Consider the following 57,671-nt stretch of genomic DNA (forward strand, 5'->3'; position numbering starts at 1 on the left):
GGAACTCGAGTCGCAGCTCTTCAAAGCCTGGCGACTCCGGGTCCATCGAGAAGGTCACGGCGACCATCGCCTTGGCGCCGCCGGAGATCTCGTCACGGATGTGCTTGTCATTCATTGACGGCAAGCCGCGATCGGCGCGCATTGCCTGGCAGATGGCAATAAAGTCCGGCGCGGTGTCGAGCAGCGTGCCGTCCATGTCAAAAAGGACTGCTCTGATACGCATCGGCTTACTCCTCGCGCAGGGTCTGGATCATGTAGTTGACGTCCACGTCGGCCGCCAGTTTGTAGTGCTTGGTCAGCGGGTTGTAAGTCAGGCCGATGATGTCCTTGACGGTCAGGCCGGCCATGCGGCTCCAGGCGCCGAGCTCGGAAGGGCGGATGAATTTCTTGAAATCGTGTGTGCCGCGCGGCAGCAGCTTCATGATGTATTCCGCGCCGACGATGGCGAACAGGTACGCCTTCGGATTACGGTTGATGGTGGAGAAGAACACTTGGCCGCCGGGCTTGACCATACGGAAGCAGGCGCGAATGACCGACGACGGATCGGGTACGTGCTCAAGCATTTCCAGGCAGGTGACGACGTCGAACTGCTCCGGCATTTCCTCGGCGAGACCTTCGGCCGTGATCTGTCGGTATTCGACGTTCACACCCGACTCCAGTTGATGCAACTGCGCAACCGCAAGCGGTGCTTCGCCCATGTCGATGCCCATGACTGTGGCGCCGCGCTGGGCCATGGCCTCGCTCAGGATCCCGCCGCCGCAACCGACGTCCAGCACCTTCTTGCCGGCCAGATTGACGCGTTCGTCAATCCAGTTGACCCGCAGCGGGTTGATGTCGTGAAGCGGCTTGAACTCGCTTTCACGGTCCCACCAGCGATGGGCCAGGGCTTCGAATTTGGCGATTTCGGCGTAGTCGACGTTGCTCATGGTTCAGTCCTCTAAAACTTGAAAAATCCTGTTGCCCCGGTTTTCTGGTCCGGGGATCTTACGATTCGGTGCGGCCACTGATGCGCTGGCCCCAGGCCCTGGCAGTGGCGCCTAACTGTTCTTCATCGAGGCGGGTCAGGCGTCGGTCATCAAGCAGCTGCTTGCCGGCGACCCACAGGTGCTTCACGCAGTCCCGGCCGGTGGCATAGATCAGTTGTGAAACCGGGTCGTAGACCGGCTGCTGCGCCAAGCCGGAGAGGTCAAACGCGACGATGTCTGCCGCTTTGCCGATTTCCAGCGAGCCGGTTTCAGCCTCGATCCCCAGCGCGCGGGCGCCATTGAGCGTGGCCATGCGCAAGGCGCGATGAGCATCCAGCGCGGTGGCCGAGCCGGCGACGGCCTTGGCCAGCAACGCAGCGGTGCGGGTTTCGCCCAACAGGTCCAGGTCATTGTTACTGGCGGCGCCGTCGGTGCCGACGGCCACATTGACGCCGGCCTGCCACAAGCGCTCGACCGGGCAAAATCCGCTGGCCAGCTTGAGGTTGGATTCCGGGCAATGAATCACATTGGTGTTGCTTTCTACCAGCATCACCAGGTCTTCATCGCTGATCTGGGTCATGTGAACGGCCTGGAAGCGCGGCCCGAGCAAGCCCAGGCGGCCAAGGCGAGCCAGCGGGCGTTCACCGCGCTGCTCGACCGATTGCTGCACTTCGAAGGCGGTTTCATGGACGTGCATGTGGATCGAGGCGTCCAGCTCTTCGGCAATCACCCGGATTTTCTCCAGGTTTTCATCGCCCACGGTGTAAGGCGCATGGGGGCCGAAGGTGATTTTGATGCGTTCGTGGTGCTTGAGATCGCCAAACAATTCCACGCCCTGACGAATGGCTTCGTCCGCCGTGCTGGCGCCCGGGATCGGGAAATCGAGGATCGGAATGGCGATTTGCGCGCGTATACCGCTGTTGTGCACGCGCTCGCTGGCAACCTTCGGGAAGAAATACATGTCAGAGAAGCAGGTGATGCCACCTTTGATCTGCTCGGCGATGGCCAGGTCCGTGCCATCCCGTACGAAGGCTTCATCGACCCATTTGGCTTCGGCCGGCCAGATGTGGTTTTCCAGCCAGGTCATCAGCGGCAGGTCATCGGCCAGGCCACGAAACAGAGTCATGGCGGCGTGACCGTGGGCATTGATCAGGCCGGGGCTGAGCAGCATGTCCGGCAACTCGCGGACTTCAGTTGCATTAAGCTTCAGCGCAGTCGAGCGTGGGCCGATAAATACGATGCGTCCGTCACGGATGCCCAGGCCATGCTCTTTGAGGACAACACCAGCGGGTTCGACGGGTACCAGCCAGGTCGGCAGCAATAACAGGTCGAGCGCAGCGGCAGTGTTCGGCATCGAGGGTCGGTTCCAGTGCTTTTGTAAAGGATGGCGAAGTATACCCGAGCGTCTTCGCGGGGGGCTCGCTATAATCGGCGGCTTTTGTGCTTGAGTGCGGGGTGTGGGATGCGCGATCGACTGTTGGCTGCGGAGAAAGTGAAGGCCATCGATTGGCGTGATGGCGCCCTGTACCTGCTGGATCAGCGTGTTTTGCCCTTCGAAGAAACCTGGATTGCCTACACCAGTGCAGCCGGTGTGGCCGAGGCCATTCGTTCGATGGTGGTGCGCGGTGCGCCAGCGATTGGCATCAGCGCGGCGTATGCCATGGTGCTGTCGGCCCGCGCCCGGATTGCCGAGGGCGGTGACTGGCAGGCTGCGTGGGAAGAGGATTACGCGGTACTGGCCGATTCCCGTCCGACCGCGGTGAATCTGTTCTGGGCCCTGAGTCGCATGCGCGACCGCCTGGATCGTCTCAAGGAAGACGCAGACCCACTGGCGGCGCTGGAGGCCGAGGCTGTCGCCATTCATGAAAGTGATCGCGAAGCCAATCTGACTATGGCCCAGTTGGGTGTGGACTTGATTCGCAAGCACCAGGGTAATGCTCAGGCAATCCTGACCCACTGCAACACCGGTGCACTGGCCACCGGCGGCTTCGGCACGGCGCTGGGCGTAATTCGTGGGGCCTTTATCGAGGGTATGGTCGAGCGGGTTTACGCCGATGAAACCAGGCCGTGGCTGCAAGGTTCGCGTCTGACCGCGTGGGAGTTGGCCAATGAAGGCATTCCCGTGACCCTCAATGCCGACTCCGCCGCCGCGCACATCATGAAAACCAAAGGTGTGACCTGGGTGATCGTCGGCGCCGACCGCATCACGGCCAATGGCGATGTGGCGAACAAGATCGGCACCTACCAGCTGGCGGTCAGCGCCATGCACCATGGTGTGCGCTTCATGGTGGTGGCGCCGAGCTCGACCATCGACATGAACCTGGCCAGTGGCGATGAAATTCCTATCGAAGAGCGCGATGGCCGCGAGTTGCTGGAGGTTGGGGGCAAGCGGATCGGGGCGGATGTCGATGCGTTCAACCCGGTGTTCGACGTGACCCCGGCGGACTTGATCGACGTGATCGTTACAGAGAAGGGCATTGTCGAGCGTCCGGATACGGCGAAGATGGCGCAGTTGATGTGCCGTAAGCGACTGCACTGATAATTTCTGGCGTCTGAGAGGTTGCCATCGCGAGCAGGCTCACTCCTACAAGGGATTTGTGATCAGCGCAGACCCGGTGTAGGAGTGAGCCTGCTCGCGACGAGGCCCTGACAACCAGCAAATACGCTTCATTCCCCTCCGAAATTTTCCTCTAAGCCCCTCTCGTCTCCCTCAAGCCTGTCACCGGTCAACTAACTATGCTCCATGCGCGTCTGGGGGATAGGTGCGTGGCGGCTCTTGTGATAACATCCGGCGTTTTCCGAGGCAGCCCCACGGGGTTGTCTTTACTGCGCAAATCCATGGTTCATCTTGTTGATTTGTCGTAAGTCGGTGTATGGCACTCAGCCTGCAGCGGCGAGCTTCGTTCGTCCCATATGGATGTGACGAAGTTTCACCAGAAAAAGGAATCGAGCTTCTCATGGGCGAACTGGCCAAAGAAATCCTCCCGGTCAATATCGAAGACGAGCTGAAGCAGTCCTACCTCGACTACGCGATGAGCGTAATTGTCGGGCGGGCCCTGCCGGATGCGCGCGATGGCTTGAAGCCCGTGCACCGGCGTGTGCTGTTCGCGATGAGCGAGCTGGGCAACGACTTCAACAAGCCGTACAAGAAATCTGCCCGTGTTGTCGGTGACGTCATCGGTAAGTATCACCCGCACGGTGATACCGCGGTGTACGACACCATCGTCCGCATGGCGCAGCCGTTCTCGCTGCGTTACCTGCTGGTAGACGGTCAAGGCAACTTCGGTTCGGTGGACGGCGACAACGCCGCGGCCATGCGATACACCGAAGTGCGCATGACCAAGCTGGCGCACGAGCTGCTGGCTGACCTGCACAAAGAAACCGTGGACTGGGTGCCGAACTACGACGGCACCGAAATGATCCCGGCGGTCATGCCGACCCGTATTCCCAACCTGCTGGTCAACGGCTCCAGCGGTATCGCCGTGGGCATGGCGACCAACATTCCGCCACACAACCTCGGCGAAGTCATCGATGGTTGCCTGGCCCTCATCGACAACCCTGAGTTGACCATCGATGAGCTGATGCAATACATCCCCGGTCCGGACTTCCCGACCGCCGCGATCATCAACGGTCGCGCCGGCATCATCGAAGCCTACCGCACCGGTCGCGGCCGCATTTACATGCGCGCCCGCTCGACAATCGAGGACATCGACAAGGTCGGTGGCCGTCAGCAGATCGTCATTACCGAACTCCCTTACCAGCTCAACAAGGCCCGTCTGATCGAGAAGATCGCCGAGCTGGTCAAAGAGAAGAAGCTTGAAGGCATCACCGAGCTGCGCGACGAGTCCGACAAGGACGGTATGCGCGTCGTGATCGAACTGCGTCGCGGCGAAGTGCCTGAGGTGATCCTCAACAACCTCTACGCCCAGACCCAGTTGCAAGCGGTGTTCGGTATCAACATCGTCGCGCTGATCGACGGCCGTCCACGGATCCTGAACCTCAAGGACCTGCTGGAAGCCTTCGTTCGTCACCGTCGCGAAGTCGTTACCCGCCGTACCGTGTTCGAACTGCGTAAAGCCCGCGAACGCGGTCACATCCTGGAAGGTCAAGCAGTTGCCCTGTCGAACATCGACCCGGTCATTGCCCTGATCAAGGCCTCGCCAACGCCGTCGGAAGCCAAGGAAGCGCTGATCAGCACGGCCTGGGAATCTTCCGCCGTAGTGGCCATGGTTGAGCGTGCCGGTGCCGACTCATGCCGTCCGGAGACCCTGGACCCGCAATACGGTCTGCGCGACGGCAAGTACTTCCTGTCGCCAGAGCAGGCGCAAGCCATTCTGGAGCTGCGTCTGCACCGTCTGACCGGTCTGGAACACGAAAAACTGCTGGCTGAATATCAAGAGATTCTCAACCAGATCGGCGAGCTGATCCGCATCCTCAGCAGCGCCACGCGCCTGATGGAAGTGATCCGCGAAGAACTGGAAGTGATCCGCGCCGAATACGGCGATGTGCGTCGCACCGAGATTCTCGATGCCCGTCTCGACCTGACCCTGGGTGACATGATCCCGGAAGAAGAGCGCGTCGTGACCATCTCCCACGGTGGCTATGCCAAGACCCAGCCATTGGCTGCGTACCAGGCTCAGCGCCGTGGCGGTAAAGGCAAATCGGCGACCGGCGTTAAGGATGAGGACTACATCGCTCACCTGCTGGTCGCCAACAGCCACACCACGCTGCTGCTGTTCTCCAGCAAGGGCAAAGTGTATTGGTTGAAAACCTACGAAATTCCGGAAGCGTCCCGCGCTGCCCGAGGTCGTCCGCTGGTCAACCTGCTGCCGCTGGACAGTGATGAATACATCACCACCATGCTGCCGGTCGAGGAATACACCGAAGGTCACTTCATCTTCATGGCAACCGCCAAAGGCACCGTGAAGAAGACCCCGCTGGAATCCTTCAGTCGTCAACGCAGCGTTGGTCTGATCGCCCTTGAGCTGGACAAAGGTGATGTACTGATTTCTGCCGCCATCACCGATGGCGAGCGCGAAGTGATGCTGTTCTCCGACGGCGGCAAGGTCACTCGCTTCAAGGAAACCGACGTTCGCGCCATGGGCCGTACCGCTCGCGGTGTCCGTGGTATGCGTCTGCCGGAAGGCCAGAAGCTGATTTCCATGCTGATCCCGGAAGAAGGCAGCCAGATCCTTACCGCTTCGGCGCGTGGTTTCGGCAAGCGTACGGCGATCACCGAGTTCCCTGAATACAAGCGTGGCGGTCAGGGCGTAATCGCCATGGTCAGCAACGACCGTAACGGCCGTCTGGTCGGCGCGGTCCAGGTGCTCGATGGCGAGGAAATCATGCTGATTTCCGACCAGGGCACTCTGGTTCGTACCCGTGTCGACGAAGTGTCCAGCCTCGGTCGTAACACCCAGGGCGTGACCCTGATCAAGCTGGCCAGCGATGAAACATTGGTCGGTCTGGAGCGGGTTCAGGAGCCATCGGAAGTCGAAGGTGAAGAGCTGGAAGGTGAAGAGGGTGCAGAGTTCATCGGCGAAGTCGTGATCGACGACGTTGTTGATGATCAGCAACTCGATGCCGCCGCTGACGAAGAGCCACAAGAGTAAGCGAACAAACAGGGGGCGGATGAGAATTCGCCCCCTTGTTGTTTGTCCCGTATGAAAATATCGACACCCATGGAGTCCCTTGTAGGAGTGAGCCAGCTCCGGGCGGCGTTCCGACGATGCAGGCGCCGCGGTATGTCTGACACATCGCGGTGATGCAATCGCGAGCAGGCTCACTCCTACAAAAGCTGTGCTTCAGTAGGGACTCTGTGTCGATTGATGTTGTGATTTATTGCGTGATTACCACCAAATCAGAGCGAGATTGGATGTGAGCAAGAGAGCCTATAACTTCTGTGCCGGTCCTGCGGCACTTCCCGAAGCTGTCCTGCAGCGCGCCCAGGGTGAACTCCTTGACTGGCACGGCAAGGGCCTGTCGGTCATGGAAATGAGCCATCGCAGTGAAGAGTTCGTGTCCATCGCCACCAAGGCCGAGCAGGATCTGCGTGATCTGCTGAATATCCCTTCGAACTATAAAGTGCTGTTTCTGCAAGGCGGCGCGAGCCAGCAATTTGCTCAGATTCCTCTGAACCTGTTGCCGGAAAACGGTACTGCCGACTATATCGACACCGGTATCTGGTCGCAAAAAGCCATCGAAGAAGCTTCGCGCTACGGCAACGTGAATGTCGCCGCGACCGCCAAGCCTTACGACTATTTCGCTATTCCCGGTCAGAACGAATGGAACCTGTCGAAAGACGCGGCCTACGTTCACTACGCGCCGAACGAAACCATCGGCGGTCTGGAATTCCAGTGGATTCCGGAAACTGGTGATGTTCCGCTGGTGGCCGACATGTCCTCGGACATCCTGTCGCGTCCAGTCGATGTTTCGCGCTTCGGCATGATCTACGCTGGCGCCCAGAAAAACATCGGCCCGAGCGGCATCGTCGTCAACATCGTTCGCGAAGACCTGCTGGGTCACGCCCGTTCCCTGTGCCCGACCATGCTCAACTACAAGGTCGCGGCCGATAACGGCTCGATGTACAACACCCCGCCAACCCTGGCCTGGTACTTGTCCGGCCTGGTGTTCGAGTGGCTGAAAGAGCAGGGTGGTGTTGAAGCCATCGGCAAGCTCAATGAAGTGAAGCAGCGCACGCTGTATGAATTCATCGACGCCAGCGGCTTGTACAGCAACCCGATCAACAAGTCCGACCGCTCATGGATGAACGTGCCGTTCCGCTTGGCTGACGATCGTCTGGACAAGCCGTTCCTGGCCGGTGCCGACGAGCGTGGTCTTTTGAACCTCAAGGGCCACCGTTCCGTGGGTGGCATGCGCGCCTCCATCTATAACGCCGTCGACATCGTTGCGGTCAACGCACTGGTTTCGTACATGGCAGAGTTCGAGAAGGAACACGGCTAATGTCTGAGCAAGAACTCAAGGCACTGCGCCTGCGCATTGATGCCCTGGACGAGAAAGTCCTGGAGCTGATCAGTGAGCGCGCACGCTGCGCCCAGGAAGTTGCGCGAGTAAAGATGGCCTCGCTGGCCGAAGGCGAAGTGCCGGTGTTCTATCGTCCTGAGCGTGAAGCCCAGGTGCTCAAACGCGTGATGGAGCGTAACCAGGGGCCACTGGGCAATGAAGAGATGGCGCGGTTGTTCCGCGAAATCATGTCTTCGTGCCTGGCGCTCGAGCAGCCGCTGAAAGTGGCGTACCTCGGCCCTGAAGGCACCTTCACCCAAGCTGCGGCCATGAAACACTTCGGCCACGCGGTGATCAGCAAGCCAATGGCGGCGATCGACGAAGTGTTCCGCGAAGTAGCGGCTGGTGCTGTGAACTTTGGCGTGGTTCCGGTGGAAAACTCCACCGAGGGCGCGGTCAACCACACGCTGGACAGCTTCCTCGAACACGACATGGTGATCTGTGGCGAAGTCGAGCTGCGTATTCACCATCATTTGTTGGTCGGTGAAAACACCAAGACCGACAGCATCAGTCGCATCTATTCCCATGCCCAATCGCTGGCCCAGTGCCGCAAGTGGCTGGACGCACACTACCCGAATGTCGAGCGCGTGGCGGTGTCCAGCAACGCCGAAGCGGCCAAGCGGGTTAAAGGTGAGTGGAACTCGGCGGCGATTGCCGGCGACATGGCCGCTGGTCTGTACGGGTTGACCCGTCTGGCCGAGAAAATCGAGGATCGCCCGGATAACTCCACGCGATTCCTGATGATCGGCAGCCAGGAAGTGCCGCCGACCGGGGACGACAAGACCTCGATCATCGTCTCCATGAGCAACAAACCGGGCGCGCTTCACGAGTTGCTGGTGCCATTCCATGACAACGGTATCGACCTGACGCGCATTGAAACGCGTCCGTCGCGCAGTGGTAAATGGACCTACGTGTTCTTCATCGACTTTGTCGGTCACCACCGCGATCCATTGGTTAAAGGTGTGCTGGAAAAGATCAGTCAGGAAGCGGTGGCACTCAAAGTGCTGGGTTCCTACCCGAAAGCAGTTCTCTAAGGGGTAGCAAATGAGTGATGACTTCCTCGCCCTGGCACAGCCGGGCGTGCAACAACTTTCGCCGTATGTCCCGGGCAAGCCTGTGGATGAACTGGCGCGCGAGCTGGACCTTGATCCGGTGACCATCGTCAAACTGGCCAGTAATGAAAACCCGTTGGGCGCGAGTCCCAAGGCGCTGACGGCGATTCAGAATGCACTGGCTGAGCTGACCCGTTATCCGGACGGCAACGGTTTTGCGCTCAAGACCCTGTTGGCCGAACAATGCCGTGTCGAACTGAATCAAGTGACGCTGGGCAATGGCTCCAATGACATTCTGGAGCTGGTCGCGCGCGCCTATCTGGCGCCGGGCCTCAATGCCGTGTTCAGCGAGCACGCGTTTGCGGTCTATCCGATTGTGACCCAGGCCGTCGGTGCCCAGGCCAAAGTGATTCCGGCCAAGGACTGGGGGCATGACCTGTCGGGTATGCTGGCGGCGATCGATGCCAATACTCGCGTTGTCTTCATTGCCAACCCGAACAATCCGACCGGGACCTGGTTCGATGCCGAGGCACTGGACGAATTCCTGCAGGATGTTCCGGCGCATGTGCTGGTGGTGCTGGACGAGGCCTACATCGAATACGCCGAGGGCAGCGACTTGCCGGATGGCCTTGATTACCTGGCGGCTTATCCGAACCTGCTGGTTTCGCGCACGTTCTCCAAGGCTTATGGCCTGGCAGCGTTGCGGGTCGGCTATGGCTTGTCCACTGCTGTGGTCGCGGACGTACTGAACCGTGTGCGTCAGCCGTTCAACGTTAACAGTCTGGCCTTGGCCGCAGCATGCGCTGCGCTGCAAGATGTCGACTACCTGGCTGAAAGCCGTCGCCTGAACGAGTCCGGCATGCTGCAACTGGAAGCCGGTTTTCGTGAATTGGGGTTGAGCTGGATCCCGTCCAAGGGCAACTTCATTTGTGTTGATCTCGGTCGCGTTGCTGCACCGGTGTTTCAGGGCTTGTTGCGCGAAGGCGTGATCGTGCGTCCGGTGGCCAACTACGGCATGCCGAACCACCTGCGCATCACTATCGGTTTGCCGGCGGAAAACAGCCGCTTCCTAGAGGCGCTGACCAAGGTTCTGGCTCGTGGTTGATGTCACTGCACTGCAATCTGCTGCACCTATGATCGGTCGCCTGGTGGTGGTCGGTCTGGGATTGATCGGTGGTTCGTTCGCCAAGGGCATGCGTGAAAGCGGCCTGTGCCGCGAAGTGGTCGGGGTCGATCTCGATCCACAGTCGCGCAAGCTGGCGGTCGAGTTGGGCGTGGTGGATCGCTGCGAAGAAGACCTGGTCGCTGCTTGCCAGGGCGCTGACGTGATTCAACTGGCCATCCCGATCCTGGCCATGGAAAAGATGCTGGCACGCTTGGCGGCAATGGATCTCGGACCGGCGATTCTGACCGACGTCGGTAGCGCCAAAGGCAATGTCGTGCGTGCGGCAACCGAAGCGTTTGGCGGCCTGCCGTCGCGCTTCGTGCCGGGGCATCCGATTGCCGGTTCCGAGCAGAGCGGGGTGGAAGCCTCCAATGCCGAGCTGTTCCGTCGTCATAAAGTGATTCTGACGCCGCTGGATCAAACCGATCCGGCTGCTCTGGCAGTGGTCGACCGCATGTGGCGCGAGTTGGGCGCCGATGTCGAGCACATGCAGGTCGAGCGCCACGATGAAGTGTTGGCGGCGACCAGCCATTTGCCGCACCTGTTGGCGTTCGGTTTGGTCGATTCGTTGGCCAAGCGCAATGAAAACCTTGAGATCTTCCGTTACGCTGCCGGCGGTTTCCGCGATTTCACAAGAATCGCGGGAAGCGACCCGGTCATGTGGCACGACATCTTCCTCGCCAACCGCGAAGCTGTCCTGCGCACACTCGATACATTTCGCAGCGACCTCGACGCCTTGCGCGACGCGGTCGATGCAGGGGATGGGCACCAATTGTTGGGCGTGTTCACTCGCGCCCGGGTTGCCCGCGAGCATTTCAGTAAAATCCTGGCCCGCCGGGCCTATGTGGACGCTATGAACTCCAACGACCTGATTTTCCTGGCACAACCTGGTGGCCGCCTGACTGGGCGGATTCGTGTACCGGGCGATAAATCGATTTCCCACCGTTCGATCATGCTTGGCTCCCTGGCCGAAGGCGTCACCGAAGTTGAAGGTTTCCTTGAGGGCGAAGACGCTCTGGCGACCCTGCAAGCCTTCCGCGACATGGGTGTTGTGATCGAAGGTCCGCACCATGGTCGCGTGACCATTCACGGTGTCGGCCTGCATGGTTTGAAACCGGCACCCGGCCCGATCTATCTGGGTAACTCCGGTACTTCGATGCGTCTGCTGTCTGGCCTGTTGGCTGCGCAGAACTTCGACAGCACTCTGACTGGTGACGCTTCGCTGTCCAAGCGCCCGATGAATCGCGTGGCCAATCCGCTGCGTGAAATGGGTGCCGTGATCGAGACCGCTGCTGAAGGTCGCCCACCGATGATCATTCGAGGCGGCCACAAACTCAAGGGTTTGACCTACACCATGCCGATGGCCAGTGCCCAGGTTAAATCCTGCCTGCTGCTGGCGGGTCTGTACGCTGAAGGCAAGACCACCGTTACCGAGCCTGCCCCGACGCGCGATCACACCGAGCGCATGTTGCAAGGTTTTGGCTATCCGGTCAGTGTCAGCGGTGCGACTGCATCGGTCGAGTCCGGGCACAAGCTGACCGCGACCCACATCGAAGTGCCGGGCGATATCTCGTCCTCCGCGTTCTTCCTGGTGGCCGCCTCGATCGCCGAAGGTTCGGAGCTGGTGCTCGAACACGTCGGCATCAATCCAACCCGTACCGGTGTGATCGACATCCTGCGCCTGATGGGCGGCGATATCACCCTGGAAAACCAGCGTGAAGTCGGCGGTGAACCGGTCGCGGACTTGCGCGTACGTGCAGCTAAACTTAAAGGTATCGAGATTCCCGAGGCTCTGGTGCCACTGGCTATCGACGAATTCCCGGTGCTGTTCGTGGCTGCGGCCTGTGCCGAAGGGCGCACGGTGCTGCGCGGCGCTGAAGAGTTGCGGGTCAAAGAGTCGGACCGGATTCAGGTCATGGCTGATGGGTTGCTGGCGCTGGGCGTCAAATGCGAACCAACCCCGGACGGCATCATCATTGACGGCGGCCAGATCGGCGGCGGCGAAGTTCATGGTCATGGCGATCACCGGATTGCCATGGCGTTCAGCGTTGCATCGCTACGCGCGACGGCGCCGATTCGCATCCATGATTGCGCCAACGTCGCGACGTCGTTCCCGAACTTCCTTGCGCTGTGCGCGCAGGTCGGTATCCGGGTTGCTGAAGAGGCTCAGTCGTGATCAACAAGTCGCCAGTCATTACCATCGATGGCCCGAGCGGTTCCGGTAAAGGCACGATCGCCGGGATTCTGGCGAAACGTCTGGGTTGGAATCTGCTGGATTCCGGTGCGCTGTACCGTTTGCTGGCGTTCGCTGCGCACAATCATGGTGTTGATCTGACCAATGAAGAGTTGCTGAAGGCGCTCGCGGCACATCTGGACGTGCAGTTCATCGCTGCGACGGACGGTCAACTGCAGCGAATCATTCTGGAAGGCGATGAAGTCAGTGATGTGATTCGCACTGAAAGCGTCGGCGCTGGCGCATCCCAGGTCGCTGCATTGCCCGCCGTACGCGAGGCGCTGCTGCAGCGCCAGCGTGCTTTTCAGGAAATGCCGGGGCTGGTAGCCGATGGCCGGGATATGGGTACGGTGGTTTTTCCGGACGCGCCCTTGAAGATATTCCTCACTGCCAGTGCCGAGGAGCGTGCGCGCCGTCGATACTTGCAGTTGAAGGGCAAAGTCGATGGTGTTAGTCTGTCGAGTCTGCTAGATGAGATACGTGTCCGCGATGAGCGTGACACCCAGCGAGCGGTAGCCCCGCTTAAACCGGCGGCTGACGCCATACAGCTGGATTCCACGGAATTATCCATCGATCAGGTGTTGGAACGCATCATGAGCGAGATCGCCATTCGCGATATCGCCGGGTGACCAAGAAGGCCGCGGGGGACCAGTCATAGTCCTGCGGTGGCTTCTTTTAAATGAAACTAACCCATACCGTCTGGGGTGTGGAGATGGGCGTAGTCTTCGCCCTCATCAACAGGAATTAAAATGAGCGAAAGCTTTGCGGAACTCTTTGAAGAAAGCCTAAAAACCCTGAACCTTCAGGCAGGCTCCATCATCACCGGTGTTATCGTTGATATCGATTACCAAGCTCGCTGGGTAACCGTTCACGCTGGCCTGAAGTCTGAAGCACTCATCCCGCTTGAGCAGTTCTACAACGACGCTGGCGAACTGAACATCAACGTCGGTGACGAAGTTCACGTTGCTCTGGACTCGGTTGAAGACGGCTTTGGGGAAACCAAGCTGTCCCGTGAAAAAGCCAAGCGCGCTGAATGCTGGATTGTTCTGGAAGCAGCCTTCGCAGCCGAAGAAGTGGTCAAGGGCGTTATCAACGGTAAGGTTAAAGGCGGCTTCACTGTCGACGTTAACGGCATCCGTGCGTTCCTGCCAGGTTCTCTGGTTGACGTCCGTCCTGTGCGCGATACCACGCACCTGGAAGGCAAAGAGCTGGAATTCAAGGTCATCAAACTCGACCAGAAACGCAACAACGTTGTCGTTTCCCGTCGCAGCGTCCTCGAAGCCGAGAACTCCGCCGAGCGTGAAGCTCTGCTGGAATCCCTGCAGGAAGGTCAGCAAGTCAAAGGTATCGTCAAAAACCTCACCGACTACGGCGCATTCGTCGATCTGGGTGGCGTCGATGGCCTGCTGCACATTACCGACATGGCTTGGAAGCGTATCAAGCATCCTTCCGAAATCGTCAACGTTGGCGACGAGATCGATGTCAAGGTTCTGAAGTACGATCGCGAACGCAATCGTGTTTCCCTGGGCCTGAAGCAACTGGGCGAAGATCCATGGGTTGCTATCAAAGCCCGTTACCCAGAAAGCACTCGCGTTACTGCTCGTGTAACCAACCTGACCGACTACGGCTGCTTCGCTGAGCTGGAAGAAGGCGTTGAAGGCCTGGTGCACGTTTCCGAAATGGACTGGACCAACAAGAACATCCACCCTTCGAAAGTCGTACAAGTCGGCGACGAAGTGGAAGTTATGGTTCTGGACATCGACGAAGAGCGTCGTCGTATCTCCCTCGGCATCAAGCAGTGCAAATCTAACCCATGGGAAGATTTCTCTGGCCAGTTCAACAAGGGCGATAAAATCTCCGGCACCATCAAGTCGATCACCGATTTCGGTATCTTCATTGGTCTGGACGGTGGCATCGACGGTCTGGTTCACCTGTCCGACATCTCCTGGAACGAAGTGGGCGAAGAAGCCGTTCGCCGCTTCAAGAAGGGCGACGAGCTGGACACCGTTATCCTGTCGGTTGACCCAGAGCGCGAGCGTATCTCCCTGGGTATCAAGCAACTGGAAAGCGATCCGTTCTCCGAGTACGTTCAAGAGAACGACAAAGGCGCAATCGTTAAAGGCATCGTGAAAGAAGTTGACGCTAAAGGCGCCATCATCACTCTGGCCGACGATATCGAAGCGACTCTGAAAGCCTCCGAAATCAGCCGTGACCGCGTTGAAGACGCGCGCAACGTTCTGAAAGAAGGCCAGGAAGTAGAAGCCAAGATCATCAGCGTTGACCGCAAGAGCCGTGTAATCCAGCTCTCCATCAAGTCGAAAGACGATGCTGAAGAGAAAGAAGCAATCCAGAGCTTGAAAGACAAGCCTGTTGCTGACGTCGCTGCTGGTCCTACCACTCTGGGCGACCTGTTGCGTGCACAAATGGAAAAACAGAACTAAGTTCTGTCAGACCATAGAAAAAGGGCGACTTCGGTCGCCCTTTTTTGTGCCTGTGATTTGGTGGTCTCGCCGATGCTTTTTGGCTGCAAGGATTGTGAAACCAATATCCCCGAGAAGCTGTCTCTTTCTTTAATCGGATCAATCGTTTGTTTGCAGCTAACCTTTAGCCTGAAGTGAACGACAGTCGGGCAAGCCGCCCGGCATAAGGAAGTGAATGAACAAGCTCATTGTCGTAATAGCAGTACTGACATTGGCGGGTTGTACCACTAATGCCAAGACTCATGTCGTGCGCGGGGTCAGTGGTATTGAGATTGACTGTTCCGGGCTGGGGTCCGGGTGGGAAAAGTGTCGCAAGCGTGCGGACAGGGAGTGTAAGGCGGCAGGGTATAAGGTCGTCGCAAGGTCTGATGACGCCAAGGACGAGGATGAATTCCCTTTTGGTTTCAATCCGGCGGGCTACCTGACGCGGACCATGTTGGTTATCTGTCGCTGAGTGAGGGCTCTATCGGGGAGCCGGGGTTTATATGGCATCCCCGTGGCTTGAAAATATATGTGAAAACTCGGGCTGTTCAAATTCTTTCGAGCATGCTAAAACCTTTGAAGCGCTTTTCCTAGCTGCTTGAAAAAGAAGGGAAAAATATGACGAAGTCGGAGTTGATCGAACGAATTGTCACCCATCAAGGGCTGCTCTCATCCAAGGATGTGGAGCTGGCCATCAAGACCATGCTTGAGCAAATGTCCCAATGTCTGGCCACTGGGGATCGTATCGAGATCCGTGGTTTTGGCAGCTTCTCCTTGCACTACCGTGCACCACGCGTAGGTCGCAATCCAAAAACCGGCCAGTCCGTCAGCCTCGACGGTAAGTTCGTTCCGCATTTCAAACCGGGCAAGGAATTGCGTGATCGGGTCAATGAGGAAGAGGAGGAGGGTTTTGACCTTCATGAATAGAGGATCGGCGCATGCGTAACCTTAAGCGCGTACTGCTCGCGATAGTTGTCCTGTTGCTGGTTTTGGCAGTTCTGGCTTTCATGCTTGAAAATCAGCAATCGGTTTCACTGCTGTTCCTCGGCTGGTCAGTTCCGCAAATGCCAGTATCGCTGGTTATGGTTCTTGCGCTGCTGTTTGGTATGTTGATCGGGCCTATTCTAGGGTGGTTTCTGGGGCGGGCGTCCAGATCTTCCCGCAAGCGTCTTGTCTGATCACGAAACCATAAGGCGCATCAAGAGTTCGCTTCACAGCTTGTCTATATCCATTAGTAAAAGCGTCATTAAGCTGTAAAATGCTGCGTTTGTCCGATATTGGTACTTTCCTGCATCGGTACAGACTGACACTGTCAGAAGCCTCAGCTTAGAAGACGGCTTTTGCATTCATGGATTAGGCAGCGCTCGGTTGACGGCCCTGTCAGTAACTCAAAGGGTGTGTTTTCGCGTGAAAATTCTAGTAACCGGCGGCGCCGGGTTCATCGGCTCGGCAGTCATTCGTCATATCATCTCCAATACTGCCGACTCCGTGGTTAACGTCGATAAGCTGACTTACGCCGGTAACCTCGAGTCATTGGCCGAAGTTAGCCAGAACGAACGCTATGTGTTCGAGCGCGTCGACATCTGCGATCGTGATCAAGTTGACCGCATTCTGCGTGAACACCAACCAGATGCCATCATGCACCTGGCCGCAGAGTCGCACGTTGACCGCTCGATTTCGGGACCATCTGAATTTATCCAGACGAACATCATCGGCACTTACATCCTGCTGGAAGCAGCGCGCCACTACTGGGCTGCACTGGACAATGGGCGCAAAGCCAATTTCCGCTTCCATCATATTTCGACTGACGAAGTCTATGGCGACCTCGACGGCCCAGAAGAGCTCTTCACCGAGACGACGCCGTATCAACCAAGTTCGCCATATTCTGCTAGCAAGGCCAGTTCCGATCACCTGGTTCGCGCCTGGAGCCGCACTTACGGCCTGCCGATCCTGGTCACCAACTGTTCCAACAACTATGGTCCCTATCATTTCCCTGAGAAGCTGGTCCCTCTGATCATTCTCAATGCATTGGAAGGCAAGCCACTGCCGATTTACGGCAAAGGTGACCAGGTTCGTGATTGGCTCTATGTCGAAGATCATGCTCGCGCGTTGTACAAAGTCGTGACCGAGGGTGTTATCGGCGAGACGTACAACATCGGTGGCCACAACGAAAAGCAAAACATCGAGGTGGTGCATGCCCTCTGTGCATTGCTTGACGAGTTGCGTCCTGACTCGACACATCTCCCGCACTCAAGCTTGGTCATTAACGTCCAGGATCGTCCAGGCCACGACCAGCGATACGCAATTGACGCCAGTAAAATTCAGCGCGAATTGGGCTGGTCGCCAAAAGAAACCTTCGAAACCGGTATGCGCAAAACCGTCGAATGGTATCTGGCTAATACCGAGTGGGTGGCGCACGTCAAAAGTGGCAGCTACCAGCAGTGGATTGATCAGAATTACACAGACCGCTCTAACAAGGCATGAAGCACGTTGCAGCGAATGCGCAGCGTCGGCCGTAAATTTCTCTCAATGTTGGTCAGTTGAAGCGCGGAATAGACCTATGCTCAGGGGGTTATTGAACAAATGATCGGAATAAAGCTCAAGGGAAGCGTTCTTGCCTGCTGCTCCGGAACCTGCCGACGTCCGTTAAACTACTAACAATGCCGCGCTTTGCCAGCATCGCAAACCCTGACCGGTTTGTTATTCTAAAGATTGTAATTTTTTCTATTTCAAGGGTTCCAGTATATGCAGATTGATGCCAAAGACTTTGTTGCTGAAGGGCTCGATATACATGCCCTCGTTTTTACGTTATGGCGACAGAAGTTTATAATTTTATGCATGGCTTTGCTGGGAACAATTATTGCGACAACTTATGCTTTTCTTTCCGAGCCAATTTATGAAGCAAAAGCCTTCATCATGCCGCCTACGCAGAATGATATAGAGGGTCTAAATTACGGGCGGAAGAAACTTCCTCCCTTGGCGGTTAAAGATGTTTATCTTGTTTTTCTTAAAAATCTGCAAGCTGAATCTCTTCGTAGGGAGTTTTTCAAGGGTATCTATCTGCCGGCATTAGGAAAAGACAGCGATCCCAAGGGATTGCTGTACGACAAGTTTTCGAAAAAACTGTTGATTTCCGTTGTGGGGAAAGATGCAGCGGATCGCTATTCGATTGTCATTCTCGACGCGGATTCCAGTCAGGCAGCTAAGTGGGTAGGGCAATATGCAGAGAGGGCACAAGAACTGGCGTTACAGGAGATAAATAAAAACATCTCCAGTGAGTTTAATGTGGAAGCCCGAAACCTCAATCAAGAAATCGTTTCGCTCCGGGAAGTAGGGCGAAAGGAAAGGGAAGATACACTTGTCAAACTGAATGAGGCTTTGGTTGTCGCAAAAGCTATCGGTTTGGAAAAGCCGCCTATCGTTAGTGGTGGTTCAAAATCCTCGCTAAATATTGCGGGAAAAATGGATGACGAACTTACCTATATGCGCGGTACGAAAGCGCTGGAAGCCGAAATTGAGAATCTGAAATCCAGGAAATCCGAAGATCCGTTCATTGACAAGTTGCGTGGCCTGGAAACTGATTATAATTTTTATAAGCAGTTGTCGGAAAGGTTTCAGATTGCCAAAACATTCAGAATGGATGGCTCTGTAGAGGTCTCCGGTTCGCCTGTGAAGCCAAAAATCCCGCTTGTTATTTCGATCGGGTTGATCTTGGGATTAATGTTGGGTGTGGTAATTGCGCTAATTCGTAGTTCCCTTTTAAGGGGACAAGATAACAAATAAGAGTGTTAGAAAAAGACGGAGAGAGTATTAATAGTCTTCGTTTATCTGCTTGTTAGTTGTGATATAGGGTTTCTATGCGTGGTGGCATTTAGCCTAGTGGTTTTGTTGGTTTTGACGGTTTTTGCGGCTAAAGGATTCAGTCGGGGAGGCTGCTTAACATCGGTTTCCGGGCAAAAAAGGGCTAAAAAATGTATAATCACGCCCGGTAAATTGATATTTGTAACAATGCTGTGAGGCGCCTAGGATCAGGCGAGAGGGTAGAAAATGAAAGGTATCATTCTGGCTGGCGGCTCGGGAACTCGTTTGTATCCACTGACAAAAGGGGTATCCAAGCAACTGTTGCCCATTTACGACAAGCCTATGATCTTTTACCCGCTTTCTGTCCTCATGTTAGCTGGTATTCGAGACATTCTAATCATCACCACACCAGAAGATCTGGCTGGCTTTAAGCGTCTGCTTGCCGATGGTTCCCAGTTTGGCGTAAGCCTGAGCTATGCAGTACAACCGCAGCCTGATGGTCTGGCGCAGGCATTTCTTATCGGTGAAGAGTTTATTGGCAAGGACCCCGTGTGTTTGGTGCTTGGTGATAACATTTTTTATGGGCAAGGCTTTACGACGATGCTTCAGGCCGTCTCTAAACGCAAAAGTGGCGCCACCGTATTTGGTTATCAAGTGAAAGATCCGGAACGATTCGGTGTGGTTCAGTTTGATGACAGTAAAAAAGCGATCTCGATTGAAGAGAAGCCACTAAAGCCTAAATCGAATTTTGCGGTAACCGGCCTGTATTTTTATGATAACGATGTTGTTGAGTTGGCAAAACAAGTTAAACCCTCGGCGCGCGGTGAGTTAGAAATCACATCGATCAACCAGGCATATCTGGAGCGCGGTGATTTGCATGTTGAGCTTCTCGGACGAGGATTTGCATGGTTGGACACTGGCACCCATGAAAGTTTGCTCGAAGCTTCTCATTTCGTTGAAACAATAGAAAAGCGTCAAGGTTTCAAAATCGCTTGCCTGGAAGAGATTGCGTTCAAGAATAAATGGTTGAGTACTGCGCAGCTTTCTGTAACGGCTGACGAGTTGAAAAAGAATAGCTACGGCCAATACCTGCTCAGCCTGATTGCAGAGCATGATGGGCAGTGATTTTTTTGAAGTTTAAGTTGATTTCTTTCGGGTGATCTATGGCGTACTTGAGCGCAGCACAGCTGGAAAAACTAGGTTTCCGGAAACTTGGAAAAGAAGTAAGAGTTAGTGATAAGGCAAGTATCTATAACCCTGAGTTGATAGAGCTTGGTGATTACACAAGGATTGACGATTTCTGTGTGGTGTCGGGACGGGTAATATTTGGCAAATATAATCATATTACGCCAATGTGCCTCGTGGCGGGTGGTGAGCCCGGGATTGAGTTTGCGGACTTTTGTACGCTGGCCTATGGTGTAAAGATATTCGCTCAATCGGATGACTACAGCGGCGCGACGCTGACTAATTCGTTGATTCCGAAGAAATATAAAGATGAGAAATTTGCCAAGGTTCTACTTGAACGTCATGTAATAGTCGGGGCCGGCGCTACAATAATGCCAGGCACCACAATTAAAGAAGGCTGTTCAATCGGTGCGATGGCGCTGGTGACTAAAAGTACAGATCCTTGGGGGATCTATGTGGGTATACCCGCTGTTCGTGTGAAAGAGCGCAAACAGGATCTTCTGGATTTGGAAAAAAAATTTCTGGGTGAATTAAAATGACAATTCCATTCAATAAACCACCTTATACCGGCAATGAAGACCAGTACGTCATTACTGCTATGCGAAGCGGGAAGATGTCGGGTGATGGCGAGTTCACGCTACGGTGCCAGAGTTGGTTTGAGGAAAAGCTGAACTGCAAGAAAGCGCTGTTGACACCGTCCTGTACTCAGGCGCTGGAAATGGCTGCATTGCTGATTGATATACAGCCTGGCGATGAAGTCATAATGCCCAGCTATACATTCGTCAGCACCGCTAATGCTTTTGTATTGCGCGGCGCGAAAATAGTATTTGTCGATATCCGCGCAGACACGATGAATATTGATGAATCGCTTATCGAAGCCGCAGTAACTGATAAGACGAAAGCCATCGTTCCTGTTCATTATGCGGGTGTTGCATGCGAAATGGATACAATTATGTCCATTGCAAAACGACATAATTTGTTCGTGATCGAAGATGCTGCTCAAGCTATGATGTCTACCTATAAAGGTCAGGCATTAGGCACCATCGGCCATATGGCCGCATATAGTTTTCACGAAACAAAAAACTACACCAGCGGTGGCGAGGGCGGGTTGCTGATTATCAATGATGAGCAATTTGTCGTTCGAGCAGAGATCATTCGCGAAAAGGGTACTAATCGCAGTCTGTTTTTTCGCGGGATGATTGATAAATATACGTGGGTCGATGTGGGAAGTAGCTATCTTCCAGGAGAGCTTCAAGCCGCGTATCTTTTTGGGCAGTTGGAAAAAGCTGAGCAAATCAATAAAGCTCGGCATAATGTTTGGGATTATTACTTCAAGGCCTTGCAAGAAGTCTCCAAAGAGGGGCGCGTTGAAATCCCAAATATACCGGATGATTGCGCTGCCAATGCGCATATGTTTTATATAAAAGTCCGGGATATCGACGTTCGCAGCAAGATTTTGGATATTCTAAAAAAACAGGGCATCGGTGCTGTTTTTCATTACATCCCTCTACATTCTGCACCTGCCGGATTGCGGCTTGGGCGTTTTCATGGCACAGATGTAAATACCACTGTTGAGAGTGAGCGTCTTATTCGCCTGCCAATCTGGTATGGCATGCAAGAGGCGGAAATGGAGCGAGTCGCTACGGCTGTGATCGGTGCGGTAAATGCAACCTTCCAGTAAGGTTGCATTTGGTGCTTCTGACAAAAAGCGTGCGCTCATCAGCGCCGCTTTGACTACCATTGCTCAGGTTTCCAAGATCGGGGTGGGTTTCGCTTTTATTAAACTCATCGCGGTTTACCTTGGCGCCGGAGGTATGGGACAGCTTGGTCACTTCATGAGCGCAGTCACCTTTCTGTCTTTACTGGCGGGTGGAGGGGTTGTTAACGGTCTTATCAAGTATGTAGCTCAATATAAAAAGCAGCCTAAACAGTTGATGAACACAGTTGCAGTGTCAAAGGCTTATTCTTTGATGTTTTGCATACTTATATGTTTGTTTGGTTGCGTGTTTTCCAGGTTTTTATCGGAGTATATTTTTAAAACTCCGGACTATTACTGGATTATTGTTTTTCTTTCTGTCGCTCAATTTGGGTTTGCCTTCACTAATTTAGTGACGGGAGTGACAAATGGGCTGAGGGACACTAAGACGTACGCAATCATTCAGATTGTAGGGAATGTGCTTGTACTGCCCGTAAGCTGGATTCTGATCAAAAATTTTCACCTTGTCGGTGCAGCGCTATCGATGGTGTTTTTTTTCTCGCTCTATACGATCCCGGCGCTGTATTTCTATCGACGGTCAATCTTTTTTAAGTTGCCGATAGGTTTCAAATACGAGTCCAAAGGCTTTAAGCGGCTACTGGCGTTCACGCTGATGGCGATGGTGGGTGCTGTCAGTGTCCCACTGATAGAGATAATAATTCGCGAACAAATAATTGAGCACGTCGGGTTTGTAGCGGCGGGTATCTGGCAAGCCTCGATCAAGCTATCGAGTGCTTATATGGGCTTTTTCACCATTTTTCTTGCCGTATACTTCATGCCGATGGTGTCGGAGAAAGCTGAAGTTTCCCAGATAACGCCCTTGGTTTTGAAGTTTATGAAACTTGTAATGGCGATATTTGTATTGGGTGCGGCAGTTTTTTATATGTTGAGGCAATATCTTATTCCATTATTGCTTTCAGCTGAATTTGTGGATCTTGAAGGTTTAATAAAATATCAGTTGTTGGCTGATTTTTTTCGTGTCACCACTTATGTGATAAGTTTTGTTGTCGTGGCTAAGGCTGCATTGCGAATATATCTAGTAAGTGAGTTGACTCAAGGTTTGATTTTTTGTGGGTTGAGCCTCTTTTCTCTACACAGCGGACTGGGAGTCGAGGGTGTGTTTTTCGCTAACTTGATAATGAATATCGTGTATTTTGTTGTTTCAATTGTCGGGTTTATGATTTATAGATGGAGGAGTGTTTGATGTTGACCGGGAGCGTAGTGGTATCCTGCTATAATCAGGAAGATTATATCGAAGAGTGTCTGGATAGCATACTTTCTCAGGAGATCGACTTTGACTGTGAAATTATAGTCTCGGACGATTGCTCGACTGATCGCACCCAGGAAAGGATTCGTGCTTATTCTGACCGGCATCCGGGTAGACTCAAACTTCTGCTAAGAGATAAGAATGTTGGCGCGGCGTTGAATTATCACGGCGTGCATAAAATGGCATCTGGCGATATCGTTTATCACTTTGATGGTGATGACGTCATGCTGCCGGGGAAACTACAGCGGCAATATGATGTTTTTAAAAATAACGCTGATGTGAACGTAGTGTTCCACAAGGCAGTTTACTTTTCGGATGATCATTCGTATTCGTCAGAAACGCGATATCCAGATGCAGATACCGAGATGGTGTCGTTGATCTCGCTCGAAGAAATGGCTCGCTGGGGCGCTATTGCCGTACACAGTTCATACGCCTATCGAAGGACGTCCAGGCGAGCGGTGATCGATCGTGAATTTATGGAATGGTTTTTTGTTATTGATTCTTTACTTCCCGATAAGAAGGCTGCATATATAAATGCTCCGTTGGTAAGATATAGATGCAATCCGTCAGCAGGGTCGTACTTGTCTACTACAGGCGGAAAGATAAAATCTTATACGATATATCTTAATGATCTGTATGGCTATTTTAACTCCCAGCCGAAATTAAAGGCTGATCTTTACTCTAATTTTCTTGTTACATTTTTAGCGATGGCAAAGTCAACTCGTAAGTGCACTGCCAGGAGTTTGATGTTTCTGGTGCGAAACTTACACTGTTTTCGACTTCAAAAATTTGTTGAGACAATAAACGTCAGGAAACGTGTGGGGCCACAGAGCAAGATCCGGTGACGGATGTGCATTGTGATTCGGGAGTGACTGAGGTAGTAGGATGTTAAGTCTAAATCTTTACGATACGGCATTTTATTTCATATTTGCCTTTTTGCTCCTGTTCGCCGCGTTCCAAACTCTGGTGCGGAATCACAGGGTTGTAGACGTCAATCGAGCCATAGAAATCTTTGTTGTTTTTTTTGCAATTGGCGTCGTTTCGCACTATGTGTCTAACCGGCCTTTTGATATGGAGGGTGATACGGCGGTCTATATTAATTTTTTTAATGATTTAAATTCTGGTCTGGAAAATCCCTTTGAAACGTTTGAACCAGGATTTATCGGTGTTGTGCGACTTTTTGGTTATTTATCGCTCGACTACCAGAGTTTTTTCTATTTAATTACGTTTGTGTTTTTGTGGTCATATTATTTTTTGATCAAGGCAGTGCTTGGCCGTCATTCGCGTTGGGCGTTGTTTGCTTTTGCAGCGATCTTGTTTTACCCGTTTTTCTTTTCCTTGACAGCTAATATTATTCGTCAAGGTCTCGCTTTATGTTTTATAAATTTCTCGCTGTGTTTCACTGCAATAGGGTGCCGAAGTCGAGGGATGTTTTTTACATTGTTTGCGGCTTTGTTTCATAAGTCATCCATCATATATTTCCCAATTCTTCTGTTTCAAAGATTGGTCTTGAAAATTGGAGTTTATGGTTTGGTGGTTCTTTGGTTTGTAGTGTCGTTGGCTTCATACCTAAAGTTGTTTGGGTTGTTGGTCGTTGTTTTATTTGATTTTTTGTCCGGTTATGGTTTGGTGATTAACTACAGTGACGTTGATAATGTTGATTATGTGACTGGGTTTAGATGGGATTTTTGGGCGTTTTCTTCGCTTGCTGTAATGTTGTTGGTGACTCTGAAATTGCTCGGAGAGAAACTACAAAAGCGAGAGACTTACATTTTCTTTATCTGTGCATTTCTTTCTTGTCTTCATATTGCGATGTTTGATGTGGCTTACAATGACAGGTTTGGTATCTATTCATGGATTTACTATCCGTTGGAATTGGCGTATGTCATTCGGGCGATTAGCATTAACTTTGCGAACGGTAAGCGGCGTTTTCACGTACAAGAAAAAGCTATCGCCTTCAAAGGAGTAGAAAATTGTTGATATTGCTGACAGGCGCCAAAGGGTTCATTGGAAGCCGCTTGCTTTCGCGTCTTTATGAATCTGGGCATAAAGTTAAATTGGTGACTCGTACCACCTGCGAGTGCGAGTTCAGCGGTGTAGAAATTGTTCATGCTGATTTGACGAACCCCGATACCGATTTTGATTTTTTGCTGTCCGGTTGTGATGTTGTTTTTAATTGCGCAGGTGAGATCCATGACGAGAAGTTGATGCGCTCTCTTCATGTGGATGCCACGGAGCGATTGGTCGCAGCTGCAAGTCGACTGGCAAGTGAAGAACGCCCGATACATTTTGTTCAATTGAGCAGTGTAGGCGCTTACGGGCCTGCTAGAGGAGTGGCCAGGGTTGTAAATGAACAAACCTCAGAGAATCCACAGGGTGTTTACGAAGAAACGAAAACAATTGGGGATTCTCGGGTAGCTAAAAATAGAAGCAATGCGTTTTTTAGTTACACCATTTTGCGACCCTCCAATGTGTTTGGCCAAAGCATGACCAATAATTCACTTAGACAATTGGGTCGGATTGTTAAAAAAGGGTTGTTTTTTTACATCGGCTCCGCCAAAAAAGACTCAGTAGCTACCTATATACACGTTGATGACGTTGTCTCTGCGTTGATGCTTTGCGGATTCGATCGTAAGGCAAAAGGTGAAATTTTCAACCTATCTAATGACTGCGCTTTATCCGATCTGATAGATGGGATGGCTGACGCGCAGCAAGTGTCACACCCTAAATGGAGTCTTCCGGAAGCCCCGTTGCGTCTGATAGTTAGCATCGCTAATCGGTTTTTATATTTACCTGTAACCCAGGCACGTATTGACGCGCTTGTAGCCAGGACCTCTTATCCATCTACCAAGCTTCGCGACACTCTTGGATTTATCCCTGAAAGGGAAGTGCCCATTGCCATTGGCGAGCTTTTCACGCAGAAGCCGGTAGTCTGATCAGGTGCATAACAATTGTGTTACGTGCCTGGTTACCCCAAAATATAAGCTATATTTTGGTTGTGTTTTACAGGTCTTGGGTCATCGGATTTTGCTGGTTCTGCGTGGGTATGGTCAGCGCCAAGGCATGAAGGGAGGTTTTCATTGCAAGCTAATGAATTAAAAATTGCTCGAGTTTCGACAGTACCGTTCTTTGTGGTCACCCAGCTACGAGCTCAGATCGAAGCGTTGAGCGCTTCCGGTATGGCGGTTACGGTTATTGCCAGTCGCGACGAAATGAGTGATGAGCTCACGGAAAGCAAGAGCTTCACTTATATTCCTGTCAATATTGAGCGGGAGATAAATCCAATCAAGGACTTTTTAAGTCTGATCACTTTGATTAGTACTTTCAGGAAAAACAAATTTGATATTGTTCATTCAACTACCCCGAAAGCCGGATTGCTTTGTGCGATAGCAGGCGTTTTTTCGGGGACGAAAATTCGACTGCACACGTTCACAGGGCAGCCTTGGGCTACGATGAGTGGCGTCAAACGAACGATTCTGAAAACGTGTGACAAGATTATTGGTTTGTTGAATACTCATTGTTATGCGGATAGTGAAAGTCAGAAAAAATTTCTCGTTTCCTGCGGGATAATCAAAGCAGAGAAGATATCGGTTATTGGTGCTGGCTCTTTGGCAGGTATCGATTTGAACCGGTTTGATCCGTCCCGCTACTCCTCGGAAAAATTAAGTGTTTTGCGAGCTGACTTGGGCATACCTGAGTCGGCCAAGGTTCTTTTATTTGTTGGTAGAATTACGCCTGACAAAGGTATTAAGGAACTTGTCTCTGCGTTCGGCGAGATCGTGAGTAAAGACAACAATATATTCCTTGTGCTTGTCGGTCCATTCGAGTCTGTCGGAGAGGATATAGTCAGGCAAGTGAAAGATGTGAATATACGAAAAAATATCAAGAAAGTTGGTTATTCCGATGAGCCTGAAAAATACATGGCTCTCGCTGATTTGTTATGTCTCCCTAGTTATAGGGAGGGTTTTGGTACAGTGGTTATCGAGGCCGCTGCAATGGGTACCCCAACGATTGGTACCGATATCTATGGCTTGACTGATGCAATAGTCGATGGTGAAACGGGAGTTTTAGTTCCCGTCAGAGATGCTGTTGCGCTTGAAAAGGCAATTCTCTCTACATTGAGCAACGCTCCATTAATGTCGGCAATGGGGGCTGCAGCCAGGGATCGTGCTCGCAACGATTTTGGCGCGAACAACTGTTCTGATTTATTGATCAATGAGTACAAGGGTTTCTCAAATTGACTATTGATATAGATCACGCACCTCAGCGAGTGTTGGTCACCGGGGCAACTGGCTTCGTTGGTTCCGCATTGGTCAGAGCTTTGGATAACCAAGCGGGTTATTTGCCGGTTTCCATCGTACGTTCAAAAGCAAATACGCCTGTTGCAGACTCTCAATCGTTCTATATCCCTGATATCTCATCATCAACCGAATGGGGGGATAGTTTAAAGGGCATCGCGGTTATAGTTCATGCAGCTGCACGGGTGCATGTGATGAAGGAAGTCGCCGCGGACGCGTTAACCGAGTTTCGCAAGGTTAATGTCGAAGGTACAGTCAATCTTGCCCGGCAAGCTGCACAAGCCGGAGTTAAACGTTTTGTGTTTATCAGTTCAATCAAAGTGAATGGTGAGGAAACGGATCCTGGTCAACCATTCACTGCTGACGATAGTCCAGCTCCTTCCGATCCCTATGGTATTTCCAAGAAGGAAGCGGAGGAGGCGTTACTTGCTCTGTCGCTGGAAACGGGGATGGAAGTTGTTATTATTCGTCCTACCTTGATTTATGGACCAGGCGTCAAGGCTAATTTTCGAAACATGATGGGGTGGCTCAAGAAAGGTATACCTCTACCTTTCGGTGCTATTCATAATAAACGCAGCCTGGTTTCGCTTGAAAACCTGGTCAGTTTGATTTTGGTTTGCCTGAAACATGATAATGCTGCCGGTCAAATATTTTTAGTTAGCGATGGCGTTGACTTGTCTACGACTGAGTTGCTGAATCGTACTGCCGAAGCTCTAGGCGTCAAGAGTCGGTTGATTCCCGTACCTGAGCGATTGCTCATTTTCGGCGCAGTTGCTTTGGGGCGTCGAGCATTGTCCCAGCGATTGTGCGGATCGCTGCAGGTTGATATCAGTAAAACCCGAACGTTATTGGGTTGGAATCCGCCTGTTTCCGTACAGGATGCCTTGAATAGAACGGCTAAAGAATTTTTGGAATATCGTTGATGACCAGCTTATATTGGATTTTACCCTTGGCGCTTGCCGGTGCACTCGCTGGAACCGCTGTACTGCGTCGATATGCGCTCTCCAATAGTCTTATAGATATTCCGAATGCGCGAAGTTCTCATGTACTGCCTACCCCCAGGGGGGGGGGGGTGGCCATTGTTGTCTCATTTGTATTGAGCGTAGTTTTACTTGCGCTGACCGGGCAGGTTGAATGGTCGCTGACATGGGCAATCGCGGTGCCTGGGGGCGCAATCGCTGTTATCGGTTTTCTCGACGATCATGGCCATATCCCGGCACGTTGGCGATTGTTGGGGCATTTTTTCGCGGCGATTACGGGGTTGTTTCTTCTCGGCGGATTGGCGCCGATTCAGCTCTTCGGGACGTCGGTGAATTTAGCTTGGGCTGGTTACGTGTTCGGAAGTCTTTATCTTGTCTGGTTGTTGAACCTCTATAACTTTATGGACGGGATCGATGGACTGGCAAGTATGGAAGCGATATTTGTGTGTCTGGGAGGGGCACTGCTTTATGTTGTTTCCGGAAACTTCGAATTTGTGTGGGGCCCGATAGCGTTGGCGCTGGCGGTGGCTGGTTTTCTGTATTGGAATTTCCCCCCTGCGCGTATTTTCATGGGCGATGCGGGTAGTGGGTTCTTGGGGATTACGCTGGGCTTCTTGTCGTTGCAGGCCGCATGGGTCAACCCTGCATTGTTATGGGGGTGGCTCATTTTATTGGGCGTATTCATCGTCGACGCGACCTGTACCCTTGCTGTCCGACTGGTCAAGGGCGACAAAGTGCACGAGGCTCATCGCAGCCATGCTTATCAATATGCTTCACGTCAGTTTGGTGGGCACCTGCCCATCACCTTGTCCGTCACCGGCATCAACCTGATTTGGCTGTTGCCGATTGCCACTTTGGTGGCCTTGGGTAGTCTCGAGGGTTTTGTCGGTTTGTTGATAGCCTACGTACCATTGATTCTCTTGGCCTTGCGGTTCAAGGCAGGTCGACGCGAAGGTTGATTCGGTTCTTCCTCCCGGCGCAGTTTTCAGGGGGCGCAGGGGATGAAGAGCCTTGAAGTCAATTGAGATAAACCCTCTTGAGCTTTAAGCTTGTCGCTTGCTTTTTTGAAAAGGATATTGAGATGTTTCGCCAATGGCTACTCCAGCTTCCTCGGCGGCAAAAAAGGCTGATGCAGGTTGGGACCGATGTAGTGTTGGTCTGGATTGCGCTTTGGATGGCTTTCGTCGTTCGCCTTGGAATTGACGAGATCATAAATCCGTTGAGAGATCACACGTGGTTGTTCCTGTGTGCTCCTGTCATCGCGATTCCGCTATTCATACGTTTCGGTCTGTACCGCGCGGTTCTACGTTATTTCGGTAACGATGCGCTGATCGAAATCGTGAAGGCCGTGAGCTTGTCCGCGCTCATCCTCGGCCTTGTGGTCTATTGGTATAGCAATCATCAGAATGTTGTGCCCCGCTCGATTGTTTTCAATTACTGGTGGCTCAGTTTGCTGATGATCGGCGGGCTGCGGCTGGCGATGCGTCAGTATTTCCTCGGTGACTGGTTTACCGCTGCCCAGCACGTACCGTTTACGAACAGGGACAATGGATTGCCCAAGGTTGCCATTTATGGCGCCGGGGCGGCGGGCAACCAGCTCGTCGCGGCACTGCGCATGGGGCGGGCAATGCGTCCGGTAGCCTTTATCGATGACGACAGCAGTATTGCCGACAGGGTTATTTCGGGATTACAGGTTTACAAGCCCAAGCATATTCAGCGAATGATCGATGCGACTGGCGCTCAGGAAATCCTCCTGGCCATACCCTCGGCCAATCGTGGACGCCGTCGTGAGATTCTGGGGTACCTGGAAGGGTTCCCGCTGCACGTGCGAAGTGTTCCCGGTTTCATGGACCTGGCAAGCGGTCGCGTGAAAGTCGATGATATCCAAGAGGTCGACATCGGCGACCTGCTTGGCCGTGATGCAGTACCGGCACAGGCCGATCTGCTTGAACACTGCATCAAGGCACAAGTGGTTTTGGTGACCGGTGCCGGTGGTTCTATCGGCTCTGAACTGTGCCGGCAGATCCTTGCCTTGCGACCGACCACTCTTTTGCTGTTTGAGCACAGTGAATTCAACTTGTACAGCATCATGTCGGAGTTGGAGCAGCGGATCGCGCGTGAATCGTTGCCTGTAAAGTTGCTCTCGATCCTTGGCTCCGTGCGTAACCAGGACAAACTGCTGGACGTAATGAAGACGTGGCGCGTCGATACGGTTTATCACGCTGCGGCCTATAAGCACGTTCCGATGGTTGAACACAATATTGCCGAAGGCGTACTCAACAATGTCATCGGTACGCTGAACACCGCGCAAGCCGCGTTGCAAGCCGGCGTTGCCAACTTCGTACTTATTTCCACGGACAAGGCTGTCAGGCCAACTAACGTGATGGGCAGTACAAAGCGTTTGGCTGAAATGACGCTCCAGGCCCTGAGCCGCGAACTGGCCCCTGTTTTGTTTGCCGATACGTCGAATGTATCCCGGGTCAATAAAACCCGTTTCACGATGGTGCGTTTCGGGAACGTGCTGGGATCCTCCGGGTCGGTCATACCGTTGTTCCACAAACAGATCCAGTTAGGTGGGCCTCTCACCGTTACTCATCCGAAGATCACCCGCTACTTCATGACTATCCCTGAGGCCGCCCAACTGGTGATTCAGGCGGGTTCAATGGGGCAGGGTGGTGACGTTTTCGTTCTGGATATGGGCGAGCCGGTGAAGATTGTAGAGCTGGCAGAAAAGATGATTCACCTTTCTGGTCTGAGTGTGCGATCGGAAAAGAATCCCCATGGTGATATTGCCATCGAGTTCACGGGGCTTCGTCCTGGTGAAAAACTTTACGAAGAGTTACTGATTGGCGATAACGTTGCGGCGACTCTGCACCCGATGATCATGACTGCCAGCGAGGACTACCTTTCCTGGGATGTGCTCAAGGCAAGGCTGGTCGAGTTGTTGGCGGCAGTTGAGCAGGATGACTACTCTCGGGTCCGCCAATTGCTGCGTGATACGGTCAGCGGCTACACCCCCGACGGGGACATTGTCGACTGGATCTACCAACAACGACGCCTTGAGCCCTGATTGTTTCACATTCTGCAACAGACACATTTTTGACAAGCTCCCACCATCGCCTAAGTTTGGAGAGCAGCTTCGGAAAAGCTGCTTTCTCAAACGATGTTATGGAGCTTCATCTATGCGTACTGGCTATTTCTACTCTTTGGTTTTTGCCCTGCTCACCAGCGCCTCTATTGCCGCTATCGCCGCGCCAGCTATGAAGCCAGAGCCTGCCAATGCACCTATGGCACTGGAAGTTTCCCCTAAGGCGCAGTCTGGCAAAGTCGATCTCAATGAAGCCGATGCCCCGACATTGCAGCGTGAGCTGTCCGGTATAGGTGAGGCCAAAGCCAAGGCGATTGTTGCTTATCGTGAGAGTAATGGACCATTTTCGTCTGTAGACGAACTGCTGGAAGTGAAAGGGATAGGGAAAGCGATTGTGGACAAGAACCGCGAAAAGCTTCAGGTGAACTAAGCTTGTAACTCAAGCCCAGAGGCCGGTCATTGACCGGCCTTTTTTCATTCTGGGAATACGGGAGGGGAGACGCCTTTCATCGGCTGATAAAAAATTATGGCTATCATATATCGCTGATATTATGCCTATAATTCATTCGCGTGCCGCTGAAGCGTGCTGATCTTCAGACGCTCACTTTCCTCAAGTATTTTCCTGGAGCACAGTCATGACTTCCTCCCAGTCCCAAGGTACGGCCCTTGTTACCGGCGCATCTTCCGGTATCGGTGCGATATACGCTGGGCGGTTGGCGGCGCGTGGTTTTGATTTGCTGCTGGTCGCTCGCGACGAGCAGCGGCTTGAGGCGGCAGCGAGCCAGTTGCGCACTGAGTATGGTGTTCAGGTAGAAGTGCTGAAGGCAGACCTGACACAAAAGGATGATGTGCTGAAGATCGAACAACGTCTTCGCAGTGATTCGAGTATCAGCCTGTTGCTGAACAACGCTGGCGTCGCGTCGGATGGTCTGCTGGCAAATGCCGACATGGAACAGCTGGAAAAGCTGATTCAACTGAATGTCACTACGGTCACCCGCCTGGCATCGGCGGCAGCCGCCAGTTTTGCCAAGGCCGGCCGGGGTTCGATCATCAATATCGCATCGGTGGTCGCGCTGTTCCCTGAGCGCTTCAATGCGACCTACAGCGCCAGTAAAGCTTATGTGTTAAGCCTGACCCAATCCTTGAATGCCGAACTGGATGGCACCGGGGTCAAGGTCCAGGCCGTTTTGCCGGGCGTCACACGCACCGAAATATGGGAACGCTCCGGTATCGATGCTAGCCAGATACCCGCGGAAATGGTCATGGACGCAGGTGAGATGGTCGATGCTGCGTTATCCGGCCTGGACCAAGGTGAACTGATCACCATTCCATCGTTACCAAACGCCTCTGAGTGGGACGACTTTGTGAAGGCCCGCCTGGTCATGGCGCCGAATCTCTCCAAAAGTACCGCCGCCGCACGTTACAAATGAAATACCGTCAATCGTATTGAGGTAATTACGGCATGAGTGATCGTCGAGTAGTTGTCACCGGCATGGGCCTGGTGTCTCCATTGGGTAGCGGTGTAGAAGTTGTCTGGGAGCGTCTGCTGGCCGGGCGTTCCGGGTTGCGGATTTTGCCGGACGAGGTGGTCGCCGATTTGCCGGCAAAGGTGGGCGGTGTGGTGCCGACTGCCGAGGAGGATGCCGAGGCGGGTTTTGACCCGGATCGGGCGACGCCACCCAAAGAACAGAAAAAGATGGACCGCTTCATTCTGTTTGCCATGGAAGCCGCGCGACAGGCGTTGGAGCAGGCGGGTTGGCAGGCGCTGGACGCGCAAGCCCAGGAACGTACCGCAACCATCATCGGCTCAGGAGTCGGCGGATTCGGCGCCATTGCCGATGCGGTGCGCACCACCGACACCCGTGGCCCACGGCGACTGTCGCCCTTCACCATTCCGTCGTTCCTGGTCAACCTCGCTGCGGGTCATGTGTCGATCCAGCACGGTTTCAAAGGCCCGTTGGGTGCTCCAGTGACGGCGTGTGCGGCGGGGGTTCAGGCGATTGGTGATGCCGCGCGGCTGATTCGTTGTGGCGAAGCGGACATAGCCGTGTGCGGCGGCGCGGAGGCGGCGATCGATCGGGTCAGTCTTGCCGGGTTCGCGGCGGCGCGTGCCTTGTCCAGCGGTTTCAATGAAACCCCGGAGCGAGCTTCCCGGCCGTTCGACAGTGCTCGCGACGGCTTTGTGATGGGCGAGGGCGCGGGCCTTCTGGTGATTGAATCCCTGGAGCACGCTCTGGCGCGCGGGGCTCAACCGTTAGCCGAGTTGGTCGGCTACGGCACCAGCGCCGATGCTTACCATCTGACGGCGGGCCCGGAGGATGGCAATGGTGCACGACGGGCGATGTCGCTGGCATTGGCACAGGCCGGTGTTTCAGCCGCACAGGTGCAACATCTCAATGCGCATGCCACGTCGACGCCAGTGGGCGACCTTGGCGAATTAGCAGCGATCAAATCGTTGTTCGGTTCAGACAACAAGGTGGCGGTAACATCGACCAAGTCGGCGACAGGGCATTTGCTCGGCGCTGCTGGCGGGGTTGAGGCGATTTTCACACTGTTGGCGATTCGCGATCAGATCGTGCCGGCCACTTTGAACTTCGATAACCCGGACCCGGCGGCGCAAGGTGTGGACATCGTCCACGGTCAGGCGCGGCCAATGGCTATCGAGTACGCGTTGTCCAACGGCTTCGGTTTTGGCGGAGTCAATGCCAGCGTGTTGTTCAAGCGCTGGCAGGGTTAATCCTGCGGTTGTTTAAGAAACGCGCGGGTCACGTCAAGAATCCGCTGAGCCAGCTCCGCACTCTCGACACTGCGCGATAACAACAATGCGCCGACCAGGGCGGACATGATGAAAACGCTCTGGTCAGCGGCATCTTCGCCTTCAAGGCTGTTTTCTATTTGTTGGAGTCGTGCGTTCAGCACCACGTCCGAGGTCGGACTTGGCTGCCCGCGCAAGCCGAGTTCCGAGGACATGGTCGGTAACGGGCATCCTTCATGCGGCGAGGTCTGGTGCCATTGCGACAAATAGGTGTCGATGAACGCTTCCAGCGGGCGATCCTGGGCGAACAGCTCGGCGCAGACGGCGTCGCACTGATCACCCGCCGCTTGCAACGCCTTTTCAACCAGTTCGTCCTTGGACGTGAAGTGCGAGTAAAAACCGCCGTGGGTCAACCCCAGGGCTTTCATCAGCGGTTGCAGGCCGGTCGCACCAATACCGTCGCGGCGGAATCGCGCTGACGCTTCCTTGATGATGCGCTGATGGGTCTGGGCTTTATGGTCCTGCGAGTAACGCATCTGAAATCTCCGCAACAATGCGCCATCTTAACCAATGAAAATAAGATGGCGACTGTACTTCTACTTCTATCAAGCATGCAGATGCGTCCAACTCCGTCCTGAACACGACATGATCTGGCACGGATAGTGATTACTCATTAGCCAGAGATTGTTGAACAATCATAAGGCGAAGCGCATGAGCAACGGACAGTCCCTGGCCGACCACATCACACTGGAATTGCGTGCGGACATCATTGGCGGCCGATTGGTGCCCGGCATGGCGTTGGTGGAAAACGATCTGGTATCTGCCTATAACGCTTCTCGCAATACGATCCGCGAGGCCTTGCACCGCTTGGGTCAGGAAGGGTTGACCGTGTATGTCCGCAACAAAGGGGTGAGCGTGCGCAGGCTGGGCGTAGTGGACGTGCGTGACCTGTTCAAGGTCCGGCGCACCCTCGAGTTGCAAGCCATCAATGCCAGCCCGCCGCTGCGCGACGATCAGTCGGCGCGGATGCTCCAGGCCCTGGAAGCCACCGAGCTGGCCAGGGAGCGTGAGGACTGGCGTGCCGTCGGCACTCACAGCCTGGCCTTTCATCAACACATCGTCGGGTTGCTGCGCAGTCCGTTGTTTGATGAGTTCTTCACCAACGTTGTTGCGCAATTGCGCCTGGTGTTTTCCACCGCTCCTGATGAATCACGTTTTCAGGCGCCCTGGCTGGCGCGTGACCGGCAGATCCATGCCTTGCTGGCCGAGGGCGATACCCGCGCAGCTGCGGATGCGATGAGCCTTTACCTGGATGATTCGGAACACCTCCTGTTGCAGATATGTACCCCTTCTTCCCATCACTGATCGAGGATTCGTGCCATGTACAAAGACTATCCGGCGGCCTATCAAGTCAGCAAAGGCTCGGCGTTGCAGGTGGATACAGCCTTCTACGAACGGATTCGGGATGCGAAGAACGGGCGGACGCTGATCGAGCAGTTCGAAGTACCGATCCGCACTGGTCGGGCCTGGAACGTGCCGGCAGGCCATGTGTTTCGTGTCACCACACCGGTCGGGCCGCAAGTGGGGGATTTCAACGTCTGGAACGCCCATGACCCACGGGAGCGCTTATGGGCGGCGCGCACCCGTCAATTGCAGGGCGCCCACGTCAGCACCCACGACCGGCTCTGGTCGAACCTGCCTTTTTTGCGGCCGCTGGTGACGATTACCGACGACAGCCTGGCGGGTTATGGCATCGACGAACACGGCGGTCGTTTGCACGATTTACTCGGCACCCGCTGCGATCCTTATGTGAACAAGATGCTCACTGGTGAGGACTTCCATCATCACTGCCATTCCAACCTGACTCGCGCCGTTTTGCCCTATGGCCTGACCGAGTTCGACGTGCATGACGTGCTGAACATTTTCCAGTGCACCGGTCTGAATCACGACGACCTTTACTTCATGAAAGCCTGTCCGGCGCAGAAGGGCGATTACCTGGAGTTCTTTGCCGAGATCGATTTGCTGTGCGCGCTCTCGACCTGTCCAGGTGGTGACCTGTCGCTGGCCATGTGGGGGCCGGATGCGCAGGATCCGCTGACCGTATGTCGACCGCTGGGCGTGGAGATTTATCGGTTGCAGGAGTCGTTGCTGGAAGGCTGGAGCCAACCGGAGCGCGCGGCGTACAAAGGTATGCACGGCTTGCACATCGCCAAAGCCGACTGGGAACAATAAAAGCAAACCCCCTGTCATTCACTGAGAATGACAGGGGGGTTTTCGTTAGCGGTCCTGTGCTTCCTTGGCATCCATTTCCGCATTGCGTTCAGCGACGCGTTTTCGTTGCTCTTCGGTCAGGTCGACCTTGGTGGCGGTGTCTCGCAACATCATCAAGCCACCAACGATCGAGCCGATTGCAACGACCAGAATCAACCAGGCATACCAGGGCATAGGGCTCTCCTTGAGGCAGGGCGATTGGCGGAGGTCGCCAATCGATCGTGCATACCACTTTGAGCGATGGATTTTCGCAGTGGTTCCATTCTATGCCTGATATGCCAACTGCACCTGAAGCGTTTACAGCCCGGTCAGCATCGCGTCTGCCGGTGCGTCTGCACGCAATTGCGCCGTGAGCAGGAAGTACACGAAACCCACCGCCATGAAGCCGAGGAAAATCACCCCGATCAGTGCGTTGAACCACGCCATCGCCACCAGGCACACCACCGCCAGCACCAGCGCGATCATCGGCACCAGCGGATAGCACGGCGCTCGGAACGTACGCTCCAGGTTCGGTTCGGTTTTGCGCAGTTTGAATAGGCTGAGCATGCTCATGATGTACATCACAATCGCACCGAACACCGCCATGGTGATCATCGCCGCGGTCAGTGTCATGCCGCCGAGGTTGATCAAACCGTCGCTGTAAATCGCCGCGATGCCGATCACGCCGCCAGCGATGATTGCCCGGTGCGGCGTCTGGAAACGCGACAGTTTCGCCAGGGAGGCCGGCAGATAACCGGCCCGGGCCAGGGCGAAGAACTGCCGCGAGTAGCCGAGAATGATCCCGTGGAAACTCGCCACCAGCCCGAACAGACCGATCCATACCAGCATGTGCAACCAGCCCGAGCTTTCGCCGACCACGGTTTTCATCGCTTGTGGCAGCGGGTCGTTGATGTTCGACAGGGTGCGCCAGTCGCCGACGCCACCGGCAAAGAACATCACGCCCATCGCCAGCAACACCAAAGTCAGAATGCCGCTGATGTAGGCCTTGGGAATTGTACGCCTGGGGTCCTTGGCTTCTTCGGCGGCCATGGCGGCGCCTTCGATGGCGAGGAAAAACCAGATGGCGAACGGAATCGCCGCGAACATCCCGGCTATCGCCGGGGCACCGAACACATCGCTGCCGGCCCAGCCATTCAGCGCAAAGTTGCTGAAGCTGAAGGCCGGCGCAACCACGCCCATGAACACCAGCAGTTCAGCCACGGCCAGTACGCAGACGACCAGTTCGAACGTGGCCGCGAGTTTCACCCCGAGGATGTTCAGGCCCATGAACACGATGTAGGCACCGACCGCCGCGTGTTTGGGGTCGAGTGCCGGAAACTGCACGTTCAGGTAAGCACCGATTGCCAGGGCAATCGCGGGGGGCGCGAAGACGAATTCGATCAGCGTCGCCAATCCTGCGATCAATCCGCCTTTTTCGCCAAAGGCGCGGCGACTGTAGGCAAAGGGACCGCCGGCATGGGGGATCGCCGTGGTCAGTTCGGTGAAGCTGAAGATGAAGCAGGTGTACATCGTCGCGACCATGAACGAGGTCACCAGAAAGCCCAATGTACCCGCGACGCCCCAGCCGTAGCTCCAGCCAAAATATTCACCGGAAATCACCAGCCCGACGGCAATGCCCCATAAGTGCAACGTGCCCAGCGTGGGTTTGAGTTGTGTGTTCATGCGGTTGCTCCCTGAACGGTTTGGATTGCTCGGGGGAGGGTGTTTGCAGTGGGCGTGCCAGTGTTGTGATGGCAGTCGTAAAGCGTAAAAAGGTGTCGTATCGGGGATGTTCGCTGCGGGATGGACGCTTTTTTGTGCGCCAGTTGGGTGCGATGTTGTCTGACCTGCCGCCATCACGGGCAAACACCACTGTAATGCGGGCATAAACCCACTCTTTACGCTTTCTTTATGCCCTGCCCACACCCTCGATCTCGTTCCTTTACAGCTTCCCTGCCGACAATGACTCCACACGCGGCAATACGCCGTAACACGGAGAACTTCCATGAGCGTTCTGGACGGAGTGTCACTGCTACTGGCAGTGGGGCTGTTCATTTATCTGTTGGTTGCGCTGTTGCGCGCGGACCGGAACTAGGAGCGGCTATGCACAGTTATGACTATTGGCTGATCCTCGCGTTTTTCACGGTGGTATTGGTCCCGGCGCCTTTTCTCGGGCGCTTCTACTACAAGGTAATGGAAGGTCAACGCACGTGGCTGACGCCGATTCTCGGGCCGGTGGAACGCGGCTGCTATCGCGTGGCCGGCGTTGATCCGCAGGCCGAACAGAGCTGGCAGAAGTACGCCCTGGCCTTGCTCGCCTTCAACCTCGCGGGCTTTTTGCTGTTGTTCTCGATCCTGTTGTTCCAGGATCACCTGCCGCTGAACCCGCAAAACCTGCCGGGCCAGGAATGGACGCTGGCGTTCAACACCGCCGTCAGCTTCATGACCAACACCAACTGGCAGGCGTACAGCGGCGAAGCGTCGCTGAGCTACCTGAGCCAGATGGCCGGTCTGACCGTGCAAAACTTCGTCAGTGCCGCCACCGGCCTGGCGGTATTGGTCGCGCTGTGTCGCGGTATCGGTCGCAAGTCGACCAAGACCCTCGGCAATTTCTGGGTCGATATGACCCGCGCTACCCTCTACGGCTTGCTGCCGCTGTGCCTGCTGCTGGCGCTGTATCTGGTCTGGCAGGGCGTGCCACAAACCTTCGCCCAGTACGTAAATGCAGTGACGATGCAAGGCGTCGATCAAGTGATCCCGCTCGGCCCGGCCGCCAGCCAGATTGCGATCAAGCAATTGGGCACCAACGGGGGGGGCTTCTTCGGCGTCAACTCGGCGCACCCGTTCGAGAACCCGACGGCGTGGAGCAACCTGTTCGAAGTCGGGTCGATCATTCTGATTCCGGTCGCCCTGGTGTTCACCTTCGGCCATTACGTCAAAGACCTGCGTCAGAGCCGCGCGATCATCGCCTGCATGCTGGCGCTGTTCCTGATCGGCGGCGCGACTTCGCTGTGGGCTGAATACCAACCGAATCCAACCCTGAACAACGTCGCCGTCGAACAGACCGCGCCGCTGGAAGGCAAGGAGACGCGCTTCGGCACCACGGCCACGGTGTTGTGGTCGGTGACCACTACGGCGGCGTCCAACGGCTCGGTCAATGGCATGCACGACAGCCTTAACCCGCTGAGCGGCATGGTCGCGCTGGTCAACATGATGGTCGGCGAAGTGATCTTCGGCGGCGTTGGTGCCGGCCTCTACGGCATGTTGCTCAACGTGTTGATCGCGGTGTTCCTCGCCGGCCTGATGATCGGCCGCACCCCGGAATACCTCGGCAAGAAACTGCAAGCCCGGGAAGTGCAATTGCTGGTGGTAACCCTGCTGGTGATGCCGGTCGGCGTATTGGTGCTCGGCGCGATTGCCGCCAGCCTGCCTGGCCCGGTCTCGGCGGTGAGTAACCCTGGCGCCCACGGTTTCAGTCAGTTGCTTTACGCCTACACCTCGGCCAGTGCCAACAACGGTTCGGCGTTCGGCGGCTTCGGTGCCAACACCGCGTTCCACAACCTGATGCTCGGTCTTGGCATGTTGATCGGTCGCTTCGGTTACATCCTCCCAGTACTGGCATTGGCCGGCAGCCTGGCGATGAAGAAGACCGCACCGATCGGCCAGAACAGCTTCCCGACCCATGGCCCGCTGTTTGTGACTCTGCTGACCGTGACCATTTTGCTGGTGGGTGGTTTGACCTTCTTGCCGACGCTGGCGCTGGGTCCGATTGCTGAACATCTGAGCATGGGCTTCTAAGGAATCCATCATGAATATGCCTGTAAGCAAAACCGCCGTCGTCAAGGCGCCGGAACAACCGAAAACAGCGATCTCGGCCCTCTGGCGCCCGGCGCTGGTGCAAGCCTTCGTCAAGCTCGATCCACGGCAATTGCAGCGTGCGCCGGTGATGCTGGTGGTCGAACTGACTGCCATTCTGACCACCGTGCTGTGCTTCATTCCCGACGCGGCGGTGCCGACCTTCGTCGCCGCGCAAATTGCCGTGTGGCTGTGGTTTACCGTGCTGTTTGCCAACTTCGCCGAAGCGTTGGCCGAAGGTCGCGGCAAGGCTCGCGCCGATAGCCTCAAGGCCGGCAGCGAAGGCCTCAGCGCCCGCCGCAAAACCAGTAACGGTACGTTCCAGACCGTGCCGGCGACCAGCCTGCGCAAGGGCGATGTGGTGCGCGTCGAAGCCGGGGAAATGATCCCTGGTGACGGCGAAGTGATTGAAGGCATTGCGGCGGTCAACGAAGCGGCGATTACCGGTGAATCCGCGCCGGTGATTCGTGAGTCTGGCGGAGACCGCTCGGCCGTCACCGGCAACACTCGACTGGTGTCCGACTGGTTGCTGGTGAAGATCACCGCCAACCCTGGCGAATCGACACTGGACCGCATGATCGCCCTGGTCGAAGGCGCCAAACGCCAGAAAACCCCGAACGAAGTCGCGCTCGACATCCTGCTGATCGGCCTGACGCTGATCTTCCTGCTGGTGGTCGTTACCCTGCAGCCGTTCGCCCACTTTGCCAATGGCAGCTTGCCGCTGGTGTTCCTGGTGGCGTTGTTGGTCACGCTGATCCCGACCACCATTGGCGGTTTGCTGTCCGCCATTGGTATCGCCGGCATGGACCGTCTGGTGCGCTTGAACGTGATCGCCAAGTCCGGCCGTGCCGTGGAAGCAGCGGGGGACGTACACGTCCTGTTGCTGGACAAGACCGGCACCATCACCTTTGGTAACCGTCGTTGCACCGCGGTGCATCCGGCCCCGGGCGTCACCGCCAAGGAACTGGCCGAGGGCGCGTTGTTCGCCTCGCTGGCCGATGACACGGCTGAAGGCAAATCCATCGTCGAGTACCTGCGCGGCACTCAGCCACAACCAGAACCCGCCGCCGAGTTGCTGACAGCGGTACCGTTCAGCGCTGAAACCCGTCTGTCCGGTGTCGACTATCAGGGCCGCGTGTATCGCAAAGGCGCGGTGGATTCGTTGTTGGCCTTCGTCGGCCTGAAACGCGCTGACCTGGCCGCGCCGCTGTCCCGGGAAATCGACAAGATTGCCCAAAGCGGTGGCACCCCGTTGCTGGTCTGCGCCGACGGCAAACTGCTCGGTGTGATTCACCTCAAGGACGTGGTCAAGCCTGGCATCCGCGAGCGTTTCGCCGAGCTGCGCAAATTGGGGATTCGCACGGTCATGGTGACCGGCGACAACCCGCTGACCGCCGCTGCGATTGCTGCCGAAGCGGGCGTCGACGACGTGCTGGCCGAAGCCACCCCAGAGAAAAAACTGGCGCGCATCCGTCACGAGCAAAACGACGGTCGCCTGGTTGCCATGTGCGGAGACGGCGCCAACGACGCCCCGGCATTGGCCCAGGCGGACGTCGGTATGGCGATGAATGACGGCACCCAAGCGGCGCGCGAAGCGGCCAACATGGTCGACCTCGACAGCGACCCGACCAAGCTGCTGGACGTGGTGCAGATCGGCAAGGAATTGCTGGTGACCCGCGGCGCGTTGACGACCTTTTCCATCGCCAACGACGTGGCCAAATACTTCGCGATCTTGCCGGCGCTGTTCGCCTCGATTTATCCGCAACTGGGCGTGCTGAACGTCATGCACCTGACCAGTCCGCAGAGCGCGATTCTCTCGGCCATCGTGTTCAACGCCTTGATCATCGTCGTGCTGATTCCACTGGCCTTGCGTGGCGTGCGGGTGCAAGCGGCGAGTGCGGCGGCGTTGCTGCGACGCAATCTGCTGATCTATGGATTGGGCGGGATTGTGGTGCCGTTCGTGGGCATCAAGGCAATCGACATGCTGTTGACGGCGTTGCATCTGGTTTGACGCCATCGTCGGAACGCCGCCCCGGAACAAGCTCGCGCCCACCGGGGAATGCGGTGCTTTTGCAGGAGTGAGTCTGCTCGCGATGAAAGCACCTCGGTGCACCTGATCGAACCCTGTATGTGTTATCCGAATTCGAGGATTTTGAAATGTCCACAATGATACGTCCGGCCTTGAGCCTGTTGGTCCTGATGACCCTGATCACCGGCGTCGCTTACCCGTTGGTGGTCACCGGTGTCGCCCAGGTTGCGTTCCCGGATCAAGCCAATGGCAGCCTGGTGCACGACGCCGACGGCAAGGTCCGTGGCTCGTCGCTGATTGCCCAGGATTTTGTCGGTGACGCCTGGTTCCATCCACGCCCCTCCGCCGGTGCGTTTGCCACCGTGTCGAGCAGCGCAAGTAACCTGTCACCGAGCAACCCGGCGTTGGCCACACGAGTGATCGACGATGCCAACAAACTGCTGGTGCCGGGTCAGGGGCCTGTGCCGTTGGCCATGCTGACCACCTCCGGCAGTGGTCTCGATCCACACTTGCCACCGGCCGCGATTGCCTATCAACTGGCGCGAGTTGCCGCTGCGCGTAATCTGCCGGTGTCTACGCTGCAACAACTGCTGGACGCGCACATTGAACAACCATTGGTGGGACCGCCAGTGGTGAATGTGCTGGCGCTTAACATCGCGCTGGAAAACTTGTAAGTCGGTGGCGCTGCCATTCGCGAGCAGGCCGAATAATCACCACATCAATATCTAAAAAAGAGAGCTTCAAGCATGAGTGACTCCGGCCGCGCCGACGCGTTGTTAGCAGACTTGCCCCGCGATGGCCGTGGCCGGCTCAAGGTGTTCCTCGGCGCTGCGCCCGGTGTCGGCAAAACCTACGCCATGCTGCAAGCCGCTCATACCCAGCTGCGCCAGGGCGTCAAAGTCATTGCCGGCGTGGTCGAAACCCATGGCCGCGCCGAAACCGAAGCACTGCTCGGCGGCTTGCCGCAACAGCCGTTGGTGCGCTCGGAATACCGGGGCGTGATGCTCGAAGAAATGGACCTGGACGGCCTGCTCGCGGCCAAGCCGAAACTGGTGCTCGTCGATGAACTGGCCCACAGCAACGCCCCCGGCAGCCGCCATACCAAACGCTGGCAAGACATCCAGGAATTGCTCGCCGCCGGCATTGATGTCTACACCACGGTCAACGTCCAACACCTCGAAAGTCTCAACGATCAAGTGCGCGGCATCACCGGTGTGCAGGTGCGTGAAACCCTGCCGGACTGGGTGCTGCAAGAAGCCTACGAACTGCTGCTGATCGACCTGCCACCCAGGGAATTGCTTGAGCGTCTGCGCGACGGCAAGGTCTACGTGCCGGAGCAGGCGCGGGCGGCCATCGACGCGTTTTTCACCCAGACCAACCTGACCGCCCTGCGCGAAATGGCGATGCAAACCGCTGCCGCGCAGGTCGACAATGACCTGGCCCAGGGTTATCGCCAACTCGGTCAAGCGGCGCCAGCGGTACGCGGCCGTTTGTTGGTGGGTGTCGATGGCGATGCTCAGGCCGAGCGGCTGGTGCGTCACGCCAGTCGCGTTGCCCAGCGTCGGCATCTGCCGTGGAGCCTGGTGCATGTCGACAACGGCAGCGTGCGTGACGAGCAATCGCGCCTGCGTCTGCAAAGTGCCCAGCAATTGGCCGAGCGCCTCGGTGGCGAAGTGGTGTTGCTGCGCGCCGGTGAAGTCGCGAAGACCCTGATCCAGCACGCCGCCGAACGCCGCGCCAGTCTGGTGCTGGTCGGCCAGTCCCGGCAGCGGTTGCGTCGGCGCTTGTTCGGTGGGGGCTTGGCGTCACGCTTGCTGCGCGATGCGCGGGGGCTGGAAATCAACGTCCTCGACAGCGATGATTTACCGCAACAACCGCGCCAGCGTTCGGCACAATCGCTGGTGTGGTTTGACTACGCGCTGGCGCTGGTGGCGACCGTTTTGGCCAGTGCGTTGGCGTGGGGCGTGGCGAGTATTTTGCCGCTGCCCAATATCTCGCTGGTGTTTCTCGCCGCCGTGTTGCTGGTGGCGGTGCGCAGCAGCCTCGGTCCGGCGCTGGCCTGTGCGGCGCTTTCATTTCTGACCTACGACTTTCTGTTCATTCCGCCGAATTTTTCTTTCGCCATCCAGCGCGAAGAAGACGTGCTGACCTTGCTGTTCTTCCTGCTGATGGCGGCGCTTACCGGCAACCTCGCGGCGCGGCAACGTCGGCAATTGCAGGCACTGCGTGACACCCAGGAAGAGACCACCGAACTGCTCGACCTGTCGCGCAAACTGACGGCCGCCACTGATCGCCAAGCCGTGATCAGCGCCGCTGCACAGCACCTCAACGGCTGGAGTGACTTGCAGCTGTGCCTGCTCAATCAAGACGGGCAGGGTGGCTGGAAAGTCGAAACTGGCGGCCCGATAGAGTTTTCCGAAGCTGAACGCGCGGCCGCCGATTGGGCCTGGCAACACGATCAACCCGCTGGTGCAGGCACCGGAACATTGCCAATGGGGCGTTGGTGGTGGTGGCCGTTATCGGTGGAAGACGGGCCGTTGGCATTGATGGGCGTGTGCGCCAAAGAAGGCCAGACCTTAAGCGGTCAGCGTCGGCGTTTGTTGACCGCATTGAGCCAACCGCTGGCCCAGGCGTTGGCTCGGGCGCAATTGGCCGAAGACCTCGAAGCGGCGCGACTGCACGGCGAAACCGAGCAACTGCGCAGCGCACTGTTGGCGTCGGTGTCCCACGACCTGCGCACGCCGCTGACGTCCATGCGCGGCAGCATCGACAGCCTGTTGGCCCTCGGTGAAGCCATTCCGCTGGAGGATCGCAAGGAGTTGCTCGAAGGCACCCGCGACGAAGCCGAGCGGCTGGATCGCTACATCCAGAACCTGCTGGACATGACCCGTCTCGGTCACGGCGCGCTGAAGCTGGCGCGTGATTGGGTGTCGCCGGCCGACATCGTCGGCAGTTCACTCAATCGACTGCGCGCCGTGCTGGCGCCGTTGCAGGTCAGCACCGACGTGCCGCCGCAGTTGCCGCTGCTGTATGTCCACGCGGCGCTGATCGAGCAGGCGCTGGTCAACGTGCTGGAAAACGCCGCGCGATTCTCACCGGCACATGGGCGTCTGCAATTGCGCGCCGGTGTCGAGGATGGCGAGCTGTTTTTCTCGGTGAGTGATGAGGGGCCGGGCATTCCGGAGGAGGAACGGGCAAAGATTTTCGACATGTTCTACACCGCTGCGCGCGGTGATCGGGGCGGGCAGGGCACCGGGCTGGGGCTGGCGATCTGTCAGGGCATGGTCGGTGCGCATGGCGGTCGGATCAGCGTCGCTGACGGCATTGAGGGCCGCGGAACGTGCATCACGCTTCACTTGCCCTTGCAGGAACAACCTGCCTTTGAAAGTGAGCGCTGAAGTGAAGCCTGATACCCTTTGGACATCCCCATGCCGCGATCAGAAACCATGAGCCAGACCGCGACCATTTTGGTCATCGACGACGAACCGCAAATCCGCAAATTCCTGCGCATCAGTCTGGTCTCCCAAGGCTACAAAGTGCTGGAGGCCGGTACCGGCACCGAAGGCTTGGCGCAAGCGGCGCTGAACAAACCGGATTTGCTGGTGCTCGACCTCGGTTTACCCGACATGGACGGCCAGCAAGTGCTGCGCGAGTTTCGTGAATGGTCGACGGTGCCCGTGCTGGTGCTGTCGGTGCGTGCGAGTGAAGGGCAGAAAGTCGAAGCACTCGATGGCGGCGCCAATGACTATGTGACCAAACCCTTTGGCATTCAGGAGTTTCTGGCGCGGGTGCGTGCTTTGTTGCGCCAGGCGCCAGTCGGTGAAGCCCAGCAGGCGGCGTTGACGTTTGGGCCGTTGACCGTGGACCTGGCTTATCGGCGGGTCCTGCTCGATGGCGTCGAAGTGGCGCTGACACGCAAGGAGTACGCGGTGCTGGCGCAACTGGCGCGGCATCCGGGACGGGTGATTACCCAGCAGCAACTGCTCAAGGATATCTGGGGGCCGACCCATACCGAGGACAGTCATTACCTGCGGATTGTGGTCGGACATTTGCGCCAGAAACTGGTGGATGATCCGACTCAGCCGCGGTTTATCGTGACTGAGGCGGGGGTTGGGTATCGGTTGTTGAGTGAGGGTGGGCTTTAGATCTGCTTTGCCTGATCTGGCCCCTTCGCGAGAACCTCAGGAATCCCGCTCACTCTCATACCGATCCAGCGTATCCCGAGCAATTTCCCTACCCAGCGCGATCAACTCCGGCGCCTTGTAAAACTCGAAAAACCGGCAAACCCTTTTCGGTACGTTGATCAGGATGTCCGGCGGGTAACCGGCAATCTTGTACTGCGCCAGTGACGTCTGCATCACCTCGAAGCTCTGGTTGATCAGGTCCAGCAAAGACGCCGGCCCAACGTTATCGATGATGAACGAACCGGTGGCCGACTTCGGCGCGCCATCGCGTTCCGGGGCGGCGGCAGGTTGCTGGGCTTCGGGTTCGGCGGATTCGATCCAGGGGTTGATGTCAGCCGCTTCGGCCATCAACGCTTCCTTTTCCAGCAGCAGTAATTGCTCGGCCTGTTTGCGTCGGAACGGCAACTTCGAGCCCAGTGAATTGATCAGGCTGTCGAAACGGCTCTTGAATGCCGGAGGACGCTGGATAACAGGTAATTGATAGTGACGCTGGTTGGTGGAGTTGAGGTTGACCGCGATGATCAGGTCGCAATGACTCGACACCACCGGCACGATTGGCAAAGGGTTGAGAATGCCGCCATCCACCAGCATCCGGTTGCCCTGCATCACCGGAGTGAAGAGGCTGGGGATCGCCGCCGAGGCGCGCATGGCCTGATGCAGACAACCTTCCTGGAACCAGATTTCCTGCTGGTTGGTCAGGTCCGTGGCCACGGCCGTGTAGGGAATGCGCAAGTCCTCGATATTGATCTCGCCGACGATCTTGCGGATCTGCCCGAAGACCTTCTCACCGCGAATCGCGCCAAGCCGAAAGCTGACGTCCACCAGGCGCAACACATCGAGGTAATCCAGGCTTTCGATCCAGTTGCGATACTCGTCAAGTTTGCCCGCCGCATAAATTCCGCCAACCACCGCTCCCATGGAACAACCGGCAATGCAGGCGATGTCGTAACCGCGCCGTTCGAGCTCTTCAATGACACCGATATGGGCATAACCTCGGGCTCCGCCTGAGCCCAGTACCAGTGCGATACGCTTTTTCATGAATCGCCCTCGTCTGACAAGGTTCAACAATGCACCTATCAAGGGGTGGGCTTCAATCGCCATGGTCGCTCGATAGGCCGATGGCGTCGTTTTTTCGACACTCCATGGCGGCACTTGGCTATTCTTGCCCGCGCTATAGTGAGTTTGCTTCGAGCGGCCAAGGCACTTTTCCCGCGCCGGGCCGTCTTACCTGCACGACTGTTGACCTATCTTGAGGTGGTATTGATGAAAGCCTGGATTTGCGTACCTTTGATTGCGCTGGCGCTCGCCGGTTGTGCCGGCAAAACGGCTTACCGCGAAAGCTGCGGCAGCCAGATTGACGCCGCGTGGCATGAGCTAGACTTGGCCAAGGCCGAAGGTTTCGCCGGGACTGTCAGCTACTCCAAGGCCCTGTCGTTACTGACCGGCGCCAAGACCCAGCAACAATTCGAAGCCTACGAAGGCTGCACCAGCAAAGCCGAGAAAGCGCGCTTCTATATTCGGGAGTCGCGTGCAGGCCGTTGAGGCATGACGCGGGTAAAAAGGGACACTCGATTCAGGGAGTAAGCGATGTCTGATTTGGTTGATCGGTTGGTGGCCCATGTCCTGGGCCTTGAAGTCCGCTTGTTGGCCTGTCAGGCGCGTTTGACTGCCCGCACTGACCCTGAAGCGTTGCACGACCTGCGCACCACGGTTCGCCGTTTGCGCAGCCTCTTGCGCCCCTTGCGCGGCCTGCCCGGTGTCGAGCAGGTGGAAGCGGCGGCGTCCCGGGTCGGCGAGCTGACCACGCCGTTGCGTGATCGCGAAGTGCTGGCGGCGTACCTGCTCGAGCACGGTCAACCCGAAGCCGCCCACCGGCGCATGACGTTGATGGCCGAGGCGTATCCAGCGGTGGCGGTCAGTGCCGAGCTGGCGCAGTTGCTGATGATCATTGATGCCTTTCCGCGTTTTTTGCGCGCGTCCCAGCGCCAGGGTTTGCTCAAGGGTCTGCGCAAACGCATTGAAAAACGCTTGGGCAAACAATGGAAGAAACTCGACGTTGCCCTGCACGACCCGGCCCACGACCGTCATCGCTTGCGCCTGTTGATCAAGCGTGTGCGCTACGGCATCGAGGCCTATCCCGAATTGGACCGCTTGCCGAAGGCTGCCTTGGCCCGATTGAAATCGGCACAGGGGGCTTTGGGAGATTGGCACGACAGTTGGCAATGGCTGGCCAGGGCGCAAGAGGAGGCGGACTTGCAGCCTTGTGTCGCGGTCTGGAAAACCACCATGGCTAACGCTGAAGCCCGCGCCGACCGTGTCCTCGACAAACTCAGCGCCCGCTGCTTCAAATCCTGAAAACCCCGCAAATCAAATGTAGGCGTGAGCCTGCTCGCGATGAGGCCGTGACATTCAACAGTGATGTTGGCTGTCATGCCGCTGTCGCGAGCAGGCTCACTCCTACAGGGTTTTGTGTTGAGTATGGAATCTAGTATGCGGCTCTTCTGTCAGTACTTTTGGCCGGAACAGGTGCTGTATCCCCATCGCTGGCTGGTTAAGATCCTCCTCTCCTTTTCCCTTTTCCGAGGTCTTCATGCGCTTTTGCGATCTGCTCGACGCCGTCCGCCAGCAACCGCTGGAGCTGTCTATTCCAGCCGGATGGGCGCAGGGGCGGGCCAGTTTTGGTGGCCTGGTGGCGGCGTTGCAATTCGAGGCCATGCGCGCAAAAGTCCCGGCAGACCGGCCGGTGCGTTCGCTGGCGATCACCTTTGTCGGACCGGTCGAGCCTGAAGTGCCGGTCAGCTTTGAAGTCGATGTCTTGCGCGAAGGCAAAGCCGTCAGCCAGGTGCTGGGCCGGGCGATGCAGAAGGGGCAAGTGGTGACGTTGATTCAGGGCAGCTTCGGTGCCTCTCGGCCTTCCGAAGTGGCGATCACGGCTGAACCTGCTCCGGAAATGAAGCACTGGGACGAGTGTCAGGAATTGCCCTTCATCCCCGGCGTGATTCCGGAGTTCATGCGCCATCTGGCAATGCGCTGGGCCGTCGGCGGCATGCCGTTTACCGGCAACTCTTCCCGTCAAATGGGCGGTTGGGTGCGGTTACGTGGGGATGTGAAGGAAGAGGCCGTCACCGAGTCGCATATCCTCGCGCTGGTGGATGCCTGGCCGCCGTCCTTGCTGCCGCACCTGAAAAAAACCGCGATGGGCAGCACGCTGACCTGGACCATCGAATTCGTTCAGCCGTTGCTGGAACTGAGCACGCTGGACTGGTGCAAATACCTGGTCGAAACCGAGCATGCCGCAGACGGCTACGGTCATGCGGCCGCGAAGTTGTGGAGCGCGGACGGCCGGTTGATCGCCATGAGTCGGCAGACGGTAACGATTTTCGCCTGATCAGTGCCGACGATGGCGCTCACGCCAGGCGCGCCACCAGCCGCCGCTGAGGAAAAACCGTGGGAAGGTCAGGAATTGCTCGACCAGCAAGCGTGACACTGCATCTTTTCGATCGCTGAACGGTTCGGAGGCTTGCGCCTCCAGGCTGTGACCGTGACGTTGCAGACCCAGCGCAGCGAGAAGGCCGATCACGCCGATGGCGATGTTCAACAGGCTCAGGCTGAACACCCCGGACACAATCAGCAGAAACGCGACAATGAACAGTGGTACGGCAATCAGGTGCAGCACCAGGTTGGTCGGGTGCTGGTGATTGTTCGGGTACGCGCGCCATTGCCAGGCGGGTAGGTTGGGGTGACGTTTGCCCATGTTGAACTCCTCAATCCGTGTTGACCGTATGATTGAAGAATAGGCGGGGGGAGGGTGGTCGGCGAATCGAGGTTGGCTATGGGGGTGATAGGTAGGGATTGATGATGGCCGGGCTGACGCTATCGCGAGCAAGCTCGCGATGGGGCCCTTACAGCTTGAGCTGCCCGATTGCCCTACTCAGTTCCCCAGCCAATGCCGCCAGCTCATGACTGGTCGTCGCAGAATTAATGGTCTGCTGCACCGTGTTCTCGGTCACGTCGCGAATACTCACCACCGCCCGATTCATCTCCTCTGCCACCTGGCTTTGCTGCTCGGCCGCCACCGCAATCTGCGTATTGCTTTCACGCATCTGCGCCACGGCGCTGGTGATTTCGGCCAGCGCGGCGCCAGCTTCTTGAGCCTGCTTCACGCAATCATCGGCCTTGAAGGAGCTTTCCTGCATGAAGTCCACCGCGTCCCGGGTCCCGGCCTGCAAGGCGGAGACCATCAGGGTGATCTCGTCGGTAGAGGTCTGCACGCGCTTGGCCAGGTTGCGCACCTCATCGGCCACCACTGCAAACCCCCGACCCATTTCGCCCGCCCGTGCCGCTTCGATGGCCGCATTCAGGGCCAGCAGATTGGTCTGCTCGGCAATGCTATGAATCACCCCGACTACGCCGTTTATTTTCTGACTGTCCTCGGCCAGGTGCTGAATCATCTCCGCCGTCTGCTGCACACCGCTGGACAACCCGGCAATCGACTTCTGCACGCGACACACCACTTGCTGCCCACTTCCCGCCAGCTTGTCTGCCGTTTGCGAGAGGTCGCGGGTGGCGCCAGCGTGCTGGGCGATGTGATAGACGGTGGCGGTCATTTCATTGATTGCCGTGGCGGCCTGATCGGTTTCGCTTTGCTGGCCGAGCATGCCGTGGCGCACTTCGTTCATGCTCGAAGCCAGGCGCGCAGCATCGACATCCAGTTGCCGGGCCGTGCTGGCGACGGTGTTGACCACTCGCTGGTATCCGGCCTGCATCGCGTTGAAGGCGTTGGCCATCTGCCCGACTTCATCCTGGCAGGCCAGCGGCACACGGGCCGACAGGTCGCCGGTTTTTTCGACGTGGAGCATCACGTCTTTCAAGGTGTTGAGCTGACTCAGCAGGAAGCGGATCAATAGCTGCGATGCGCCCAGCATCGCCAGCATCAAGATAAATACAGCCACCGCGTACTGGGCGAAACGTTCGCTGAAGACTTGACTCAGGCTCGGGCCAAAAGCGATCACCGCGACTTGCTGACCGTCGGGGCGGGTGAACACCTCGGCACCCATCAACGGGTTGTCGCCGAGCAGCGGCATCGGGTGGATCTCGACCCAGCCGTGGCTGTCCGTCAGTTCCAGGAGTGGCTGAGCGTTCAACAATGGCGCCTGTCCGCGTCCGAAGGTCAGCAGGTTGTCGGCCTTGGGCAGCGGTTGCCCGACGGGCCAGGCACTGAGCAATCGCGCCTGTGCCTGGGCAGCCCCCTGCGCGGCGTGACTGCGGACTTGTTGTTCGAGTTGCACGGCGTACAGCACCAGCAACAGGGTGGTGAAGAAAGCGACCGCGTTGACCGCCCAGAATTTGTATTTCAGCGAGATGTTGCTAAGCCAGGCACCCATGGAGGTCTTCTCTGATAGCGGAAACAGCATTGGCAAGGTGCCAGCATTGTGCCGCTATCGAAGATTCTGAATTTGATGTGGATCAACATGCACCACAGTCCCCCTGCAGGAGTGAGCCTGCTCGCGATGGCGGTCTGTCTGAGACATCAATGTTGAAAGTGCTGGCGCTATCGCGAGCAGGCTCACTCCTACAGGGGATCGGTGGTTACTGGGGGATTGTGGGCAAGCCGAAAAACGCTCGTGCACAGTCGGTGCTGTGGGCGGCGAGATCTTCTTGGCTTTCCCCACGATGCAACGCCACTTCCCGCAACACTTCAGTTAAATACGCCGGCTCGTTGCGCCCGTTTTTCGGCTTCGGCCGCAAGCTGCGTGGCAGCAGATACGGTGCATCGCTTTCCAGCATCAAACGTCCGCGTTTGATCTCCTTCACCAGCGGATGCAGATGCGTGCCCCGGCGTTCGTCGCAGATCCAGCCGGTGATGCCGATGTGCAAATCCAGGTCGAGGTAGCTGAACAGGGCTTTCTTTTCGCCGGTGAAGCAATGCACCACGGCGGCCGGCAATTGATCACGGTAATCGCGCAGGATTTCCAACAGTCGCTGGCTGGCATCGCGCTCGTGCAGGAACACTGGCAACTGCAACTCGACCGCCATCGCCAGGTGCTCTTCGAGGACCTTTTCCTGTTGCGGGCGTGGCGAGAAGTCACGATTGAAATCCAGCCCGCACTCACCCACGGCCACCACGTTCGGCTCCTTGAGCAGACTGCGCAAACGCTGCGCGCTGTCAGCATTCCAGTCGCTGGCCGCATGGGGGTGAATGCCTGCCGTTGCGAACAGGCGTTGAGCGCTTTCGTCCAGCTGTTGGCACAGTTCCAAAGCCTGTTCGCTGCCCTCGACACTGGTGCCGGTCAGGACCAATTGGCAAACCCCTGCGGCGTACGCGCGGTCGAGTACGGCCTGGTGTTTGTCGGCAAAACTGGGGTTGGTCAGGTTGACGCCGATATCGATGAGTTGCATGGTGCTACCTCGGACCAAAGGCCGGAAAGCATATCAGAGCTGTAGATTTATAAGAAAAGCCAAGAACTACAACGAGTTGAAGCTGTCTCTTGATGCCGCGAGACAGGCCAGGGTGGTCATGGTGCCATCACTGTGCCAGTCTTGCGCACTTTGCCAGCGCTCATGGCGCTCTGTTTCTGACGTTCGATTTCGTGATTTTTTTCGAAATCGGCCCAGTATTCTTTCCGGAGAGTGGATGACACGTCCCTCGATTTTGCTACTGCTGTGCTGTTCGTTGCTGCTGCCGATGCCGGCGGTCGCGCGTCTGGCCGGGCCGCTGCAAGCCGTGCCGGCGGCCAAGGTGCGCGATCTGGCAGAAATTCGCAGTAGCCGCGTGTTGCGGGTGCTGGTCAATCAGAGCAGCAATAGCTCCGGCGAAGTCCGGGGCCAGGCCATCGGCGTCGAATACCACCGCTTGCGCGCCTTCGAGCAATACCTAAACGGCCACGCCCGCGACGGTCAGGAAGTCACCCTCAAGATCATTCCCAAAGCCAAGGATCAACTGCTCGGCGCCTTGCAGCGCGGGGAAGGGGATCTGGTCGCGCCCGGGGAGTTGCTCGATTTGCAGCCTGGCCACGCAGTCAGCAGCAGCGAACCAATCGCCAGCAATATCCCGTTGGTGCTGGTGGGGATCAAGGGCGAGCGGCGTTACACCCGGGTCGAACAACTCTCGGGCAAGACCCTGGCGTTGCCCACTGGCAGCGCGGCCGGCGATGCCGTGAGCCAGATCAATTCAAAACTCGCACTGCACAAGTTGGCGCCGATAAAGATTGAATGGGTCGACCCCAGCCTGGCCGTTGAAGACGTGCTGGAAATGGTGCAGGGCGGGATCTTTCATCTGACGATTGTCGAGCAACCGATTGCCGAGCGCTGGGGCAAGATCCTGCCTAAATTGCGCTTCGACAAGCAGGTGCTGATCAGTGAACCGGGCGAAGAGTTCTGGTTTGTGCGCCGCGATGCGTCGATGCTGCGGGCGAGCATCGATCGCTTTTTGACGACGTACAAGAAGCCGTCGGACCAGGACGTGGCGTTTCTGCGGATCTATCGCCGGCTGTACCAAGTGCACTATCCACTGGCCAAAGCCGACCGTCAGCGCCTGGAAAAACTGCGACCGGTGCTGCAGAAACACGCCGACGCCCAAGGCATGGACTGGTTGAATCTGGCTGCGCTGGCGTTCAAGGAGTCGGCGCTGCAACCCAGCGCCCGCAACGGTGGGGGGCCCACCGGCCTGATGCAAATCACCCCGTCTGCCGCCCAGCGAGTGGGGGTCAACAACATTCAGGACCTCGACGCCAACATCCAGGCCGGGGCCAAGTACCTGGCCATGATCCGCCGCAAGTTCTTCGCCAGCCCCAAGCTCAACGAACGCGAGCGCATGGCGTTCGTGCTGGCGGCCTACAACATTGGCCCGGAGCGGGTTCAGGGTATGCGCGCCGAAGCCCGACGGCGTGGCCTGAATCCCAATCAGTGGTTCTTCCAGGTCGAGCGCATTGCCATGGAGCAGGTGGGGATGGGGCCCGTCAGCTATGTTAATAGCGTGAACAAGTATTACCTGGCGTTCGATCGTGAGAGGGAGTCATTGGAGCCACAGGGACAAAAAGTGGCCTCTCGTAAATAATCAACTAAACTGATTGTTATGTCGCAATTATTGCGCTTTTCACATTTGTTTTATCGATTAATATGGTGCCCAACGAACACACACTCACAATGGATGACACAGCATGAGCTCACTGATCAACAAGGTACTGTTTACCCGCGCCGGTTTCGGCCTGACCGCGATACGGATTGTCGTCGGGATCATCTTCGCAGCTCATGGCGCGCAGAAGCTCTTCGGTATGTTTGGTGGCTACGGCATTGCCGGCACCGCGCAGTACATGGAAAGCCTGGGCCTGGCACCGGGTCACCTGATGGCGATTCTGGCCGGTGGTACCGAATTCTTCGGTGGTCTGGCGTTGATCATCGGTCTGCTGACACGTCCGGCAGCGCTGGGCCTGACCTTCCTTTCGCTGGTTGCGATTTTCTCGGTTCATATCCATAACGGCCTGTTCATGGCCAACAACGGTTATGAATTCGCCCTGGCTTTGCTTGGTGGCAGCATCGCGGTACTGATCGAAGGTGCCGGCAAGCTGTCGCTGGACCGCGCCATTACCGACTGACCGCTCTGGCTCAACGAAAAGGCCCGCATTGCGCGGGCCTTTTTTGTTGCGCGTCATTCTTGACACTGTCCGGTCAGCTTCTCTAGGATGTTGCCCATGCGCCGATTTAAACAGCTACTTGCGGGGCGCCAGGTGACTCATCCAGTTGCCGATAGAAGCTTGAAACAGGCTTCGAAATACCGCTAAAGCGCTGGTTCGGTGTTGCCTCTCACCTGCCATGCAGAATTTTGAGGCAGAGACACGACTCGATGAACGCACTTAGCCCTGTAGTACGTCCCGCGCCGATCACGGCACACCTTACCCAGCGCAATCCAAAAATCCTGCTTGGCGGTAAACATCAGCCGACGCTCCTGCGTTACCTCGATGGCTGGCCACGTCGTACCGGCGGGCCTGCAGCCTTCCTGATCCAGTTTGTCGAAGACGGCGAATCGCTGGCTCGATTTGCCAGCGACAGTTTTGACCTGGCGGTGATTCAATCACCGAGCCTCGAAGACGCGCCGCAAGTGATAAAACAACTGACCCGTGTTGCCCGACAAGGCCTGATTACCCGCCGCTGAGGTTCAGGGATACTCAATCGCCACGATGTACACGCATTGCTCACCGGTCGGCGTCTGGACCCGAACTTCGGCGTCCAGCGCCTTGCCGATCAGTGCGCGGGCGAGCGGTGAATCGATACTGATCAGCCCCAGTTTCAGGTCCAGCTCATCCGGGCCGACAATGCGATAGCGCGACTCTTTGCCGTCTTCGTCTTCAATTGTGACCCACGCCCCGAAATAAACTTTGTTCGGATCGCTGGGCTTTTCGCTGACCACCTTCAACGCTTCCAGTCGTTTAGTGAGAAAGCGCACACGGCTGTCGATTTCGCGCAGCATTTTTTTGCCGTAGGTGTATTCCGCGTTCTCGGAGCGATCACCCTGTGCCGCTGCCTCGCTCACCGACTGCGTCACTTGCGGTCGCCGAACATGCCAAAGCTCATGAAACTCGGCCCGCATCCGCGCTTCACCTTCGGGGGTGATCAGCGCGGTGCCAGCGGGGCGGGGTGGACGATAACGGCTCATGGCAACTTCTTGTATTTGAGAAGGTTCGAGTCTATCAACCCTCGCGCAAGACTGTCAGGGGGCTGGCGTTCAACGCACGACGCGTACCGAATACACCGGCGCCGCCAATCAGCACCGCGCCGATCACGGGCAACACCAACAACCAAGGATGCGGGTGCCACGGCAGGTCGAAGGCGTAGCGGTAAAGCACCAGGCTCACCAGTTCCGAGCCCAGTGCCGCCAACAAACCGCTGACCGCGCCGAGCAAACCGAACTCGATCCGCCGGGCCTTCACCAGCAACTGCCGCTCGGCCCCCAGCGCGCGCAACAGGGCGCCTTGGCGAATGCGTTCATCGAGGGTCGCCTGCAGGCCGGAAAACAACACCGCCATCCCCGCCGCGAGTACAAACAACAGCACATATTCCACCGCCAGTGTGACTTGGGCGAGGATGCTGCGCAGCTGTTCCAGCAAGGCTTCGACTTGCAGAATCGTCACTGCCGGGAAGCTGCGCGAGAGGTCGACGATCTGCTGATCGTGACCGGCCGCCAGATAGAAACTGGTCAGGTAAGTCGCCGGCAAATCTTTCAGGGTGCCGGGCTGGAAGATCATGAAGAAGTTCGGTTGGAAGTTGTCCCAGTTGATCTCTCGCAAGCTGGTGACCTTCGCTTCACGATTGACCCCGCCTACGGTAAACACCAGGTGATCACCGAGCTTGAGCTTCAGGCTTTCGGCCACCTTGCCTTCAACCGACACACCGGGAACCTCGTCCGGTGTCTGCTCGGTCCACCAGTTGCCCGCGGTGAGTTTGTTGCCCGCCGGCAAGTCCGCCGCCCAGGTCAGGCTCAGGTCGCGCTGGATCGCCCGATCACCCGCCGAATCCTTGCTGACGATGTCCTGAACCGGCTCGCCATTGATGCTGATCAGTCGACCCGGCACCACCGGATAAAGTGGCGCGGACTGCGCCGACAGTTGAATCAGGCGATCCGTAAAGGCCTGTTTGTCCGCCGGCAGAATGTTCAGCGCAAAATAATTCGGTGCGTTTTTCGGCAATTGGTTCTGCCAGGTGTCCAGCAGTTCGCCTCTCAGCAACGCGATCAGCGCCATGGACAGCAGAATCAGGCCGAAGGCCAAGGCTTGCCCGGCAGCAGCCAGTGGATGACGTAGCAGCTGGCCCAGACCGAGGCGCCAAGGCAGCGAAGCACGGGCCAGCAGCCGGCGCAGGCTTTTGAGCAGCAGCAAAAGCAAGCCACCGAGCACCAGTGCGGCGATTACGCCGCCGCCGAGCAGGGCGAAGGTCAGTACCAGGTCGAGGCTCAGGCGCCACATGATCAGGCCGAGGGCACCCAGGGCGGCGCCATAGACCATCCAGGTGCTGGACGGAATTGGCAGCATGTCTCGGCGCAATACGCGCAGTGGTGGCACTCGACCGAGCGCGGCCAGCGGTGGCAGCGCAAATCCGGCCAGTGCCACCAGCCCGGTTCCGATCCCGGCAATGGCCGGCAGCAGACCACCCGGCGGCACGTCAGTCGGCAGCAAATCATGCAGCAAGGCGAACAGCCCCAACTGAGCCAGCCAGCCAAGGAGGGCGCCACTGAGGCTGGCGAGCAGCCCGAGTACGGTCAACTGAAAACTGAACAGCGCCATGGTTTCCCGGCGTGACAGGCCCAGGCAACGGAGTAGGGCACTGGCAT

General features: G+C 56.4%; 53 protein-coding genes (2 of these 53 cut by a window edge). 41 read left to right on the forward strand and 12 right to left on the reverse strand.

Annotated elements, in window-relative coordinates:
- The 3 genes in view from mupP to J2X66_RS22940 are tightly spaced (at most 58 nt apart) and all read right to left on the reverse strand, a layout consistent with a single transcriptional unit that may run on beyond the window.
- Nucleotides 1-223, reverse strand: the beginning of a protein-coding gene (gene mupP, locus J2X66_RS22930) for an N-acetylmuramic acid 6-phosphate phosphatase MupP (protein WP_310268886.1). It extends 449 nt beyond the left edge of the window; 223 of the gene's 672 nt are visible here — the first part of the coding sequence; it begins with the start codon at nt 221-223; the stop codon falls past the left edge of the window.
- 4 nt (nt 224-227) lie between these two features.
- The gene (gene ubiG, locus J2X66_RS22935) at nt 228-926 is read right to left on the reverse strand and encodes a bifunctional 2-polyprenyl-6-hydroxyphenol methylase/3-demethylubiquinol 3-O-methyltransferase UbiG (protein ID WP_007945809.1); all 699 of its coding nucleotides are present in this window, start codon (nt 924-926) and stop codon (nt 228-230) included.
- Nucleotides 927-984: 58 nt separating this feature from the next.
- Nucleotides 985-2,319: a TRZ/ATZ family hydrolase gene (locus J2X66_RS22940; protein ID WP_310268889.1), complete on the reverse strand. Its 1,335-nt coding sequence runs from the start codon at nt 2,317-2,319 to the stop codon at nt 985-987.
- A gap of 108 nt (nt 2,320-2,427) precedes the next feature.
- Here J2X66_RS22940 and mtnA point away from each other — a divergent pair, with 108 nt between their 5' ends.
- The 27 genes from mtnA to fabF all read left to right on the forward strand — a co-directional run bounded on the left by mtnA (nt 2,428) and on the right by fabF (nt 34,012).
- Entirely contained in the window at nt 2,428-3,504 is a 1,077-nt protein-coding gene (gene mtnA, locus J2X66_RS22945; protein WP_310268893.1) for an S-methyl-5-thioribose-1-phosphate isomerase, read from the forward strand.
- Between the two features lie 418 nt (nt 3,505-3,922).
- The gene (gene gyrA / locus J2X66_RS22950) at nt 3,923-6,577 is read left to right on the forward strand and encodes a DNA gyrase subunit A (protein WP_310268896.1); all 2,655 of its coding nucleotides are present in this window, start codon (nt 3,923-3,925) and stop codon (nt 6,575-6,577) included.
- A 265-nt stretch (nt 6,578-6,842) separates the two neighbouring features.
- Nucleotides 6,843-7,928, forward strand: coding sequence for a 3-phosphoserine/phosphohydroxythreonine transaminase (serC, locus tag J2X66_RS22955; protein WP_310268899.1), 1,086 nt, complete (start codon nt 6,843-6,845; stop codon nt 7,926-7,928).
- On the forward strand, nt 7,928-9,022 hold the full coding sequence (gene pheA / locus J2X66_RS22960) for a prephenate dehydratase (RefSeq protein ID WP_007899727.1): 1,095 nt from the start codon (nt 7,928-7,930) through the stop codon (nt 9,020-9,022). The genes serC and pheA overlap by 1 nt, the downstream gene beginning before the upstream one ends.
- A gap of 10 nt (nt 9,023-9,032) precedes the next feature.
- On the forward strand, nt 9,033-10,145 hold the full coding sequence (gene hisC, locus J2X66_RS22965) for a histidinol-phosphate transaminase (protein ID WP_310268902.1): 1,113 nt from the start codon (nt 9,033-9,035) through the stop codon (nt 10,143-10,145).
- Nucleotides 10,146-10,173: 28 nt separating this feature from the next.
- Complete coding sequence (locus J2X66_RS22970) at nt 10,174-12,381, forward strand: bifunctional prephenate dehydrogenase/3-phosphoshikimate 1-carboxyvinyltransferase (protein WP_310269287.1); 2,208 nt, start codon at nt 10,174-10,176, stop codon at nt 12,379-12,381.
- Entirely contained in the window at nt 12,378-13,067 is a 690-nt protein-coding gene (cmk, locus tag J2X66_RS22975) for a (d)CMP kinase (RefSeq protein ID WP_027924112.1), read from the forward strand. Before J2X66_RS22970 ends, cmk begins: the two co-directional genes overlap by 4 nt.
- A gap of 120 nt (nt 13,068-13,187) precedes the next feature.
- Complete coding sequence (gene rpsA / locus J2X66_RS22980; protein WP_310268904.1) at nt 13,188-14,879, forward strand: 30S ribosomal protein S1; 1,692 nt, start codon at nt 13,188-13,190, stop codon at nt 14,877-14,879.
- Between the two features lie 214 nt (nt 14,880-15,093).
- A complete protein-coding gene (locus J2X66_RS22985; protein WP_027924114.1) occupies nt 15,094-15,372 on the forward strand; it encodes a hypothetical protein in 279 nt (92 codons plus the stop codon).
- 146 nt (nt 15,373-15,518) lie between these two features.
- The gene (ihfB, locus tag J2X66_RS22990; protein ID WP_310268908.1) at nt 15,519-15,827 is read left to right on the forward strand and encodes an integration host factor subunit beta; all 309 of its coding nucleotides are present in this window, start codon (nt 15,519-15,521) and stop codon (nt 15,825-15,827) included.
- 11 nt (nt 15,828-15,838) lie between these two features.
- Nucleotides 15,839-16,078, forward strand: a complete 240-nt coding sequence (locus J2X66_RS22995) for a LapA family protein (RefSeq protein WP_310268911.1) — start codon at nt 15,839-15,841, stop codon at nt 16,076-16,078.
- A 229-nt stretch (nt 16,079-16,307) separates the two neighbouring features.
- Nucleotides 16,308-17,384, forward strand: coding sequence for a dTDP-glucose 4,6-dehydratase (gene rfbB, locus J2X66_RS23000; protein WP_310268914.1), 1,077 nt, complete (start codon nt 16,308-16,310; stop codon nt 17,382-17,384).
- Nucleotides 17,385-17,645: 261 nt separating this feature from the next.
- A complete protein-coding gene (locus tag J2X66_RS23005; RefSeq protein WP_310268917.1) occupies nt 17,646-18,683 on the forward strand; it encodes a Wzz/FepE/Etk N-terminal domain-containing protein in 1,038 nt (345 codons plus the stop codon).
- 264 nt (nt 18,684-18,947) lie between these two features.
- Nucleotides 18,948-19,826 carry a glucose-1-phosphate thymidylyltransferase RfbA gene (gene rfbA, locus J2X66_RS23010; protein WP_310268923.1) on the forward strand — a complete coding sequence of 293 codons (879 nt, stop codon included), beginning with the start codon at nt 18,948-18,950 and terminating at the stop codon, nt 19,824-19,826.
- Between the two features lie 38 nt (nt 19,827-19,864).
- The gene (locus tag J2X66_RS23015; protein ID WP_310268926.1) at nt 19,865-20,425 is read left to right on the forward strand and encodes an acyltransferase; all 561 of its coding nucleotides are present in this window, start codon (nt 19,865-19,867) and stop codon (nt 20,423-20,425) included.
- A complete protein-coding gene (gene rffA / locus J2X66_RS23020) occupies nt 20,422-21,567 on the forward strand; it encodes a dTDP-4-amino-4,6-dideoxygalactose transaminase (RefSeq protein WP_310268928.1) in 1,146 nt (381 codons plus the stop codon). The genes J2X66_RS23015 and rffA overlap by 4 nt, the downstream gene beginning before the upstream one ends.
- Nucleotides 21,551-22,846, forward strand: a complete 1,296-nt coding sequence (locus tag J2X66_RS23025) for an O-antigen translocase (RefSeq protein WP_310268931.1) — start codon at nt 21,551-21,553, stop codon at nt 22,844-22,846. Before rffA ends, J2X66_RS23025 begins: the two co-directional genes overlap by 17 nt.
- Nucleotides 22,846-23,754 (forward strand): glycosyltransferase, encoded by a 909-nt coding sequence (locus J2X66_RS23030; RefSeq protein WP_310268934.1) that lies wholly within the window; start codon nt 22,846-22,848, stop codon nt 23,752-23,754. The genes J2X66_RS23025 and J2X66_RS23030 overlap by 1 nt, the downstream gene beginning before the upstream one ends.
- A gap of 40 nt (nt 23,755-23,794) precedes the next feature.
- Nucleotides 23,795-24,889: an EpsG family protein gene (locus J2X66_RS23035; protein ID WP_310268937.1), complete on the forward strand. Its 1,095-nt coding sequence runs from the start codon at nt 23,795-23,797 to the stop codon at nt 24,887-24,889.
- Nucleotides 24,883-25,845, forward strand: coding sequence for an NAD-dependent epimerase/dehydratase family protein (locus J2X66_RS23040; RefSeq protein WP_310268940.1), 963 nt, complete (start codon nt 24,883-24,885; stop codon nt 25,843-25,845). Before J2X66_RS23035 ends, J2X66_RS23040 begins: the two co-directional genes overlap by 7 nt.
- A 144-nt stretch (nt 25,846-25,989) precedes the next feature.
- On the forward strand, nt 25,990-27,150 hold the full coding sequence (locus tag J2X66_RS23045) for a glycosyltransferase family 4 protein (RefSeq protein ID WP_310268942.1): 1,161 nt from the start codon (nt 25,990-25,992) through the stop codon (nt 27,148-27,150).
- Complete coding sequence (locus J2X66_RS23050) at nt 27,147-28,130, forward strand: SDR family oxidoreductase (protein WP_310268945.1); 984 nt, start codon at nt 27,147-27,149, stop codon at nt 28,128-28,130. The genes J2X66_RS23045 and J2X66_RS23050 overlap by 4 nt, the downstream gene beginning before the upstream one ends.
- Entirely contained in the window at nt 28,130-29,146 is a 1,017-nt protein-coding gene (locus tag J2X66_RS23055) for a glycosyltransferase family 4 protein (protein WP_310268948.1), read from the forward strand. Before J2X66_RS23050 ends, J2X66_RS23055 begins: the two co-directional genes overlap by 1 nt.
- A 122-nt stretch (nt 29,147-29,268) precedes the next feature.
- A complete protein-coding gene (locus J2X66_RS23060; RefSeq protein WP_310269290.1) occupies nt 29,269-31,257 on the forward strand; it encodes a nucleoside-diphosphate sugar epimerase/dehydratase in 1,989 nt (662 codons plus the stop codon).
- 112 nt (nt 31,258-31,369) lie between these two features.
- A complete protein-coding gene (locus J2X66_RS23065) occupies nt 31,370-31,705 on the forward strand; it encodes a helix-hairpin-helix domain-containing protein (protein WP_310268951.1) in 336 nt (111 codons plus the stop codon).
- A gap of 205 nt (nt 31,706-31,910) precedes the next feature.
- A complete protein-coding gene (locus tag J2X66_RS23070) occupies nt 31,911-32,705 on the forward strand; it encodes an SDR family oxidoreductase (RefSeq protein ID WP_310268954.1) in 795 nt (264 codons plus the stop codon).
- A gap of 32 nt (nt 32,706-32,737) precedes the next feature.
- Nucleotides 32,738-34,012: a beta-ketoacyl-ACP synthase II gene (gene fabF, locus J2X66_RS23075; protein WP_310268956.1), complete on the forward strand. Its 1,275-nt coding sequence runs from the start codon at nt 32,738-32,740 to the stop codon at nt 34,010-34,012.
- On the opposite strand, the gene J2X66_RS23080 is transcribed toward fabF, so the two are convergent.
- The gene (locus tag J2X66_RS23080) at nt 34,009-34,566 is read right to left on the reverse strand and encodes a TetR/AcrR family transcriptional regulator (protein ID WP_310268959.1); all 558 of its coding nucleotides are present in this window, start codon (nt 34,564-34,566) and stop codon (nt 34,009-34,011) included. The two genes, fabF and J2X66_RS23080, sit on opposite strands and share 4 nt — an antisense overlap.
- A gap of 175 nt (nt 34,567-34,741) precedes the next feature.
- Here J2X66_RS23080 and J2X66_RS23085 point away from each other — a divergent pair, with 175 nt between their 5' ends.
- Nucleotides 34,742-35,395, forward strand: a complete 654-nt coding sequence (locus J2X66_RS23085) for a GntR family transcriptional regulator (protein WP_027925682.1) — start codon at nt 34,742-34,744, stop codon at nt 35,393-35,395.
- A 15-nt stretch (nt 35,396-35,410) separates the two neighbouring features.
- Entirely contained in the window at nt 35,411-36,262 is an 852-nt protein-coding gene (locus J2X66_RS23090) for a DUF1989 domain-containing protein (RefSeq protein WP_310268966.1), read from the forward strand.
- 45 nt (nt 36,263-36,307) lie between these two features.
- Here J2X66_RS23090 and J2X66_RS23095 read toward each other — a convergent pair whose 3' ends face one another.
- Together J2X66_RS23095 and eat are read right to left on the reverse strand one after the other, a co-directional pair.
- Nucleotides 36,308-36,475: a DUF2897 family protein gene (locus tag J2X66_RS23095; RefSeq protein WP_081744012.1), complete on the reverse strand. Its 168-nt coding sequence runs from the start codon at nt 36,473-36,475 to the stop codon at nt 36,308-36,310.
- Nucleotides 36,476-36,598: 123 nt separating this feature from the next.
- Nucleotides 36,599-37,963, reverse strand: a complete 1,365-nt coding sequence (gene eat / locus J2X66_RS23100; protein ID WP_310268971.1) for an ethanolamine permease — start codon at nt 37,961-37,963, stop codon at nt 36,599-36,601.
- A 322-nt stretch (nt 37,964-38,285) separates the two neighbouring features.
- Between eat and kdpF the strand changes: the two genes are divergently transcribed.
- The 6 genes from kdpF to J2X66_RS23130 all read left to right on the forward strand — a co-directional run bounded on the left by kdpF (nt 38,286) and on the right by J2X66_RS23130 (nt 46,309).
- Nucleotides 38,286-38,375, forward strand: coding sequence for a K(+)-transporting ATPase subunit F (kdpF, locus tag J2X66_RS23105; RefSeq protein WP_007899818.1), 90 nt, complete (start codon nt 38,286-38,288; stop codon nt 38,373-38,375).
- An 8-nt stretch (nt 38,376-38,383) separates the two neighbouring features.
- Nucleotides 38,384-40,078 carry a potassium-transporting ATPase subunit KdpA gene (gene kdpA / locus J2X66_RS23110; RefSeq protein ID WP_310268974.1) on the forward strand — a complete coding sequence of 565 codons (1,695 nt, stop codon included), beginning with the start codon at nt 38,384-38,386 and terminating at the stop codon, nt 40,076-40,078.
- Between the two features lie 10 nt (nt 40,079-40,088).
- Entirely contained in the window at nt 40,089-42,146 is a 2,058-nt protein-coding gene (kdpB, locus tag J2X66_RS23115; protein ID WP_310268977.1) for a potassium-transporting ATPase subunit KdpB, read from the forward strand.
- A 146-nt stretch (nt 42,147-42,292) separates the two neighbouring features.
- Nucleotides 42,293-42,838, forward strand: a complete 546-nt coding sequence (gene kdpC, locus J2X66_RS23120; RefSeq protein WP_310268980.1) for a potassium-transporting ATPase subunit KdpC — start codon at nt 42,293-42,295, stop codon at nt 42,836-42,838.
- A gap of 72 nt (nt 42,839-42,910) precedes the next feature.
- A complete protein-coding gene (locus tag J2X66_RS23125; protein ID WP_310268984.1) occupies nt 42,911-45,562 on the forward strand; it encodes a sensor histidine kinase KdpD in 2,652 nt (883 codons plus the stop codon).
- Nucleotides 45,563-45,610: 48 nt separating this feature from the next.
- The gene (locus J2X66_RS23130) at nt 45,611-46,309 is read left to right on the forward strand and encodes a response regulator (RefSeq protein ID WP_310269294.1); all 699 of its coding nucleotides are present in this window, start codon (nt 45,611-45,613) and stop codon (nt 46,307-46,309) included.
- 36 nt (nt 46,310-46,345) lie between these two features.
- Here J2X66_RS23130 and J2X66_RS23135 read toward each other — a convergent pair whose 3' ends face one another.
- A complete protein-coding gene (locus J2X66_RS23135) occupies nt 46,346-47,386 on the reverse strand; it encodes a patatin-like phospholipase family protein (protein WP_310268987.1) in 1,041 nt (346 codons plus the stop codon).
- A 225-nt stretch (nt 47,387-47,611) separates the two neighbouring features.
- Here J2X66_RS23135 and J2X66_RS23140 point away from each other — a divergent pair, with 225 nt between their 5' ends.
- The 3 genes from J2X66_RS23140 (at nt 47,612) to J2X66_RS23150 (ending at nt 49,736) form a co-directional block, all read left to right on the forward strand.
- Nucleotides 47,612-47,890 (forward strand): hypothetical protein, encoded by a 279-nt coding sequence (locus J2X66_RS23140; RefSeq protein WP_027925691.1) that lies wholly within the window; start codon nt 47,612-47,614, stop codon nt 47,888-47,890.
- A gap of 45 nt (nt 47,891-47,935) precedes the next feature.
- Complete coding sequence (locus tag J2X66_RS23145; RefSeq protein ID WP_310268990.1) at nt 47,936-48,703, forward strand: CHAD domain-containing protein; 768 nt, start codon at nt 47,936-47,938, stop codon at nt 48,701-48,703.
- 235 nt (nt 48,704-48,938) lie between these two features.
- Nucleotides 48,939-49,736, forward strand: a complete 798-nt coding sequence (locus J2X66_RS23150) for a thioesterase family protein (protein WP_310268993.1) — start codon at nt 48,939-48,941, stop codon at nt 49,734-49,736.
- Here the strand turns inward: J2X66_RS23150 and J2X66_RS23155 are convergent, their stop codons facing one another.
- From J2X66_RS23155 to J2X66_RS23165, 3 genes are all read right to left on the reverse strand, one after another.
- On the reverse strand, nt 49,737-50,102 hold the full coding sequence (locus tag J2X66_RS23155; RefSeq protein WP_027925694.1) for an Mpo1-like protein: 366 nt from the start codon (nt 50,100-50,102) through the stop codon (nt 49,737-49,739). It lies immediately after the preceding gene.
- A gap of 148 nt (nt 50,103-50,250) precedes the next feature.
- On the reverse strand, nt 50,251-51,732 hold the full coding sequence (locus tag J2X66_RS23160) for a methyl-accepting chemotaxis protein (protein ID WP_310268996.1): 1,482 nt from the start codon (nt 51,730-51,732) through the stop codon (nt 50,251-50,253).
- Between the two features lie 205 nt (nt 51,733-51,937).
- Nucleotides 51,938-52,747 carry a TatD family hydrolase gene (locus J2X66_RS23165; protein ID WP_310268999.1) on the reverse strand — a complete coding sequence of 270 codons (810 nt, stop codon included), beginning with the start codon at nt 52,745-52,747 and terminating at the stop codon, nt 51,938-51,940.
- Nucleotides 52,748-52,982: 235 nt separating this feature from the next.
- Here J2X66_RS23165 and J2X66_RS23170 point away from each other — a divergent pair, with 235 nt between their 5' ends.
- From J2X66_RS23170 to J2X66_RS23180, 3 genes are all read left to right on the forward strand, one after another.
- Complete coding sequence (locus J2X66_RS23170; protein ID WP_310269002.1) at nt 52,983-54,404, forward strand: transglycosylase SLT domain-containing protein; 1,422 nt, start codon at nt 52,983-52,985, stop codon at nt 54,402-54,404.
- A 103-nt stretch (nt 54,405-54,507) separates the two neighbouring features.
- Nucleotides 54,508-54,942 carry a DoxX family protein gene (locus tag J2X66_RS23175; protein WP_027925698.1) on the forward strand — a complete coding sequence of 145 codons (435 nt, stop codon included), beginning with the start codon at nt 54,508-54,510 and terminating at the stop codon, nt 54,940-54,942.
- Nucleotides 54,943-55,190: 248 nt separating this feature from the next.
- The gene (locus J2X66_RS23180; RefSeq protein ID WP_310269005.1) at nt 55,191-55,499 is read left to right on the forward strand and encodes a class I SAM-dependent methyltransferase; all 309 of its coding nucleotides are present in this window, start codon (nt 55,191-55,193) and stop codon (nt 55,497-55,499) included.
- A gap of 3 nt (nt 55,500-55,502) precedes the next feature.
- Here J2X66_RS23180 and greB read toward each other — a convergent pair whose 3' ends face one another.
- Nucleotides 55,503-56,000, reverse strand: coding sequence for a transcription elongation factor GreB (greB, locus tag J2X66_RS23185; protein ID WP_123432654.1), 498 nt, complete (start codon nt 55,998-56,000; stop codon nt 55,503-55,505).
- Between the two features lie 34 nt (nt 56,001-56,034).
- Nucleotides 56,035-57,671, reverse strand: partial view of an ABC transporter permease gene (locus J2X66_RS23190; RefSeq protein ID WP_310269010.1) — the 3' portion only. Its footprint extends 868 nt past the window's final position; 1,637 of the gene's 2,505 nt are visible here — the last part of the coding sequence; its start codon lies beyond the right edge, outside the window; its stop codon occupies nt 56,035-56,037.

Origin of the sequence: Pseudomonas sp. 3296, from assembly GCF_031456615.1 — a bacterium.
GTDB classification, from domain to species: domain Bacteria; phylum Pseudomonadota; class Gammaproteobacteria; order Pseudomonadales; family Pseudomonadaceae; genus Aquipseudomonas; species Aquipseudomonas mucoides.

Coding starts and splice junctions, on each gene's coding strand:
- J2X66_RS23150 (WP_310268993.1), top strand. CDS start 48,939: ATGCGCTTTTGCGATCTGCTCGACGCCGTCCGCCAGCAACCGCTGGAG.
- J2X66_RS23005 (WP_310268917.1), top strand. CDS start 17,646: ATGCAGATTGATGCCAAAGACTTTGTTGCTGAAGGGCTCGATATACAT.
- ubiG (WP_007945809.1), bottom strand. CDS start 926: ATGAGCAACGTCGACTACGCCGAAATCGCCAAATTCGAAGCCCTGGCC.
- hisC (WP_310268902.1), top strand. CDS start 9,033: ATGAGTGATGACTTCCTCGCCCTGGCACAGCCGGGCGTGCAACAACTT.
- J2X66_RS23130 (WP_310269294.1), top strand. CDS start 45,611: ATGAGCCAGACCGCGACCATTTTGGTCATCGACGACGAACCGCAAATC.
- J2X66_RS23055 (WP_310268948.1), top strand. CDS start 28,130: ATGACCAGCTTATATTGGATTTTACCCTTGGCGCTTGCCGGTGCACTC.
- greB (WP_123432654.1), bottom strand. CDS start 56,000: ATGAGCCGTTATCGTCCACCCCGCCCCGCTGGCACCGCGCTGATCACC.
- J2X66_RS22995 (WP_310268911.1), top strand. CDS start 15,839: ATGCGTAACCTTAAGCGCGTACTGCTCGCGATAGTTGTCCTGTTGCTG.
- J2X66_RS22985 (WP_027924114.1), top strand. CDS start 15,094: ATGAACAAGCTCATTGTCGTAATAGCAGTACTGACATTGGCGGGTTGT.
- J2X66_RS23090 (WP_310268966.1), top strand. CDS start 35,411: ATGTACAAAGACTATCCGGCGGCCTATCAAGTCAGCAAAGGCTCGGCG.
- J2X66_RS23135 (WP_310268987.1), bottom strand. CDS start 47,386: ATGAAAAAGCGTATCGCACTGGTACTGGGCTCAGGCGGAGCCCGAGGT.
- rfbA (WP_310268923.1), top strand. CDS start 18,948: ATGAAAGGTATCATTCTGGCTGGCGGCTCGGGAACTCGTTTGTATCCA.
- J2X66_RS23015 (WP_310268926.1), top strand. CDS start 19,865: ATGGCGTACTTGAGCGCAGCACAGCTGGAAAAACTAGGTTTCCGGAAA.
- rpsA (WP_310268904.1), top strand. CDS start 13,188: ATGAGCGAAAGCTTTGCGGAACTCTTTGAAGAAAGCCTAAAAACCCTG.
- mtnA (WP_310268893.1), top strand. CDS start 2,428: ATGCGCGATCGACTGTTGGCTGCGGAGAAAGTGAAGGCCATCGATTGG.
- kdpA (WP_310268974.1), top strand. CDS start 38,384: ATGCACAGTTATGACTATTGGCTGATCCTCGCGTTTTTCACGGTGGTA.
- J2X66_RS23080 (WP_310268959.1), bottom strand. CDS start 34,566: ATGCGTTACTCGCAGGACCATAAAGCCCAGACCCATCAGCGCATCATC.
- J2X66_RS23175 (WP_027925698.1), top strand. CDS start 54,508: ATGAGCTCACTGATCAACAAGGTACTGTTTACCCGCGCCGGTTTCGGC.
- kdpC (WP_310268980.1), top strand. CDS start 42,293: ATGTCCACAATGATACGTCCGGCCTTGAGCCTGTTGGTCCTGATGACC.
- J2X66_RS23085 (WP_027925682.1), top strand. CDS start 34,742: ATGAGCAACGGACAGTCCCTGGCCGACCACATCACACTGGAATTGCGT.
- gyrA (WP_310268896.1), top strand. CDS start 3,923: ATGGGCGAACTGGCCAAAGAAATCCTCCCGGTCAATATCGAAGACGAG.
- J2X66_RS23140 (WP_027925691.1), top strand. CDS start 47,612: ATGAAAGCCTGGATTTGCGTACCTTTGATTGCGCTGGCGCTCGCCGGT.
- J2X66_RS22940 (WP_310268889.1), bottom strand. CDS start 2,319: ATGCCGAACACTGCCGCTGCGCTCGACCTGTTATTGCTGCCGACCTGG.
- eat (WP_310268971.1), bottom strand. CDS start 37,963: ATGAACACACAACTCAAACCCACGCTGGGCACGTTGCACTTATGGGGC.
- J2X66_RS23095 (WP_081744012.1), bottom strand. CDS start 36,475: ATGCCCTGGTATGCCTGGTTGATTCTGGTCGTTGCAATCGGCTCGATC.
- pheA (WP_007899727.1), top strand. CDS start 7,928: ATGTCTGAGCAAGAACTCAAGGCACTGCGCCTGCGCATTGATGCCCTG.
- J2X66_RS23125 (WP_310268984.1), top strand. CDS start 42,911: ATGAGTGACTCCGGCCGCGCCGACGCGTTGTTAGCAGACTTGCCCCGC.
- fabF (WP_310268956.1), top strand. CDS start 32,738: ATGAGTGATCGTCGAGTAGTTGTCACCGGCATGGGCCTGGTGTCTCCA.
- ihfB (WP_310268908.1), top strand. CDS start 15,519: ATGACGAAGTCGGAGTTGATCGAACGAATTGTCACCCATCAAGGGCTG.
- J2X66_RS23160 (WP_310268996.1), bottom strand. CDS start 51,732: ATGGGTGCCTGGCTTAGCAACATCTCGCTGAAATACAAATTCTGGGCG.
- J2X66_RS23165 (WP_310268999.1), bottom strand. CDS start 52,747: ATGCAACTCATCGATATCGGCGTCAACCTGACCAACCCCAGTTTTGCC.
- kdpF (WP_007899818.1), top strand. CDS start 38,286: ATGAGCGTTCTGGACGGAGTGTCACTGCTACTGGCAGTGGGGCTGTTC.
- J2X66_RS23065 (WP_310268951.1), top strand. CDS start 31,370: ATGCGTACTGGCTATTTCTACTCTTTGGTTTTTGCCCTGCTCACCAGC.
- J2X66_RS23030 (WP_310268934.1), top strand. CDS start 22,846: ATGTTGACCGGGAGCGTAGTGGTATCCTGCTATAATCAGGAAGATTAT.
- rffA (WP_310268928.1), top strand. CDS start 20,422: ATGACAATTCCATTCAATAAACCACCTTATACCGGCAATGAAGACCAG.
- J2X66_RS23025 (WP_310268931.1), top strand. CDS start 21,551: ATGCAACCTTCCAGTAAGGTTGCATTTGGTGCTTCTGACAAAAAGCGT.
- J2X66_RS23170 (WP_310269002.1), top strand. CDS start 52,983: ATGACACGTCCCTCGATTTTGCTACTGCTGTGCTGTTCGTTGCTGCTG.
- J2X66_RS23060 (WP_310269290.1), top strand. CDS start 29,269: ATGTTTCGCCAATGGCTACTCCAGCTTCCTCGGCGGCAAAAAAGGCTG.
- J2X66_RS23035 (WP_310268937.1), top strand. CDS start 23,795: ATGTTAAGTCTAAATCTTTACGATACGGCATTTTATTTCATATTTGCC.
- J2X66_RS22970 (WP_310269287.1), top strand. CDS start 10,174: ATGATCGGTCGCCTGGTGGTGGTCGGTCTGGGATTGATCGGTGGTTCG.
- kdpB (WP_310268977.1), top strand. CDS start 40,089: ATGAATATGCCTGTAAGCAAAACCGCCGTCGTCAAGGCGCCGGAACAA.
- J2X66_RS23155 (WP_027925694.1), bottom strand. CDS start 50,102: ATGGGCAAACGTCACCCCAACCTACCCGCCTGGCAATGGCGCGCGTAC.
- J2X66_RS23145 (WP_310268990.1), top strand. CDS start 47,936: ATGTCTGATTTGGTTGATCGGTTGGTGGCCCATGTCCTGGGCCTTGAA.
- J2X66_RS23180 (WP_310269005.1), top strand. CDS start 55,191: ATGAACGCACTTAGCCCTGTAGTACGTCCCGCGCCGATCACGGCACAC.
- J2X66_RS23070 (WP_310268954.1), top strand. CDS start 31,911: ATGACTTCCTCCCAGTCCCAAGGTACGGCCCTTGTTACCGGCGCATCT.